The 56,185-nt window shown below is 63.0% G+C and carries 52 protein-coding genes, 1 tRNA gene and 1 pseudogene (2 of these 54 running past the window's edge); 22 read left to right on the top strand and 32 right to left on the bottom strand.

Annotated elements, in window-relative coordinates:
• On the top strand, positions 1–314 hold the final stretch of the coding sequence (gene lon, locus KUO17_RS04215) for an endopeptidase La (protein ID WP_217973806.1). 2,107 nt of this gene lie to the left of the window's left edge; only the last 314 of its 2,421 coding nucleotides appear in the window; its start codon lies off the left edge, out of view; the stop codon is at positions 312–314.
• A gap of 67 nt (positions 315–381) precedes the next feature.
• On the opposite strand, the gene KUO17_RS04220 is transcribed toward lon, so the two are convergent.
• Together KUO17_RS04220 and KUO17_RS04225 are read right to left on the bottom strand one after the other, a co-directional pair.
• A complete protein-coding gene (locus tag KUO17_RS04220) occupies positions 382–1,371 on the bottom strand; it encodes an alpha-xenorhabdolysin family binary toxin subunit B (RefSeq protein WP_217973807.1) in 990 nt (329 codons plus the stop codon).
• A 3-nt stretch (positions 1,372–1,374) separates the two neighbouring features.
• A complete protein-coding gene (locus KUO17_RS04225) occupies positions 1,375–2,535 on the bottom strand; it encodes an alpha-xenorhabdolysin family binary toxin subunit A (RefSeq protein ID WP_217973808.1) in 1,161 nt (386 codons plus the stop codon).
• Between the two features lie 139 nt (positions 2,536–2,674).
• Here KUO17_RS04225 and KUO17_RS04230 point away from each other — a divergent pair, with 139 nt between their 5' ends.
• Positions 2,675–3,073, top strand: coding sequence for a protease inhibitor I42 family protein (locus tag KUO17_RS04230; protein WP_217973809.1), 399 nt, complete (start codon positions 2,675–2,677; stop codon positions 3,071–3,073).
• A gap of 21 nt (positions 3,074–3,094) precedes the next feature.
• Here the strand turns inward: KUO17_RS04230 and KUO17_RS04235 are convergent, their stop codons facing one another.
• Genes KUO17_RS04235 through KUO17_RS04245 form a run of 3 tightly spaced genes read right to left on the bottom strand, consistent with a single transcriptional unit; the run spans position 3,095 to position 6,309 of the window.
• The gene (locus KUO17_RS04235) at positions 3,095–4,114 is read right to left on the bottom strand and encodes a hypothetical protein (RefSeq protein ID WP_217973810.1); all 1,020 of its coding nucleotides are present in this window, start codon (positions 4,112–4,114) and stop codon (positions 3,095–3,097) included.
• A gap of 4 nt (positions 4,115–4,118) precedes the next feature.
• The gene (locus KUO17_RS04240) at positions 4,119–5,123 is read right to left on the bottom strand and encodes an alpha-xenorhabdolysin family binary toxin subunit B (protein ID WP_217973811.1); all 1,005 of its coding nucleotides are present in this window, start codon (positions 5,121–5,123) and stop codon (positions 4,119–4,121) included.
• A 10-nt stretch (positions 5,124–5,133) separates the two neighbouring features.
• Entirely contained in the window at positions 5,134–6,309 is a 1,176-nt protein-coding gene (locus KUO17_RS04245) for an alpha-xenorhabdolysin family binary toxin subunit A (RefSeq protein WP_217973812.1), read from the bottom strand.
• A 152-nt stretch (positions 6,310–6,461) separates the two neighbouring features.
• On the opposite strand from KUO17_RS04245, the gene cmoA reads away from it, so the two are divergent.
• Both cmoA and cmoB read left to right on the top strand, forming a co-directional pair.
• Positions 6,462–7,241 carry a carboxy-S-adenosyl-L-methionine synthase CmoA gene (gene cmoA, locus KUO17_RS04250; protein ID WP_217973813.1) on the top strand — a complete coding sequence of 260 codons (780 nt, stop codon included), beginning with the start codon at positions 6,462–6,464 and terminating at the stop codon, positions 7,239–7,241.
• On the top strand, positions 7,238–8,194 hold the full coding sequence (gene cmoB / locus KUO17_RS04255) for a tRNA 5-methoxyuridine(34)/uridine 5-oxyacetic acid(34) synthase CmoB (RefSeq protein WP_217973814.1): 957 nt from the start codon (positions 7,238–7,240) through the stop codon (positions 8,192–8,194). The genes cmoA and cmoB overlap by 4 nt, the downstream gene beginning before the upstream one ends.
• A 119-nt stretch (positions 8,195–8,313) precedes the next feature.
• Here the strand turns inward: cmoB and KUO17_RS04260 are convergent, their stop codons facing one another.
• The 4 genes from KUO17_RS04260 to KUO17_RS04275 all read right to left on the bottom strand — a co-directional run bounded on the left by KUO17_RS04260 (position 8,314) and on the right by KUO17_RS04275 (position 14,247).
• Complete coding sequence (locus tag KUO17_RS04260) at positions 8,314–8,502, bottom strand: hypothetical protein (RefSeq protein WP_217973816.1); 189 nt, start codon at positions 8,500–8,502, stop codon at positions 8,314–8,316.
• Positions 8,503–8,572: 70 nt separating this feature from the next.
• On the bottom strand, positions 8,573–11,719 hold the full coding sequence (locus KUO17_RS04265) for a CusA/CzcA family heavy metal efflux RND transporter (protein ID WP_217973818.1): 3,147 nt from the start codon (positions 11,717–11,719) through the stop codon (positions 8,573–8,575).
• Positions 11,720–11,736: 17 nt separating this feature from the next.
• Positions 11,737–12,975, bottom strand: a complete 1,239-nt coding sequence (locus tag KUO17_RS04270; protein WP_217973820.1) for an efflux RND transporter periplasmic adaptor subunit — start codon at positions 12,973–12,975, stop codon at positions 11,737–11,739.
• 27 nt (positions 12,976–13,002) lie between these two features.
• Positions 13,003–14,247, bottom strand: coding sequence for a TolC family protein (locus tag KUO17_RS04275; RefSeq protein ID WP_217973821.1), 1,245 nt, complete (start codon positions 14,245–14,247; stop codon positions 13,003–13,005).
• A gap of 193 nt (positions 14,248–14,440) precedes the next feature.
• On the opposite strand from KUO17_RS04275, the gene KUO17_RS04280 reads away from it, so the two are divergent.
• Both KUO17_RS04280 and KUO17_RS04285 read left to right on the top strand, forming a co-directional pair.
• Positions 14,441–15,115: a heavy metal response regulator transcription factor gene (locus KUO17_RS04280; RefSeq protein WP_217973822.1), complete on the top strand. Its 675-nt coding sequence runs from the start codon at positions 14,441–14,443 to the stop codon at positions 15,113–15,115.
• Entirely contained in the window at positions 15,112–16,479 is a 1,368-nt protein-coding gene (locus KUO17_RS04285; protein WP_217973823.1) for a heavy metal sensor histidine kinase, read from the top strand. Before KUO17_RS04280 ends, KUO17_RS04285 begins: the two co-directional genes overlap by 4 nt.
• 100 nt (positions 16,480–16,579) lie before the next feature.
• On the opposite strand, the gene pdxJ is transcribed toward KUO17_RS04285, so the two are convergent.
• From pdxJ to rpoE, 11 genes are all read right to left on the bottom strand, one after another.
• Complete coding sequence (pdxJ, locus tag KUO17_RS04290) at positions 16,580–17,323, bottom strand: pyridoxine 5'-phosphate synthase (RefSeq protein ID WP_217973825.1); 744 nt, start codon at positions 17,321–17,323, stop codon at positions 16,580–16,582.
• Between the two features lie 44 nt (positions 17,324–17,367).
• Positions 17,368–18,051 (bottom strand): DNA repair protein RecO, encoded by a 684-nt coding sequence (gene recO / locus KUO17_RS04295; protein WP_217973827.1) that lies wholly within the window; start codon positions 18,049–18,051, stop codon positions 17,368–17,370.
• A gap of 57 nt (positions 18,052–18,108) precedes the next feature.
• A complete protein-coding gene (era, locus tag KUO17_RS04300) occupies positions 18,109–19,011 on the bottom strand; it encodes a GTPase Era (protein WP_217973829.1) in 903 nt (300 codons plus the stop codon).
• Positions 19,004–19,693: a ribonuclease III gene (gene rnc / locus KUO17_RS04305; protein WP_217973831.1), complete on the bottom strand. Its 690-nt coding sequence runs from the start codon at positions 19,691–19,693 to the stop codon at positions 19,004–19,006. Before rnc ends, era begins: the two co-directional genes overlap by 8 nt.
• Positions 19,690–19,830 (bottom strand): hypothetical protein, encoded by a 141-nt coding sequence (locus KUO17_RS04310; protein ID WP_217973833.1) that lies wholly within the window; start codon positions 19,828–19,830, stop codon positions 19,690–19,692. The genes rnc and KUO17_RS04310 overlap by 4 nt, the downstream gene beginning before the upstream one ends.
• A gap of 97 nt (positions 19,831–19,927) precedes the next feature.
• Positions 19,928–20,782, bottom strand: a complete 855-nt coding sequence (gene lepB, locus KUO17_RS04315) for a signal peptidase I (protein WP_217973834.1) — start codon at positions 20,780–20,782, stop codon at positions 19,928–19,930.
• 5 nt (positions 20,783–20,787) lie between these two features.
• A complete protein-coding gene (gene lepA / locus KUO17_RS04320; protein ID WP_217973835.1) occupies positions 20,788–22,587 on the bottom strand; it encodes a translation elongation factor 4 in 1,800 nt (599 codons plus the stop codon).
• Between the two features lie 171 nt (positions 22,588–22,758).
• The gene (locus tag KUO17_RS04325) at positions 22,759–24,138 is read right to left on the bottom strand and encodes a DegQ family serine endoprotease (protein ID WP_425274828.1); all 1,380 of its coding nucleotides are present in this window, start codon (positions 24,136–24,138) and stop codon (positions 22,759–22,761) included.
• 301 nt (positions 24,139–24,439) lie between these two features.
• A complete protein-coding gene (locus KUO17_RS04330) occupies positions 24,440–25,405 on the bottom strand; it encodes a MucB/RseB C-terminal domain-containing protein (protein ID WP_217973839.1) in 966 nt (321 codons plus the stop codon).
• 12 nt (positions 25,406–25,417) lie between these two features.
• On the bottom strand, positions 25,418–26,011 hold the full coding sequence (locus KUO17_RS04335) for an RseA family anti-sigma factor (RefSeq protein ID WP_217973841.1): 594 nt from the start codon (positions 26,009–26,011) through the stop codon (positions 25,418–25,420).
• 31 nt (positions 26,012–26,042) lie between these two features.
• Positions 26,043–26,624 carry an RNA polymerase sigma factor RpoE/AlgU gene (gene rpoE, locus KUO17_RS04340; RefSeq protein ID WP_010220971.1) on the bottom strand — a complete coding sequence of 194 codons (582 nt, stop codon included), beginning with the start codon at positions 26,622–26,624 and terminating at the stop codon, positions 26,043–26,045.
• Positions 26,625–27,077: 453 nt separating this feature from the next.
• Here rpoE and nadB point away from each other — a divergent pair, with 453 nt between their 5' ends.
• On the top strand, positions 27,078–28,694 hold the full coding sequence (nadB, locus tag KUO17_RS04345; protein ID WP_217973842.1) for an L-aspartate oxidase: 1,617 nt from the start codon (positions 27,078–27,080) through the stop codon (positions 28,692–28,694).
• Here the strand turns inward: nadB and KUO17_RS04350 are convergent.
• On the bottom strand, positions 28,663–29,115 hold the full coding sequence (locus tag KUO17_RS04350) for a protein YgfX (protein ID WP_217973843.1): 453 nt from the start codon (positions 29,113–29,115) through the stop codon (positions 28,663–28,665). The two genes, nadB and KUO17_RS04350, sit on opposite strands and share 32 nt — an antisense overlap.
• Positions 29,099–29,353 carry an FAD assembly factor SdhE gene (locus KUO17_RS04355; protein ID WP_217973845.1) on the bottom strand — a complete coding sequence of 85 codons (255 nt, stop codon included), beginning with the start codon at positions 29,351–29,353 and terminating at the stop codon, positions 29,099–29,101. Before KUO17_RS04355 ends, KUO17_RS04350 begins: the two co-directional genes overlap by 17 nt.
• 134 nt (positions 29,354–29,487) lie before the next feature.
• Between KUO17_RS04355 and ygfZ the strand changes: the two genes are divergently transcribed.
• Positions 29,488–30,429: a CAF17-like 4Fe-4S cluster assembly/insertion protein YgfZ gene (gene ygfZ / locus KUO17_RS04360; protein ID WP_217973847.1), complete on the top strand. Its 942-nt coding sequence runs from the start codon at positions 29,488–29,490 to the stop codon at positions 30,427–30,429.
• 63 nt (positions 30,430–30,492) lie between these two features.
• Entirely contained in the window at positions 30,493–31,299 is an 807-nt protein-coding gene (locus tag KUO17_RS04365; RefSeq protein WP_217973848.1) for an HDOD domain-containing protein, read from the top strand.
• Here KUO17_RS04365 and KUO17_RS04370 read toward each other — a convergent pair whose 3' ends face one another.
• Together KUO17_RS04370 and KUO17_RS04375 are read right to left on the bottom strand one after the other, a co-directional pair.
• Positions 31,300–32,682, bottom strand: a complete 1,383-nt coding sequence (locus KUO17_RS04370) for a sensor histidine kinase (RefSeq protein ID WP_217973849.1) — start codon at positions 32,680–32,682, stop codon at positions 31,300–31,302.
• The gene (locus KUO17_RS04375; protein ID WP_217973851.1) at positions 32,675–33,346 is read right to left on the bottom strand and encodes a response regulator; all 672 of its coding nucleotides are present in this window, start codon (positions 33,344–33,346) and stop codon (positions 32,675–32,677) included. Before KUO17_RS04375 ends, KUO17_RS04370 begins: the two co-directional genes overlap by 8 nt.
• Positions 33,347–33,550: 204 nt before the next feature.
• On the opposite strand from KUO17_RS04375, the gene KUO17_RS04380 reads away from it, so the two are divergent.
• From KUO17_RS04380 to KUO17_RS04400, 5 genes are all read left to right on the top strand, one after another.
• Complete coding sequence (locus KUO17_RS04380) at positions 33,551–34,840, top strand: OprD family porin (RefSeq protein ID WP_217973853.1); 1,290 nt, start codon at positions 33,551–33,553, stop codon at positions 34,838–34,840.
• A gap of 50 nt (positions 34,841–34,890) precedes the next feature.
• Positions 34,891–35,871 (top strand): Bug family tripartite tricarboxylate transporter substrate binding protein, encoded by a 981-nt coding sequence (locus tag KUO17_RS04385; protein WP_217973854.1) that lies wholly within the window; start codon positions 34,891–34,893, stop codon positions 35,869–35,871.
• A gap of 110 nt (positions 35,872–35,981) precedes the next feature.
• Positions 35,982–36,440 (top strand): tripartite tricarboxylate transporter TctB family protein, encoded by a 459-nt coding sequence (locus KUO17_RS04390; RefSeq protein WP_217973856.1) that lies wholly within the window; start codon positions 35,982–35,984, stop codon positions 36,438–36,440.
• Position 36,441: 1 nt separating this feature from the next.
• On the top strand, positions 36,442–37,956 hold the full coding sequence (locus tag KUO17_RS04395) for a tripartite tricarboxylate transporter permease (protein WP_217973857.1): 1,515 nt from the start codon (positions 36,442–36,444) through the stop codon (positions 37,954–37,956).
• Entirely contained in the window at positions 37,949–38,992 is a 1,044-nt protein-coding gene (locus KUO17_RS04400; RefSeq protein ID WP_217973858.1) for an AbrB family transcriptional regulator, read from the top strand. Before KUO17_RS04395 ends, KUO17_RS04400 begins: the two co-directional genes overlap by 8 nt.
• Positions 38,993–39,037: 45 nt before the next feature.
• Here KUO17_RS04400 and KUO17_RS04405 read toward each other — a convergent pair whose 3' ends face one another.
• From KUO17_RS04405 to ung, 5 genes are all read right to left on the bottom strand, one after another.
• Positions 39,038–40,792: an autotransporter outer membrane beta-barrel domain-containing protein gene (locus KUO17_RS04405; RefSeq protein ID WP_255263398.1), complete on the bottom strand. Its 1,755-nt coding sequence runs from the start codon at positions 40,790–40,792 to the stop codon at positions 39,038–39,040.
• Complete coding sequence (locus KUO17_RS26535; RefSeq protein ID WP_255263399.1) at positions 40,746–41,351, bottom strand: hypothetical protein; 606 nt, start codon at positions 41,349–41,351, stop codon at positions 40,746–40,748. Before KUO17_RS26535 ends, KUO17_RS04405 begins: the two co-directional genes overlap by 47 nt.
• A 179-nt stretch (positions 41,352–41,530) precedes the next feature.
• Entirely contained in the window at positions 41,531–43,543 is a 2,013-nt protein-coding gene (locus tag KUO17_RS04410) for a hypothetical protein (RefSeq protein WP_217973860.1), read from the bottom strand.
• A 180-nt stretch (positions 43,544–43,723) separates the two neighbouring features.
• Complete coding sequence (locus KUO17_RS04415) at positions 43,724–45,619, bottom strand: hypothetical protein (protein ID WP_217973861.1); 1,896 nt, start codon at positions 45,617–45,619, stop codon at positions 43,724–43,726.
• A 158-nt stretch (positions 45,620–45,777) separates the two neighbouring features.
• Positions 45,778–46,470, bottom strand: a complete 693-nt coding sequence (gene ung / locus KUO17_RS04420) for a uracil-DNA glycosylase (protein WP_217973863.1) — start codon at positions 46,468–46,470, stop codon at positions 45,778–45,780.
• Between the two features lie 129 nt (positions 46,471–46,599).
• Between ung and KUO17_RS04425 the strand changes: the two are divergent.
• Together KUO17_RS04425 and KUO17_RS04430 are read left to right on the top strand one after the other, a co-directional pair.
• Positions 46,600–47,707: pseudogene (locus KUO17_RS04425) on the top strand (enoyl-CoA hydratase/isomerase family protein).
• A 170-nt stretch (positions 47,708–47,877) separates the two neighbouring features.
• Complete coding sequence (locus tag KUO17_RS04430) at positions 47,878–48,237, top strand: thioredoxin family protein (RefSeq protein WP_217973864.1); 360 nt, start codon at positions 47,878–47,880, stop codon at positions 48,235–48,237.
• Between the two features lie 21 nt (positions 48,238–48,258).
• On the opposite strand, the gene KUO17_RS04435 is transcribed toward KUO17_RS04430, so the two are convergent.
• The gene (locus KUO17_RS04435) at positions 48,259–48,690 is read right to left on the bottom strand and encodes a hypothetical protein (protein WP_217973865.1); all 432 of its coding nucleotides are present in this window, start codon (positions 48,688–48,690) and stop codon (positions 48,259–48,261) included.
• Positions 48,691–48,902: 212 nt separating this feature from the next.
• Between KUO17_RS04435 and KUO17_RS04440 the strand changes: the two genes are divergently transcribed.
• The 5 genes from KUO17_RS04440 (at position 48,903) to KUO17_RS04460 (ending at position 52,789) form a co-directional block, all read left to right on the top strand.
• On the top strand, positions 48,903–50,420 hold the full coding sequence (locus KUO17_RS04440; protein WP_217973866.1) for a sensor domain-containing diguanylate cyclase: 1,518 nt from the start codon (positions 48,903–48,905) through the stop codon (positions 50,418–50,420).
• Positions 50,413–50,634 carry a cysteine-rich CWC family protein gene (locus tag KUO17_RS04445; protein WP_217973867.1) on the top strand — a complete coding sequence of 74 codons (222 nt, stop codon included), beginning with the start codon at positions 50,413–50,415 and terminating at the stop codon, positions 50,632–50,634. The genes KUO17_RS04440 and KUO17_RS04445 overlap by 8 nt, the downstream gene beginning before the upstream one ends.
• A 32-nt stretch (positions 50,635–50,666) precedes the next feature.
• Entirely contained in the window at positions 50,667–51,359 is a 693-nt protein-coding gene (locus KUO17_RS04450) for a pseudouridine synthase (protein ID WP_217973868.1), read from the top strand.
• Positions 51,360–51,681: 322 nt separating this feature from the next.
• Positions 51,682–52,566 carry an alpha/beta fold hydrolase gene (locus tag KUO17_RS04455; RefSeq protein WP_217973869.1) on the top strand — a complete coding sequence of 295 codons (885 nt, stop codon included), beginning with the start codon at positions 51,682–51,684 and terminating at the stop codon, positions 52,564–52,566.
• 149 nt (positions 52,567–52,715) lie between these two features.
• Positions 52,716–52,789 (top strand) — tRNA-Gly (locus KUO17_RS04460).
• 85 nt (positions 52,790–52,874) lie between these two features.
• Here KUO17_RS04460 and KUO17_RS04465 read toward each other — a convergent pair.
• The gene (locus KUO17_RS04465; protein WP_255263400.1) at positions 52,875–53,657 is read right to left on the bottom strand and encodes a lipopolysaccharide biosynthesis protein; all 783 of its coding nucleotides are present in this window, start codon (positions 53,655–53,657) and stop codon (positions 52,875–52,877) included.
• A 137-nt stretch (positions 53,658–53,794) separates the two neighbouring features.
• On the opposite strand from KUO17_RS04465, the gene KUO17_RS04470 reads away from it, so the two are divergent.
• A complete protein-coding gene (locus KUO17_RS04470; RefSeq protein ID WP_217973871.1) occupies positions 53,795–55,498 on the top strand; it encodes a SulP family inorganic anion transporter in 1,704 nt (567 codons plus the stop codon).
• A gap of 8 nt (positions 55,499–55,506) precedes the next feature.
• Here the strand turns inward: KUO17_RS04470 and KUO17_RS04475 are convergent, their stop codons facing one another.
• Positions 55,507–56,185: the 3' portion of a glycerophosphodiester phosphodiesterase gene (locus KUO17_RS04475; RefSeq protein ID WP_217973872.1), read on the bottom strand. 395 nt of this gene lie beyond the right edge of the window; 679 of the gene's 1,074 nt are visible here — the last part of the coding sequence; its start codon lies beyond the right edge, outside the window — the gene reads right to left on this strand; it ends in the stop codon at positions 55,507–55,509.

A 56,185-nucleotide genomic window follows, 5' to 3' on the forward strand; every position in this document is an offset into this window, starting at 1 on the left:
TGCCCGAAGGGGCCACGCCCAAGGACGGCCCGAGTGCTGGCGTGACCATGGCCAGTGCCCTGCTGTCGCTGGCGCGCGACCAGGCGCCGAAGAAAGGCGTGGCCATGACCGGCGAGCTGACCCTGACCGGGCAGGTGCTGCCGATCGGCGGGGTGCGTGAAAAGGTCATTGCGGCGCGTCGGCAGAAGATCCATGAGCTGATCCTGCCGGAGGCCAATCGCGGCGACTTCGAAGAGCTGCCGGGGTACTTGAAGGCAGGCCTGCAGGTGCATTTCGCCAAGCGCTTCAGCGACGTGGCAAAAGTGCTGTTCTGAGACAAGCGCCAGGAAAACAGCGCGGGCTGCACGCAGCCCGCGCTGTCGGCTCAGGCGCCTGGCCCGATTACCTGCCGCCTTGCAGCTGGTTGTGATAATCCGACACCCTGGCGTAGACCTTGCTCAGCTTGGCCAACGGCAGCGGACGCTCGTTGTGGATCTGCGCCAGCTCGTCGCTGAACGCCACTTGTGCCACCAGCACCTGGGTGATGATGCCCTGCCAATTGAGCGAATGTTCACGCAGTGCGCCGAACTCTTCGAGTTTCCCCAACTGCTTTGCAAGCTCGAGCAGGCGCACGTCCTGCTCACGCGTCGTCGCCTCGACATCACGTATGCGGTTCACCAGGTTCTGCCGCTCGGTGATCAGGCTGGCATAACGCATATTGGCCAGACTGCGTTCCAGTCCCTTGGACAGTTTTTCCAGCGCCACGCAGACCAGCTCGACATCGATCTGCCCGGCAGTGACCACGCTCGTGGCCTTCTTGAGGTCCTTCTCGCTGGGCAGCAGACCATTGAACACCGACTCGATGTTGTTCTTTTCCAGAATATCCATCGCCGCATTGACGCTTTCCAGCTGTGCTTTTTTCTTCTGCAGGATATCGGCATTGGGCCTTCTGGCCTGCTCGATCCGAGCCTGCTCGCCGGTCAGCTTGCTGCGAATCGCGTCCAGGTCTGGCGTGGGGAGGGAGGCCATCGATACCTGGGTTGCCTGCAGAAAGTCGATCAGTTCCTTGAGTGTGTCACGTCCCGCATCGAACTGATTGACGATGACCTCAAGTTCATTCTCGTTCCAAGGGCGGCCCGCCACCTGATACTTCAATATTTCATCCAGCGTCCCCGGCTCGAAGTCTGCGCTGAGCGCATAACTCAATGCGCGCAGTCGATCATTGTTACGCTGCATGAAGTCTGCCGTGCGCTTGAGCGAATTTTCGAGGGGCAGGGAAAACTTGAAAGTACCCCGCTGCCAGGCCTTGCTCATGGCCTGCTCGGCTGATTCCAGGCCAGGCACATAGGCCGCGACCACCATATTGTTCAATACCACTACATTCCCTTGCATGGTTTATCTCCAAGTCCGGCTACTGACAGTAAACATATTTGACATTGAATGAGCCTTATGCTCGATTTCATCCCATTGCCCTAAAAACAGGCTGAAACGCGTGATGAACGAACTCAAGGCATGGTTCGTTTCGATTGCATTCAGGTGTTTGCGCGAGGCATGCAGGTAGACACTGATAAGTTGCCATGCCGAATGCAGGTGGTTGGCCGCGTTGTAGACATCGGTAAGTTGGCTGCCGAGTGCATCGAGGTGGCTCTCCAGGCGCTTGAGACGCCCGTAGTTGTTCTTCTCCACACGCTGCCTGGACAACACGGACTTGCGCATCTCGAACTTGGCGTTGCGCGCCTTGCGCACCTCTTCGGCATGCGGGCCGTACAGGATGCCGGTGAGCAACACGCCGAACGGACCCGCGACAAGCCCTGACAGGGCCTGGGCAACCAACTGCTCGTATTCGGCCTTCAGCCGCTTTATATCCTCATCGAGCTCATCCAGTTCCTCCTGCGCAAGGCCCTCGTCGAACGCGCTGATATCCTCCAGTGCCGTCAGCATCGTGCCGACAGTACTGGACAACTGGGACCGGGCCGTATCGCGAAACGCCTGGGAAGCCTGCTTGACGCCCTGTACCTTGTCGGAGAAGTAGTCCACCGACTCTGCAATGATCCCGATGTAATCGGCCATTACATCCACCGTCATCCGCTCCTTGAGGGTGAACGTGACCGGGTGCTTCAATACAACATCATCCCAGCGATCGATGCTGCTGCCTTCCATTTTCAGGACCTCGCGGCAGAGCTGGATCACTTCCGCACCTGATGTATTGATATCGGTGGCACAGGACGACAGCTGCGAACACAGTTCCTTGCACTGATCGGACACGCTCAACCACTCTTGTGCATGATCAAGCAAGGCACTGTTCAATTCGGTGATGGCCACCGGCTGCAACAACAGCGACTTGACGTCGGTATAACCAAGCCAATCGGTTACATTCTCTTCGCCTTGCGGCAACTTGAATACATCGTCCGCATAGTCATTCAGGGTAATGATGTCTTCTTCGGTCAAGGTCAGCGCTGCACCTTTGCGCTTGCTCAACACATCGACTATTTTCGCTGGCACCTCGCTGGCCAGCGTGGGGATATCTTGATCGTTCAAACTCGTCAAACCATCCATGCTCCGCTCCTTGGACTTTTAAACTGCAACGCCAAACTCACGTATTTCGAGTGGATAGCAAAGCGTGAGAATCTTCCCAAGGCAGCACACTTTCCCTATTATCGGGAGCCCGGACACACTCCCCGAGCCAGACATCATGATGAGCGTTTCCCGTGTATTGCTGAGTTCGAGCCTGATACTGCTGGCCAGTTGCGCCAGCCAGCCCACACCCCCGCAACCCTTGCTGGTGGAAAAGCAGAGCCAGTGCCCGATCACACTCGATGTCGGCCAGGCCATCACCCTGGCGTTGCCCAGCAACCCCAGTACCGGCTACCGCTGGCTGCTGCACAACCCAGCCGGCGGCGTGCTGACGGCGCTGGGGCCGGAGGTCTACAGCAACCCCGAAGAGGCCGGCCTGGTGGGCAGTGCCGGTCGATCGCTGTGGCGCTTCAAGGCCAGTGCCAGCGGCAGCGGCCATTTGCTGCTGGTGTACCAGCAACCCTGGGCACCGGAGGTCAAACCGGCAATGAGCTTCGACTGCGATATCCAGGTGCGTTGAGACTGCGCCGTGCAACTGAAATCAAAGCAGGCGCGAACGTAGGCTCAATGCACAGGCTTCGATGAAGTCCCACTGTGCAAGAAAACTCTTGAAGTGGATGACGAATACGCCGAGTTGCCGGCTGTCCTGCAGGGTCCCGAGCCTGGCAATCGATGCTTCCAGGTAGGTCTCGATAAATTGCCAGGCCGTTTGCAGATGCGACGCAGAGGTGGTGACATCTTCCAGGCGCATGATCAGAGCCCTCATGCGCTGTGCCAGGATGCCCAGGTTGTCGCGCCCCCGGAGCATCTGCATGGTTGCCGTAGTGCCCGATGTTCGGTTGATCGCCTCTATCTTGCTCAGCAGCGATGCCCTCAATTCGAATCGAGCAACGTCGCGAAAGTCGTCCATCTCCTTGCGCACTTCGCTGACCTGGAAATGAAAGACATTCACCGAAACCTTGATGTTGCTCAGCAGACTGACCATATCCATCACGATCGCCCGATCTTGCGCGTTCAACGGCACCGGCACTTCGAACTGAACACCTTGCCAGGCCTCCCGACGCCCCCCCAACACCTTGATGCGTTCACAGGCGAGTAGCGCCCGCTCACCTGTCAGGCTGATCGACCTGGCGCACCCGGCCAGCGCGACAGGTAACTGATGGCTTTTTTGCTTCGCCCTCGCCCATGCGTCGGCGTGCAGGTTGATACGGTGAAACAGGACCTGCATAGGGTAAATGGCAAGCTCGGGATCGGAGTGCTGCGAGTACCCCAACCACTGGACAAATGCCTGCCGTTGGGTCGGTATCGTTACCACATAAGCCACGTAGTCATCCAGCACGGCGACATGCGCCCGGGTAAGGGTAAGGCCGACGCGCTCCTGGTCCTCCTCCAGGCTCTGGACGATCTGCCGGGGAATCACCGCGATCTGCGTATCCAGCTCGTTGCGGGCGAGCGGTTTCATCAGCATTTCAAAGGTATTTTTCATTGTTCCATCAACACCCATAGCGCAATCGACAAGCGTGAAGGCTGCGCCGACCCAGGCCGGCGCCCCTTCACGCATTCAATCAAAGACCAGCGGTATAGTCGGCCTTCATCTTTTTCTTGTAGGCCTTCAGCGCGTAGATCAGTTCGTTGACCTTTTTCAACGCCTGCACATCATCGATGCTGCTGGCGGCAAGTCGATCCCAGACCGGCTTCAGTTGCACGGCGATGCGCTTGATACCAGCCTGCCACTCCTCACGCGAGGTGATCAGGTCGGCATACGCCTCCAGGTGCTGGCGCTGGGTTTCGATCCGCGTCCTGTCCCGCGCCATCGCAGTCAGTTGCACCTGCAGCTCATCATGGTTCTTCTGCAACCCTCGGCGCTGTTCGAGCAGCGCTGCATAGCGCATGCCCTCCATGGCCGCGCCAATGATTTCGCCGATTCTCTTCAGGGCGCTTTGTACTGCCTCCACCGATACCCCGCCTGCTGCAATCATGTCCGCAGCCGCCTTGAGCTGCCCGGTGGTCGGCAAGAGGCCGCTGAAGGTGGACTCCACCTTGGCCGCTTCAAGGACCTTGATGGCCTCGTCGAGGCCGGCCAGCGCCTCGCCCCGGGCAGCCAGTTCGCGCTCGCACCCCTGGCGGTCCGCAGCCAGCTTGTCGAGTTCACGCTGATAGCGTGTCGTCTCAACACTTGGGTCATAGGGCGGGATGGCGGTGATCTGGACCAGTGCCGTGCCCAACTGCCCCAACTGATCGTTCAGCTTGGCGGCAATTTCGCCGACGGCGTCCTGCGCCACCTCCAGATACTGCGCAATGTCCTCGGGGTCATCGTTCGGGTCTATTTCCTGTACGAGTTCGCTCAGGTCGTTGCTCTTGATCGCGACAATGATTCGATCGACGTGGCGCATCAGTTGCTTGAGGTTGTCGTCAAAGCAGCGTGCGTGGCGCTCGACCCGCTCATGCAACAGGGGCAAAAAGGCATAGCGGCTGTCTTGATAGGCTGCCAGGTAGGCAGTACCTGCGCGCAGGACCCTGTCGAACTGCGGATCGTCCCAGCCCAGCGGAAATTGAAGAAGGTTGCTCATGCGTATCTCCTTATTGGGCCCACAGCGTGTCGTCGAACACCCGGCTCATGGTGATCGAGCAGGTTTCGATAAACGCCCACTGCGACAGAAAGTTCTTGAAGTGAATGATGAAAATGCCCAACTGCCGGCTGTCGTTCATCTTCTCGAGTTTTTCGATGGAGGCCTCAATGTAGGTACCAATGGTCTGCCAGGCCGTTTGCAGGTGCGAAGAGGCAGTCACCACGTCCTGCAGGCGGGTGGTCAGCTCGTCCATGTGGGTGGTGAGTGTCTGCAGGCGCCCTTCAAGGTTGACTGCCGCCGTCAGGCGGGCGCTGACCTCCTTGCGCTCTTTCTGCACGCGGTTGCGGGTCTTGCGCACCTTTTCGGCTTTGGGCCCATAGATCGAACCTGAAATGACCGCCCCCAGGGGGCCGGCCGCCAGGCCCGACAAGGCGGCTTTGACGTACTCGTCGTACTGCTTGTTGAGGTTGTCGATATCCTTGTCCAGCGCCGCCAGTTCATCGCGCAGGGCCTGGGTCGCACCGCTGGCCTGGTGACGTTCGATGGCATCGGTCTTCAGGGCGACTTCGTTCATCAACGCGTAGCGAGCGGCGTCGCGAAACGTTTCGGTTTGGGTACGCACGGTGCTTACGCGGCCGTGAAAATGCTCGACTTCATCCTTGAGCACCTCCATGTAATCCACCAGCGAGGACACGATTTCACGATCGCTGAAGCTCAGTGGCACGGGGTCGGCGAACTGCACCGACGCCCAGGCATCACGTCGCCCGCCAAGGGCCTTGGTCTTTTCGCACTCCAGCAGCACGCCTTCGCCGGTGGTGTTGATACCGCGCGCGCACACGCCCAGTTCGGCGGACAGTTTCTTGCACTGGTCAGACAGCACGCCCCAGGCACGGGCATGCTTGTGCAGGTTGAGAAAGGTCGTACGCATGGCACTGACAGACAGTACCGGCTCATTGATGTCGGTATAGCCAAGCCAGGGCACCAGCGAGCCGGTTTCGGTCGGCAGGCCGGTGACATACTTCACATATTGATTGAGGGTGACGATATGTTCGCGCGAGAGGGTCAGCCCGCCCTCGTTTTCGCCATCACGTTGGTTCATGCCTTCGATCAGGTTTCTGGGTAGTACCGAAACTTGCTGTTCCAGTTCACCGGTATCGTACGATCGCGCGTCAGGTTCCCGTTTCATTCCACGTTCCTTGTAGTTGGACATTGCAGTCAAGCCACTTCACTCTAAGGACGCACCGGTGCGACAAATAGCCGGCAGGCCTTCCCCAACGCCTGCAAGGGATTGGCTGCGCCGGTCAGTCGGCCATGCATCCTGTTGCAACATTGGCTAAAATGCCGGCCCTTTACCGCCGAACGCCTGGATTGCCCGTGAGCAAAGAGCCCGATCGCCTGTTCGCCACCCCGCTGGCGCAGGTCCCTGATTTCACTTTCAACGAAGATGTCGTGCGGGTCTTCCCCGACATGATCAAGCGTTCGGTGCCCGGCTACCCGACGATCGTCGAGAACATCGGCGTACTGGCCGCGCAGTTCGCCCAGCCCGACACCCTGCTCTACGACCTGGGCAGCTCGCTCGGCGCGGTGACCCAGGCCATGCGCCGGCATGTGCGCAGCGACGGCTGCAAAGTACTGGCGGTGGACAACTCTTCGGCGATGGTCGAACGCTGCCGCGAGTACCTCAGCCACCAGGACGCGATGCATCAGGAGTTGCTGGCGGTGCAGGTGATCGAGGCCGACATCACTGCGCTCGAACTGCAGCCGGCGTCGGTGGTGGCGCTGAACTTCACCCTGCAGTTCATCGAGCCGCAGGCACGCCTGGCCTTGCTCGGCCGCATTCGCCAGTGCCTGGTGCCCGGTGGCGCGCTGATCCTGTCGGAAAAACTGCGCTTTGCAGACCCGCAGCAACACGCCCTGCTCAGCGACCTGCACGTAGCCTTCAAGCGCGCCAACGGTTACAGCGAGCTGGAAATTGCCCAGAAGCGCAGTGCCATCGAAAACGTGATGAAACCCGACAGCCTCGAAGAACACCGCCAGCGCTTGCTGGCGGCCGGCTTCTCGCAGGTGGTGCCGTGGTTCCAGTGCCTCAATTTCGCCTCTCTGATTGCCCTGCCATGATCGATCTGACTCCCCTGGTCCGCCGCCTGGCGGGTACCCCACTGGCGCACTGGGCCCAAGGCCTGCAAGCGCAACTCGATGCCAAGCTGGAAAAAGGCCACGGCGACCTGGAACGCTGGCAAAGCGCGCTGGATGCGTTGCCAGCCCTGGTACCCACCGACGTCGACCTGCTCAACGGCCTGCGCCTGGACAGCGACTGTGACGATGACACCCGCGCACAGATGCGCACCGCGCTGATGGGCCTGTCGCCCTGGCGCAAGGGGCCGTTCGACCTGTTCGGCGTGCAGGTCGACACCGAATGGCGCTCGGACTGGAAGTGGAGCCGCGTGGCGCCGCACCTGGACCTGCGCGGCAAGCGCGTGCTGGACGTGGGCTGCGGCAATGGCTACTACCAGTGGCGCATGCTGGGCGCCGGTGCCGACAGTGTGATCGGGGTCGACCCCAACTGGCTGTTCTTCTGCCAGTTCCAGGCGGTGCAGCGCTACCTGCCCGAGCTGCCGGCGTGGCACTTGCCCTTTGCCCTTGAAGACCTGCCGGCCAACCTGGAAGGCTTTGACACGGTGTTCTCCATGGGCGTGTTCTACCACCGACGCTCGCCGATCGAGCATTTGCTGGCGCTCAAGGACTGCCTGGTCAAGGGTGGCGAACTGGTGCTGGAGACGCTGGTGGTCGAAGGGGACGAACATCAGGTGCTGGTGCCTGAAGACCGCTATGCGCAGATGCGCAACGTGTGGTTCCTGCCCTCGGTACCGGCACTGGAGCGCTGGGTGCGACGCGCCGGGTTCAGTGACGTGCGCTGCGTGGATGTGAGCGTGACCAGCCTCGAGGAACAGCGCAGCACCGAGTGGATGCGCTATCAGTCGTTGAGTGATTTCCTCGATCCGAACGACCCGACGCGCACCCTGGAAGGCTTGCCGGCGCCGCGGCGCGCGGTGCTGGTGGCGCGCAAGTAATCAGAATCGGCGGTGCTCGCTTCGCTGGCAAGCCAGCTCCCACAGGGAATATGCAACGGCGAACCTTGTGGGAGCTGGCTTGCCAGCGAAGGGGCCAGCGGCGTAGCCAGTACCGATGTCTAGTCCTTCGCCACCGTCTGCTCCACCTCCTTCTGTGCTACCTCTTGCCTGCCCTGGCCATGCACCCGCTCCTGGCTCTTGCGAAACTCCGCCCAGAACGCCTGCGAGCGCTCGGCGCCGCCCTCGGCAATCGCTGTACCACTGCCCAGGACCAACGCCATGATCAGCGCAAATTTGCTCAGGTTCATCGACCTTACCTCGTGATTGAATTCACACCGAGCTTAAGGCCCTGAAGCTAACGCCAAGGTGAGCCGCACATTACAGTGCTGCAAGGTTGCCCTCGTCTTCCTTGCGGTGCGCCCAGAAGTACAGTGCAGGCAATACCAGCAAGGTCAACGCGGTGGACGACAGGATGCCGCCGATCACCACCGTCGCCAGCGGCCGCTGTACCTCAGCCCCGGTACCGGTCGCCAGCGCCATCGGAATAAAGCCCAACGAAGCCACCAGCGCGGTCATCAGTACCGGGCGCAAGCGCGTCAATGCACCTTCGTCGATGGCCACGCGCAACGGCCGGCCCTGCTCGCGCAGGCTACGGATGAAGGCGATCATCACCAGCCCGTTGAGCACCGCCACCCCCGACAGAGCGATAAAGCCGACCCCGGCAGAAATCGACAACGGGATGTCGCGCAACCACAACGCCACCACCCCGCCGGTCAGGGCAAACGGAATACCGGTGAACACCAGCAACCCGTCCTTGACGCTGTTGAACATCATGAACAGCAAGGCAAACACCAGCAGCAGCGCCACCGGCACCACCACCTGCAAGCGCTGCGCTGCCGACTGCAACTGCTCGAACTGTCCGCCCCAACGGGTCCAGTAGCCGGGCGGGATGCTCACCTGAGCCTCGATGCGTTCACCCGCCTCGGCCACGAACGAGCCGATATCGCGCCCGCGCACGTTGGCGCTGACCACCACCAGGCGCTTGCCGTCCTCGCGGCTGATCTGGTTGGGGCCCTGCACCAGTGCCAGGGTGGCCACCTCGGACAGGCTGATGAAGGCGATCGCGCCCTGCGCGCTCGCCGGCACCGGTATCAGCAATTGCGACAGGCCCTCGACATCGGTACGCACCTCGTCCGCCAGGCGCACCACCATGTCGAAGCGCCGGTCGCCCTCGTACAGCGTGCCGGCCTGACGGCCGCCCACGGCCACCGCGATGGCGTCCTGCACATCACCCACGTTCAGCCCGTAACGCGCGGCCTTGTCGCGCTCCACGTCGATGGTCAGCACCGGCAGGCCCGAGGTCTGCTCCACCTTGACCTCCGACGCACCGGGTACCGCCTGCAAGGTGGCGGCGATCTGCGCTGCCGTGCGGTTGAGCACCGCCATGTCGTCGCCGAAGACCTTCACTGCCACGTCACTGCGCACCCCGGAGATCAACTCGTTGAAGCGCAACTGGATCGGTTGCGACACCTCATAGTTGCTGCCCGGCACCCGCGCCGCCGCACGCTGGATGTCAGCGATCAGTTGCTCGCGGGTCTTGCCCGGGTCAGGCCATTGCGCCTGCGGCTTGAGCATCACGTAGCTGTCGGAAATGTTCGGCGGCATCGGGTCGGCGGCAATCTCGGCGGTGCCGGTGCGCGCGAACACCCGCTGCACCTCCGGCACCTGGCTGAGCACGCTCTGTTCCAGACGCTGCTGCAACTGCACCGACTGGGTCAGGCTGGTGCCGGGTACGCGCAGCGCCTGCAGGGCAAAGTCGCCCTCGCTCAGGCTGGGCACGAACTCGCTGCCCAGGCGCCCGGCGAGCACGGCGCACAGCACTACCGAGGCGCCGGCCAGGGAAAAGGCCAACGCACGCTGCCCCATTACCCACTGCAGCAACGGCGCATAGCCGCGCTTGGCGCTGCGCATCAGCAGGTTCTCCTGCTCCTGCACCTTGCCGGTGACGAACAACGCGATGGCCGCCGGCACGAAGGTCACCGAAAGCAGCATGGCCCCCAACAGGGCGATCACCACGGTAAAGGCCATGGGGTGGAACATCTTGCCCTCCACGCCGCTCAGGGCAAAGATCGGCAGGTACACCACCATGATGATCAACTGGCCGAAGATCAGCGGCCGGCGCGCCTCGCGGGCCGCGCTGAACACCTCGCGCAGGCGCTCGGCACGGGTCAGCAGGCGGCCGTGATGCTGCTGGGCGTGGGCCAGGCGGCGAATCGCGTTCTCCACGATCACCACCGCCCCGTCCACGATGATGCCGAAGTCCAGCGCGCCCAGGCTCATCAGGTTGGCGCTGACCTTGTTGCTGAACATGCCGGTGAAGGTGAACAGCATCGACAGCGGGATCACCATCGCGGTAATCAGCGCCGCGCGAATATTGCCCAGAAACAGGAACAGGATCACGATCACCAGGATCGCGCCTTCCACCAGATTCTTCTTCACCGTGACGATGGCCTTGTCGACCAGGTCGGTGCGGTCGTACACCGTGACCGCGGTGACCCCTTGCGGCAGGGTGCGGTTGATCTCGGCCAGTTTCGCGGCTACCGCCTGGGACACCGTACGGCTGTTCTCGCCCACCAGCATGAACACGGTGCCCAGCACCACCTCGCGGCCGTTCTCGGTGGCGGTGCCGCTGCGCAGCTCGCGACCGATGCCCACCTGGGCCACATCGCGCACGCGGATCGACGTACCGTCGACGTTGGCCAGCACGGTGTTGGCGATGTCGTCGATGGCCGCCAGCTGGCCGGGGGCACGAATCAGCAACTGTTCCCCGCCGCGTTCGATGTAGCCGGCGCCGACGTTGGCGTTGTTGCGCTCCAGGGCCGTGAGCAGGTCGCCCAGCGTCAGCTTGTAGGCGGCCATGCGCTTGAGGTCGGGGGCAATCTGGTACGCCTTGGCAAAGCCGCCGATGCTGTTGATTTCCGCCACCCCGCGCACATTGCGCAGCTGTGGCTTGATGATCCAGTCCTGGATCTCGCGCAGGTCGGTGGGGGTGTACTCACTGCCATCGGGCTTGCGCGCATCCGTTGCAGCCTCCACGGTCCACAGGAAGATCTCGCCCAGCCCGGTGGAGATCGGCCCCATGGCCGCCTCGACGCCTTCGGGCAGTTGCCCGCGGGCCTGCTGCAGGCGTTCGTTGACCAGCTGGCGGGCAAAGAACAGGTCGGTGCCTTCCTCGAAGATCACCGTCACCTGCGACAACCCGGAGCGTGACAGCGAGCGGGTCTGCTCCAGGCCCGGCAGTCCGGCCATGGCAGTCTCGATGGCAAAGGTGATGCGCTGCTCGGTCTCCAGGGGTGAAAAACCGGCGGCCGAGGTGTTGATCTGCACCTGCACGTTGGTGATGTCCGGCACCGCATCGATGGGCAGCTTCTGGTAGCTGGCCAGCCCCAGCCCGGCCATCAGCAGCACGGCCAGCAGCACGATCAGGCGCTGCTCGATGGCAAATTGAATGATCCGTTCGAACATGAGGAATACTCTGGGGCTCAGTGGGAGTGCTCGGCGCTGGCTTTGCCCAGCTCCGACTTGAGGATGAAGCTGCCCTGCGCTGCCACCTGCTGGCCGGCCTGCAGGCCCGCCTTGATCTGCACGAAGCCTTCGGCGGCCATGCCGAGGGTCACCGCCTGCGCGGCAAAGCCATCGGCGGTGCGCACGAACACCGTCGGCTGCTCCTCCAGGGTCTGCAAGGCCACCTGCGGCACAGCCAGTGCTTCGGGCAGGTGCTCGGTGGGCACCTTGACCGCCACGAACAGGCCAGGGCGCCAGGCGCCGCGCGGGTTGTCCAGGGTGACCCGCACGGTGGCGGTGCGGGTCTGCTCGCCGAGCAGGCTGCCGACATGGCTGACCGTGCCGCTGGCCTGTGCGCCCAGCTCGCTGGCCACGATCGACACCGGCATGCCGACCCGCAGCTTGGCCAGGTCGCGCGGCGGCACGCCAAAGGTGGCCCATACCCGCGACAGGTCCGAGAGGGTGAATGCCGCACTGTTCTCGCTGACCACTTCGCCCGGTACCAGGTGCTTTTCCACCACCGTGCCGGCGAACGGTGCACGCAACTCATAGCGGTTACCGCCAGCGAGCACCACGCTGCCACTCAGGGCGCTGACCTTCTGCCGCGCGTTGGCCTGTGCGATCTGCGCTTCCTGCAGGGCCTGGCGGGCTTGCAGGTAATCCTGTTCAGCCGAGATGCCTTCCTGCCACAAGTCCTTCTCCCGGGTGAAGGTGCTGCGCGCCAGTTCCAGGCGACGCTGGCTGGCGGCCAGTTCGCTGCGCTGCTCGGAAATCTGCGGGCTGGCGATCACCGCCAGCAGCTCACCGGCCTTGACCTGCTGGCCCAGCACCACGGGCACCGACTCCACCACCCCGGCGGCACGCGGCACCAGGTGCGCGGTGCGGTCTTCGTCGAAACGAATCTCACCCGGCAGGCTGAGGCTGCGACTCAATGATTGGGTGGCGACAGTGGCCAGTTCGATGCCGGCCACCTCGATCTGTTCGTCAGTGAGGGTCAGGTGGCCTTCTTCCTGCTCATCGCCGTGTTCGGTTTCGTGGCCATGCCCCTCCTCCTCATCGTGCCCCTTCTGCTCATCGTGCCCCTTCTCTTCATGGCCGGCCTCGCCGTGCTCGGCATGTGCTGCGGCGGGCGTGCTGGCCTGGCGTCCCAGCACCACCCCCAGGCCAAGGCCCAGCAGCAGGGTGACGGCGACCAGCGTGATGGTTTTCCTGTTCATGCACATTCCTCGGCAAATCGTCGGGGGTCAGCGGCTGGCCGTGGCCAGGTCGCCGAAAAGTCGTTCCAGGCGTACCCGTGCGTCGCTGCCCTGAGCCTGGGCCTGCAGGTACTGGGTACGCGCGGCCACCAGCGTGCGCTGGGCATCGAGCACCTCCAGAAAGCTGAACTTGCCGCGTTCGAAGCCGCGGGTGGCGGTGTCGACCGCCTGCTGCGCGGCGGGCAGGATCGAGCCGTCGAAGGCCTGCAGCTCACGCGCAGCCATCTGCCATTGCGCCAACGCCTGCACCACCTCGCTGCGCAGCCGCAGTTCGGCGCCATTGCGCAGGTCGCGGGCCTGGTCGGCGCGGCGGGCGGCCGACAGCACGTTGCCCTGGTTGCGGTCGAACAACGGCAGTGGCATCGACAGCCCGACCACGTTGATGCGCTCGCGGTCGGTCTCGCTGTACTGGCTGCCCAGGCTGACGGTGAGGTCGCCAATACGCTGGCTGCGGGCCAACCCCAGGGCCGCTTCGCGCTGTTCGATCTGCAGGCGCGCCAGGCGCAGTTCGGCGCTCTGGTCCAGGTGCGCAAGCAAGGTATCGGCAGACGGTGGCACAGGGTCTGGCGTGGGCTGCACCTGCGTAAAGCGCGCCTGCGACGCACCGGTCACAGCGGCCAGTTGCTGGTACGCCACGGCCACGGCCTGCTCGGCGCGCCCCTGCTCCAGACGCATTTCAGACACCTGCACCTGCGCCCGGGTGGTCTCGATGGGCGACGCACTGCCCGCACGCACCCGGCCCTGCACCACCTGCAGCCCGCGCTCGGTCAGGCGCAGCGACTGCTCGGCCAGTTGCAGGCGTTGCTGGGCCTGCACGGCGGCGTCAAACGCGCTCAGCACGTCGGCACGCAGGGCATTGCCCTGGCGCTCCAGCTCCAGCGCCGCCACGGCCTGGTCGCGCTCGGCCAGCGTGACCCGTGCACCGCGCTTGCCGCCCAGTTCCAGGCGCTGGCTGAGGCTTACCGTGGTGGTCTGCGAACCGCGCCGGGTGTCCTCCTGCTCCCAGCTCAGTTCCGGGTTGGGCAGCATACCGGCCTGGTCCCGTTCGCCTTGGGCGATATCGATACCCCAACGCGCCGCTGCAAGCTCAGGATTGTTGTCACGCGCCGTGCGCAGGGCTTCGTCCAGTGTCAGCACACTCGCCTGCGCCGCTGTGCAAAGCCCTAGCAGCCCGACTGCCAGCGCCGCCAGCAGCCCCCTGCGCTGTCGATGAACCCTGTGCTTGCCCGCCATGCCTGATCCCCCTCGCGCCCATTTCAAAGCGGGCACTGTAGGGAGCGGGCTTTATCGTCAACATGACCCGAACATTACAAATCCGTTATCCAGCGCCGTTGCTGCCCGGCTTGGCTTACCATGCCGGCCAGCACTTGACCCTGTAGTGACTCAAGGGTTGAAAATCACCGCCTTTGCCGCGTCGAGAACCGCCATGCGCCTGTTGATCATCGAAGACGAAACCCGTACCGCCCAATACCTGCAACAGGGCCTGAGCGAGAACGGCTACATCGTCGACTGCGCCCGCACCGGCACCGACGGCCTGCACCTGGCGCGCCAGCAGGCCTACGACCTGGTGATCCTCGATGTGAACCTGCCGGAGCTGGACGGCTGGAGCGTACTGCAGCGCCTGCGCGCCGAGTCGGCCACGCGGATCATGATGCTCACCGCCCACGGCAGGCTCTCGGACCGGGTCAAGGGGCTGGACCTGGGCGCAGACGACTACCTGCTCAAGCCCTTCGAGTTCCCCGAGTTGCTGGCCCGCATCCGCAGCCTGCTGCGGCGCAGCGAGCACAGCCTGGCGCCCGACACGCTCAAGGTCGCCGACCTGGAGCTGGACCCCAGCCGCCACCGTGCCTACCGGCGCAACCAGCGCATCGACCTGACCGCCAAGGAGTTCGCCCTGCTGCACCTGCTGATGCGCCAGAGCGGCGAAGTGCTGTCACGCACACAGATCATCTCGCTGGTGTGGGACATGAACTTCGATTGCGATACCAACGTGGTGGAGGTGTCGATCCGGCGCCTGCGCGCCAAGATCGACGACCCCTTCGAAGACAAGCTGATCCATACCCTGCGCGGCGTGGGCTACGTGCTGGAAGCGCGCGAATGAAGACGGTACGCCTGTCGCTGCGCCTGGGCCTGAGCGTCAGCCTGATGGGCGCGGCACTGGTGCTGTTGCTGGCCGGGCTTGCGGTGCTGGCGCTGGATCACGAGCTGGACAACCGCGCACGCAAGGTGCTGGCGCGCAAGATGGAGCAGATCGAGCACAGCCTGGCGGTGGACCTCAAGGCCACCGACCTGGCGTCGCGCGCCCACCCCTTGCTCGACCTGGTGATGGGGCATGACGACCTGAGCCTGAACATCCTTGCCCAGACCGGCCGTCATCCCGCCTTGCTGAGCCTGGGGCCCGCCGTGGAGGCGGCGCCGCTGAGGCGCCTGCCCCTGGGCTTCAGCGAATGGCAGGGCAGCGATCAGGCACACCTTATGACAGCGGCCCGCCAGATGCTGCTGCGTGACGGCACACCGGTGCGCGTGATGCTGACACTCAACCGCGCCGACGACCTGGGCTTGCTGCAGGCTTACCTGCGCTCGACCCTGCTGGCCTTGCCGCTGCTGTTGCTGCTGATCGGCATCGCTGCGTGGAAGCTGGTGCAGCGCGGCTTGCTGCCGCTGCGCAGGTTCCGCCGCATCGCCGCGCAGGTCTCGGCGCACGACCTTGGCCATCGCTTGCCCGAGGACCGCTTGCCGCAGGAGCTGAGTGCGCTGGCGCGCGCCATCAACGTGATGCTCGACCGCATCGACGGTGGGGTGCAGCGCCTCTCGCAGTTCTCCGACGACCTGGCGCACGAGCTGCGTACGCCAATCAGCAACCTGATGGGCAAGGCACAGGTCACCTTGTCGCGGGTACGAACGGCCGACGATTACCGGGTCGCGCTGGAAGACAGCATCGAGGAACTGACGCGCCTGAACCGGATCATTACCGACATGCTGTTCCTCGCTCAGGTCGACCAGCCCCGCCAGCAACTGGTGCTGCAGCCAGTGGCGCTGGCCGATGAAGCGCAGCGGGTGGTCGAGTTGTTCGCATTGAGCGCCGAGTGCAGGGACATCACGCTGAAGGTCAGTGGCTGGGGTACGGTGCAGGGCGACCGGCTGATGGTGCAGCGCGCCTTGTCGAACCTGTTGAGCAATGCGATCCGGCATAGCCCGCAGGGTGGCCGGGTGGAGGTCGGTATCTACACGGGTACCACGGGCGTGCAGTGCTGGGTGCGCAACGACGGGCCGGGGATCGATGCGGTGCATTGGCCGCACCTGTTCGAGCGGTTCTACCGCGTGGGCTGCGGGCGTTCGCGAGAGGACGGCGGTACGGGGCTCGGGCTGGCGATCGTGCAGTCGATCATGCAGGTGCATGGGGGGCGGGTCGAGGTGAACAGTGCGCCCGAGGGGCCTACACAGTTCAGCCTGGTATTCGGCTAAGGGGGGCTGCTGCGCAGCCCCTCGCGGGTCAAGCCCGCGGCCTCAAGTGCAGCGTGGTACCTGTGGGAGCTGGCTTGCCAGCGAAGGGAGCACCACGGTATCAGCGGGTGCTGGCCGCCAGAATCAACTGTTTCATCTCGCTCACCGCCCCCTTGAACCCCACGAACAGCGCATGCGCCACCAGCGCATGGCCGATGTTCAGCTCATTGATGCCCTTGATCGCCGCCACTGCCTCGACGTTGTGGTAATGCAGGCCATGCCCGGCATTCACGATCAGCCCCTGGGCCAGGCCAAACGCCACGCCGTCAGCCACCCGCTTGAGCGCTTCGGCCACCTCGGCCGGGCTCTGCGCATCGGCGTAGCGCCCGGTGTGCAGCTCGATCGCCGGCGCGCCGACCCGGCGCGAGGCCTCGATCTGGCGCTCGTCGGCATCGATGAACAGCGAAACCTCGGACCCCAGCCGCGACAGACGCTCCACCGCCGCCTTGATCCGCGCCTCCTGCCCCGCCACGTCCAGGCCGCCTTCGGTGGTCAGCTCCTGCCGCGTCTCGGGCACCAGGCAGATGTGCGCCGGGCGAATGCGCTCGGCAAACAGCATCATCTCTTCGGTCACGCCCATCTCGAAGTTCATGCGTGTCTGCAAGACATCCTTGAGCACCAGTACATCGCGCTCCTGGATATGCCGACGGTCTTCGCGCAGGTGCACGGTGATGCCGTCGGCACCCGCCTCTTCAGCGTCCAGCGCGGCCTTGACCGGGTCGGGGTAGCGCGTGCCGCGAGCCTGGCGCAAGGTCGCCACGTGGTCGATGTTCACGCCAAGGAGGATGCGGTTGCTGGTGGTCACGAAGAGACTCTCCTGAAAATTGAGCCTCACAGCATACGTCGTGATCAAGGCTTGCGAAACAGTTCCCGACTGACCAGTGGGCGGCCACCCAGGTGCACGGCCAGGGCCTGGCGCATCAGGCGCTTGGCAGCCCCCAGGGCACCGGGCACGGACCACTCGGCTTCGGCCATGGCCAGCAGTTGCGCGCCGCTGAACAGCCCCGGTTGTACCAGGTACACCCGCTCCAGGCCCGCATCGACCTGCAGGCGATAAAGACCGTCCGCTTGCAGCGGGTCGCCATTGACGTCGTGGTCCAGCGCAAAGCCGTAGCCCAGCTCGTCCAGCAGGCGCCATTCGAATGCTCGCAGCAGCGGCTCCAGCGGGCGCCCGGCGCCCAGGGCCTGCAAGGTCGCGGCGTACTGTTCGAACATCACCGGGTGCGGGTCTTCGGCCTGCAGCAGGCGGATCAGCAGCTCGTTGAGGTACAGGCCGCTGAACAGCGCGTCACCATTGAGCCACACCGCCACCCCGGCACTGTCCATGCGCCCGACGTTCTTGAGCTCGCCGCGCCCGTGGAACTGCACCTCCAGCGGCACGAACGGGCGCGCCAGGCTGCCGGCCTTGCCGCGCGCACGGCGCAGCACGGCGCGCAGCCGCCCTTGCGGGGTAAGGAAGTCGACCAGCGCACTGGTTTCACGGTAGGCGCGGCTGTGCAGCACGAAAGCCGGTTGGCCGTCTGGCAAGTCCATGATCAGCGCTTCGCAGAAGAGGTGGGCCCGACACCGGACGGTGTCGGGCCGGGGCAATCAGAGGTCGCCGTAGCCCAGCGAACGCAGGGCGCGTTCGTCGTCGGACCAGCCACCCTTGACCTTGACCCACAGGTTGAGCATGACCTTGGCGTCGAACAGCAGCTCCATGTCCTTGCGCGCCTCGGTGCCGATACGCTTGATGCGCTCGCCCTTGTCGCCAATGATGATCTTCTTCTGGCCGTCACGCTCGACCAGGATCAGGGCATGGATATGCAGGACCTTGCCCTGCTGCTTGAACTCTTCGATTTCCACGGTGATCTGGTAAGGCAGCTCGGCACCCAGCTGACGCATGATCTTTTCGCGTACCAGCTCGGCGGCCAGGAAGCGGCTGCTGCGGTCGGTGATCTGGTCTTCCGGGAAGAAGTGCTCGTTTTCCGGCAGGTGCTTGGCAATCAGTGCTTCGAGTGCGTCGAGGTTGTGCCCGTGCTGGGCCGAGACCGGCACGATCTCGGCATTCGGCAGCTGTTCCTGCAACCACTGCAGGTGGGGCATCAGCTCGGCCTTGTCCTCGATGCGATCGGTCTTGTTGATCGCCAGGATGACCGGGCCCTGCACATACTGCACGCGCTCCAGCACCAGTTGGTCTTCGTCGGTCCACTTGGTACGGTCGACCACGAAGATCACCACGTCGACGTCCTTCAACGCCGCCGAAGCCGTGCGGTTCATGTAGCGGTTGAGCGCCTTCTCGTTGCCCTTGTGCATGCCGGGGGTGTCGACGTAGACCGCCTGCACATCACCTTCGGTCTTGATGCCGAGCATGTTGTGGCGGGTGGTCTGCGGCTTGCGCGAGGTGATCGCGAGCTTCTGCCCCAGGATGTGGTTGAGCAGCGTCGACTTGCCCACGTTGGGGCGGCCGACGATGGCGACGTAGCCGCAACGGGTAGTGTTCTGTTCAGTCATTGCCATTCTCCACGCCCAGGGCGATCAGTGCTGCGGCGGCCGCGACCTGCTCGGCGATGCGCCGGCTCACGCCCTGCCCTCGGCTTTTTTCAGTCAAAAGGGTCACTTCACATTCGACGAAAAACGTCCGGCAATGGGGTTCACCTTGAATATCCACCACTTCGTAGCGGGGCAGTTCGCAGGCCCGCGACTGCAGGAACTCCTGCAAACGGGTTTTCGGGTCCTTGTTGGTGTCGACCAGGGTCAGGCTTTCGAACTCGCCTGCCAGCCACGCCAGCACGCGATCACGCGCGGTAGGCATGTCCGAATCCAGGTAGATCGCGCCAATCAGCGCCTCAAGGGCATCGGCCAGGATCGACTCGCGACGAAAACCACCGCTTTTCAGTTCACCGGAACCCAGGCGCAGGTACTCGCCCAGGTCGAAGCCGCGAGCCAGCACGGCCAGCGTCTCGCCCTTGACCAGGCGTGCGCGCAAACGCGACAGCTGGCCTTCGCGGGCCTGCGGGAAGCGCTCGAACAGCGCCTCACCGGCGACGAAGTTGAGGATCGCATCACCCAGGAACTCCAGCCGCTCGTTGTTGCGCCCGGCAAAGCTGCGGTGCGTGAGGGCCAGCAGCATCAGCTCCTGGTTCTGGAAGGTGTAGCCGAGCTGGCGCTCGAGGCGGCTCAAGGAAACGCTCACAGTGTACCCACGCGCTGTTCGTGATCGATTTTCAGCAGCGACGCCAGGGCGCCGGGCTCACACAGTTCAATCAGGCTCATGGCCTTCGGGGTTAACGCGTTGTTCAAATGCAAATCCTGAAAGACGGTTTGGTTCATGCCTGACGTATGGCCTGGGCGCGTCTTGTGGACGCCCTTGTACAGCCTATGCCAGAAAAGCATTCGGCGCTGTCCCAAGGACAGCGCCGCTCTGGTGTTACTTGATCAGACCTACCCGCGAAAGGCTCGGGAAGTGGCTGAGCTTGGGCTCTGGCCAGCTCATCCAGATGGCGAAGGCCTTGCCGACGATGTTCTGATCCGGGACCATGCCCAGCAGCTCCTTGGGAATGCTCGGGTCATCCCAGTAGCGGCTGTCGTTGGAGTTGTCGCGGTTGTCGCCCATCATGAAGTAATGCCCGGCAGGCACCACCCACTGCTGATCCGGCGGCATGCGGTAGCGGCTCATTTCCTTGCGGATCAGGTGCTCGGCTTCGCCCAGTTTTTCCTTGTACAGCTCGGCGCTGCCCAGGGTCCCCGGCTCGCTGCCGACCAGTTGCTCGGCAATCGGCTGGCCGTTGACGAACACCCGCTTGTCGCTGGTGTAGCGCACCTGGTCACCCGGCAGGCCGACCACACGCTTGATGTAGTTGACGTTCGGGTCGCTCGGGTAGCGGAACACCATCACATCGCCGCGCTGCGGATCACCCACCTCGATGACCTTCTTGTCGATCACCGGCAGGCGAATGCCATAGGAGAACTTGTTCACCAGAATGAAATCGCCCACTTCCAGGGTCGGTTTCATCGACCCCGAAGGGATCTGGAACGGCTCGACCAGGAACGAGCGCAGCACCAGTACGATGAACAGCACCGGAAAGAACGATTTACCGTACTCGACCAGCAACGGCTCCTTGTTCAACCGCTCGACCACGGCCATCTCGGGCTGGCTGACGCTGCCCTGATAGTTGGCGATCGCGGTGCGCCGGCGCGGAGCCAGGAACACCAGGTCGATCAGGGCCAGCAGCCCACAGACGGCAACGGCGATGACTAGCAACAGCGGGAAATTTAGCGACATAGGACCTAACTATCCAACCTGAGCACGGCGAGGAAGGCTTCCTGTGGAATTTCCACGTTGCCGACCTGCTTCATGCGTTTCTTACCGGCCTTCTGCTTTTCCAACAGCTTGCGCTTACGGCTTACGTCACCACCGTAGCATTTGGCCAGTACGTTCTTTCTGAGCGCCTTGACAGTGGTACGCGCCACAATCTGCCCGCCAATGGCGGCCTGGATTGCCACGTCGAACATCTGCCGCGGGATCAGTTCCTTCATCTTCTCGGTCAACGCGCGGCCTTTGTAATGCGCGTTGTCACGGTGCACGATCAACGCCAGGGCGTCGACCTTGTCGCCGTTGATCAGTACATCGAGCTTGACCAGGTTGGCCGACTGATACCGATCGAAATGGTAGTCCAGCGACGCGTAACCACGACTGGTGGATTTGAGACGGTCGAAGAAGTCCAGCACCACTTCGTTCATCGGCAGGTCGTAGCGCACCTGCACCTGGGAGCCGAGGAACTGCATGTCGCGCTGTACGCCACGCTTCTCGATGCACAGGGTGATGACGTTGCCCAGGTGCTCCTGCGGCACCAGGATGGTGGCGGCCACGATCGGCTCGCGGAAATCCTCGACCGCCGACACGTCCGGCAGGCGCGACGGGTTGTCGACATAGATGGTTTCGCCGGTCTTGAGCTTGACCTCGAAGATCACGCTTGGCGCGGTGGTGATCAGGTCCAGGTCGTACTCACGCTCCAGGCGCTCCTGGATGATCTCCATGTGCAGCATGCCGAGGAAGCCGCAACGGAAGCCAAAGCCCAGTGCATCGGAGCTTTCCGGCAGGTACTGCAGCGACGAGTCGTTCAGGGTCAGCTTTTGCAGCGCGTCACGAAAATCTTCGAAATCTTCGGAACTGACCGGGAACAGGCCGGCATAGACCTGTGGCTGGATACGTTTGAAACCGGGCAGCACTTCAACGTCAGGGGTGCTGCTCAGGGTCAGGGTGTCACCTACTGGTGCACCGTGAATGTCCTTGATGCTGGCGATGATGAAGCCCACTTCGCCGGCCTTGAGGTCGGCGGTGGCGGTGTGCTTGGGGTTGAACACGCCCACGCTGTCGACCAGGTGGATCTTGCCGGTGGACTTGACCAGGATCTTGTCACCCTTCTTGACCCGACCGTGGCGCACACGCACCAGCGACACGACGCCCAGGTAGTTGTCGAACCAGGAGTCGATGATCAGGGCTTGCAGCGGTGCTTCGATATCGCCGGTCGGGGCCGGGATGGTCTGCACCAGGCGCTCGAGTACCTCGTCCACGCCCATGCCGCTCTTGGCGCTGCAGGCCACGGCGTCGGTGGCGTCGATGCCGATGATCTTCTCGATCTCGTCCTTGACGCGGTCCGGGTCGGCCTGAGGCAGGTCCATCTTGTTCAGCACCGGCATGACCTCCAGGCCCTGCTCGATGGCGGTGTAGCAGTTGGCAACCGACTGCGCCTCCACGCCCTGGCCGGCATCGACCACCAGCAGCGCGCCTTCGCAGGCGGCCAGCGAGCGGCTGACTTCATAGGTGAAGTCGACGTGGCCCGGGGTGTCGATGAAGTTCAGCTGGTAGGTGACGCCGTCGTTCGCCTTGTAATACAGGGTGACGCTATGGGCCTTGATGGTGATCCCGCGCTCGCGCTCGAGGTCCATGGAATCGAGTACCTGCGCTTCCATCTCGCGCGCAGTGAGGCCACCGCACATCTGAATGAAACGGTCGGCCAGGGTCGACTTGCCATGGTCAATGTGGGCGATGATGGAGAAATTGCGGATATGACTCAAATCACTCACGGGTCAACACTCAAAAAGGCTGCGGGGCGAACGCCCGCCGAAAAATAGCCGGGAATTGTACCTGAAGCTGGAGGGTTATGGGAGATTCTGTGTGGCCTGCGCCCGCAAAGCGACCAAAGCGGGCTGACACAAAAAAGGGCGACCTGGGCCGCCCTTCTCGCTCAAACCGCCTTACTCGGCCAGCTTGAAGGTAATGAAGCTGGCACGGCCCTGACGCAGCACGCGCATCGACACCGAACGGTTCTTCGGCAGCTCCTTGGCGATCTCGGTGAAGCTCTTGGCCGACAGGATGGCCTGGTTGTTCAGGTGACTGATGACGTCACCCGGGCGCAGCCCGATGAGCGCCGCAGGGCCGTCCTGGACTTCCTTGATGACCACGCCGCCCTTGAGCTCCAGGGTCTTTTTCTGCTCGGCGGTCAGGTCGGCCACCGATACACCCAGACGGTTGCTGCTGCGCTCCACGCCGCCATTGGCACCGGTGCTCACTTCCTGGTCTTCATCGGGCAATGCACCGATGGTCACGTCCAGGTTCTGGCGCTTGCCATTGCGGATGATCTCCAGCTTGGCCTTGGCACCGTCCTTGAGGCCACCGACCAGGTGCGGCAGGTCGGCCGACATGACGATCGGCTGACCGTTCATGCTCAGGATCACGTCACCGACCTGCAGGCCACCCTTGGCTGCCGGGCCGTCCTCGAGCACCTGGGCCACCAGGGCACCGGCCGGCTTGTCCAGGCCGAAGGATTCGGCCAGGTCCTTGTTGACCTCCTGAATCACCACACCCAGCCAGCCGCGGCTGACCTTGCCGTCTTTCTTCAGCTGGTTGGACACATCCAGTGCCACATCGATCGGGATGGCAAACGACAGGCCCATGAAGCCACCGGAGCGGGTGAAGATCTGCGAGTTGATACCCACCACTTCACCGTTCATGTTGAACAGCGGGCCACCGGAGTTGCCCGGGTTGATCGCCACGTCGGTCTGGATGAACGGTACATAGGTGTCGTTGGGCAGGGTACGGCCCTTGGCGCTGACGATACCCTTGGTCACCGAGTGATCGAAGCCGAACGGCGAACCGATGGCCAGCACCCACTCACCCACCTTGAGCTTCTGGGAGTCGCCCAGCTTGACGATCGGCAGGTCCTTGCCCTCGACCTTCAGCAGTGCCACGTCGGTACGCGGGTCGGTACCGACCAGCTTGGCCTGCAGTTCGCTGCGGTCGGACAGGCGCACGATGATTTCATCGGCGTCGGCCACCACGTGGTTGTTGGTGAGAATGTAGCCGTCGGACGAGATGATGAAGCCCGAGCCCAGCGACTGTGCCTCGCGCTGACGATCGCCACGGGGCGAGCGCGGGGTTTGCGGCACGTTGCGTTCAAAGAACTCGCGGAACATCGGCGGCAGGCCCTCGAGGTCAGGCATCTGGCCGGTGGCGTACTTGCGATCCGGCAGTTTCTGCTTGGTACTGATGTTCACGACCGCCGGCGAGGCCTGCTCGACCAGCGTGGTGAAGTCAGGCAAGGCTTCGGCCTGGGCATTGAGCACCTGGCCGAGCATGAGCACGGCGGCAAACACCGACAGGTAGGATTTCAAGCGAGGTATTGACATACGGCTCCCGTCACAACGAGCGTGGTTAAGCAGTAGGGACCTGCCAACGCACAAAGCCCGGCGACACCCTGCAAAGGGCGCGACCAGGCTCGGCGAGTCGGCATTCTTGATGCTGCAACAGCAGTAAAGGCCAGCCCCCGAAAGGACTGACCTATAGATAATTCTGAGTGATTTTGCAAACTCGAAGGCTTACGAATCATGTCTACGCCTTGACGGCCGATCCCTCATCCACCCACTCGACATGCACGGGTCATTGACTGGCCTGGGCATCTTGCGCACGCATCGACAGGGCGACCCGCTCGGCCGTGCCGATCGGTATCTCGCCGACCACCGTGACCACCACATCACCCTTGGGCGTGGTCAAGCGACGCGAGACTGCCACGGTCGGGCCCAACTGGGTACGGGTATCGGTCACGTCGTTCCCGGCAAGGGGCTCGAGAAACACTGAAAAGCGCGCCAGGCCATCGTCGTACATCAGGCTGCTGACCGTGCTCTTGTTGTGCGGGTCTTTGCGCACCGAACTGTTGACCAGTTCGAACCCTGGCGGCAACCAGTCCGAACGCCACCCGGCAGCCGCCGCGGTCACCCGCTCGGCCGCCTGCGCGACTGGCTTGCAGTTGCTGCTGGCCTGCAACTGGGCATCCTCCGGGACGTCGACAGTGTCCAGGCGCGTGAACTGGAAGCGCTCGAGCAACTGCTCCTTGTCGTTGAGCAGCAACGACTTGAGCGGCAAGCCGGTCTCGCGATCCAGGTGCAATTCGAAGGCGTAGCGGTGCTGGTCACGCGGCCTGAGGGTGATGATCGCCACCTCGCGGCCGGCAACGCGGGAGCGCCCCGCCACACTCAGGTCGTACCAGTTCATCAACTTCAAAGGATCGAGCACACGCGCCGACGATTGCGCCGCGTTGCCTACCCCTGGCGCCAGGGTCCCGCTTACGCACTGGGTATGCCCATCGACCCGCACGACTTCCTGGGCCGGGCCGTCGAGCTGCAACAACCGCTCGCGGACTTTGCCATCCTGCACTCGATGCCAGATGTCGTGGGTAGAAAAGCTGCCGTTACGCTCGTAAACGAAAGTACCCTGATAACTCTGCTGCTGCTCGGCCTTGGCCAGACGGTTCAACCAGTCTGCGGCGTCGGTCGAGGAGTTGGCGGCCAGTACCGGCACCGACAAGCATCCACCGAGCAAAAGCGGTAGGAGAGGTAGCGCTCGCATGATCCTCCTTACTTAGCGATTTTCCAGGCTGGCCGCACGGGCATAAGGCAGAGCGCTTTCAGTCCCTTTCACTGCCGCTTCCTGGGCATGTTGACGCAGGTAGCCTGGCAGACGCTGGTCTTGCCAGCCGCTCTGGCCTTGCAGCACGCCGTTGGCCATGGGGCCAGTGGCCTGCTCGGCGCTGTCTTCAGTGTAGCCTGCCAACACGGCTGGGCCCTGCACCTGCGGGGTCAGACCTTGTTGCGCCGGCTGCTGCGCGGCCAGTTGGGCACCGCTGATCTCGTCCTGGTTGTACAGGCGTACACCGGCCAGCACGGCCACGGTGACGGAGGCTGCAACGGCCAGACGACCCAGGCTGCGCCATGGGCCACGGGCAACCTTGACCGGGGTAGCTTCGTCAGCCAGTGCGGCGCTGACGGCAGCGGCGATGTCCAGCTGCGGCAGCAGCAGTTCCTTGTGCATCGCTGCGCGAGCGACCTGGTAACGCGACCAGGTGGCCCGTGCTTCGTTGTCGTCCACGGCACTCAGTACCCGACGCAATTCCAGCTCGTCCGCTTCGTTATCCATCACCGCGGACAGCGATTCCTGCAAAGCTTCACGACTCATGGCGGTTCCTCTCTTGGCTGTCGCCGCTGTCTCAGGTTTCCTGCAACAACGGCTGCAGGGCTTTATCAATGGCCTCCCGAGCGCGGAAAATTCGAGAGCGCACGGTACCCACCGGACACTGCATGACGCTCGCAATGTCTTCGTAACTCAGACCATCGAATTCACGTAAAGTTAACGCCGTACGCAAATCTTCTGGCAGCTGCTGGATGGTTCGGTGGACGGTGCCCTCGATTTCATCCCGCAACAGCGCGCGCTCTGGAGACTCGAGATCCTTGAGCCCATGATCGCCATCATAGAATTCCGCATCCTCGGAACTCACATCGCTGTCTGGCGGCCGGCGGCCGCGCGACACCAGATAGTTCTTCGCCGTGTTGATCGCAATGCGGTACAGCCAGGTATAGAACGCACTGTCACCACGAAAATTGCCAAGCGCACGGTAAGCCTTGATGAACGCTTCCTGTGCCACATCCTGGGCTTCATGGGTGTCGTGCACAAAACGCACGATCAACCCGAGAATCTTGTGCTGATACTTCAGCACCAACAGATCGAACGCTCGCCTGTCGCCACGCTGTACGCGCTCGACAAGCTGCTGATCCTCTTCCTGGGTTAGCATGAACACTCCTCGGTGAGCCTGGAGGAGCGCTGCATTGGCCATCGTTCAGGCTTGCAACCATAGACTCGGGCTTTTCGCAAAAGTTCTCCCCCTCCAAGCAAGTTTCCTGCGACCCTTGGTCGGCTCGCACGAAAAACGCAGCGCGGACACGGCCGGCTGCGTCAATAGTCTGATCATCGTGTCAGTGGGCAGTGCCGATAACAGCCCCTCGCCTACCGTGGCCACGCCGCCCTGGGCGTGCAGACAACCTTCTATGGATACATGGCGTTCCAGGAAAGTTCCCACACTTGAACAAACAGGACCTCACGTACGCCATGGATATCAGGGCCTTGAGGCTGCTATAAAGGCAACCCACCCAGATTCACGATAGTTTCACAATGCCATAAACGCCTGACTATTGTGCCGATACCCCCGTCCTTATACTAGTGGTCGCCTCGCTCGGATATCCCTGACATGAGCCAACAATTCCAACATGACGTTCTGGTGATCGGTAGCGGTGCCGCCGGCCTCAGCCTGGCCTTGAACCTGCCCGCGAACCTGCGCGTTGCGATACTGAGCAAGGGCGACCTGGCCAATGGTTCGACCTTCTGGGCCCAGGGCGGCGTGGCTGCGGTGCTCGACGACACCGACACCGTGCAGTCCCACGTCGAGGACACCCTCAATGCCGGTGGCGGGCTGTGCCATGAAGACGCCGTGCGCTATACCGTGGAGCACAGCCGCGAAGCCATCCAGTGGCTGATCGATCAAGGGGTGCCATTCACCCGTGACGAGCAGGCGAGCGTCGAGGAGCGCGGCTTCGAGTTTCACCTGACGCGCGAGGGCGGCCACAGCCACCGGCGCATCATCCACGCCGCCGATGCCACGGGCGCGGCGATCTTCACCACGCTGCTGGAGCAGGCCCGCCAGCGGCCCAACATCGAACTGCTGGAACAACGCGTGGCCGTCGACCTGATCACCCAGCGTCGCCTGGGCCAGGCCGGCGAGCGCTGCCTGGGTGCCTACGTGCTCAACCGCGCCAGCGGCGAGGTCGACACCTTTGGCGCGCGCTTCACGGTGCTCGCCACCGGCGGCGCCGCCAAGGTCTACCTCTACACCAGCAACCCCGACGGCGCCTGCGGCGACGGTATCGCCATGGCCTGGCGCGCCGGCTGCAGGGTGGCCAACCTGGAGTTCAACCAGTTCCACCCCACGTGCCTGTATCACCCTCAGGCCAAGAGCTTCCTGATCACCGAGGCGCTGCGCGGCGAAGGCGCCCTGCTCAAGCTGCCCAACGGCGAGCGCTTCATGCCGCGCTTCGACCCGCGTGCCGAGCTGGCCCCGCGCGACATCGTGGCCCGCGCCATCGACCACGAAATGAAGCGCCTGGGCGCCGATTGCGTGTACCTGGACATCAGCCACAAGCCGGCCGAGTTCGTCAAAAGCCACTTCCCCACCGTGTACGAACGCTGCCTGACCTTCGGCATCGACATCACCACCCAGCCGATCCCGGTGGTGCCGGCGGCGCACTACACCTGCGGCGGGGTGATGGTCGACGAGCACGGCCTGACCGACGTACCGGGCCTCTACGCGATCGGTGAAACCAGCTTCACCGGCCTGCACGGCGCCAACCGCATGGCCAGCAACTCACTGCTCGAATGCTTCGTGTACGGCCGCTCGGCCGCCGCCGACATCCTGGCCAAGCTGGCCAGCGTGGACATACCCCAGACGCTGCCGTGCTGGGACGCCAGCCAGGTCACCGACTCGGACGAAGACGTGATCATCGCGCACAACTGGGATGAGCTGCGCCGCTTCATGTGGGACTACGTGGGTATCGTGCGCACCAGCAAGCGCCTGCAACGGGCCGAGCACCGGGTGCGCCTGCTGCTGGACGAGATCGACGAGTTCTACAGCAACTACAAGGTCAGCCGCGACCTGATCGAGCTGCGCAACCTGGCCCAGGTGGCGCAACTGATGATTCGTTCGGCCATGCAGCGCAAGGAAAGCCGCGGCCTGCACTACACCCTGGATTACCCGGACATGCTGGCGGTGGCCCAGGACACTATCCTGCAGCCGCCCACCTACGCCGACTGAACTTCAAGCGCACGCGCAAGCGCCGGTGCTGCACCGGCTCCAGCGCGTCGGGGGCGATGCACAGGCTGCGACTGAACCACTGGCCTGCGCGGCGGTAGCGCAGTACCACAAGGCCCGGCAGCGCCAGGCTGTCGCGGCGCAGCTGCACCGCCTGCCAACCGCCCGCCACGCTGAACAGCTGCCAGCCGAACGGGTCACGGCGCAGGCCGGTGACGGCACACGGATGATTCAACAGGATATGCCGCGGCAGCACCCAGTACCCATGTGCCGCGCACGCACACAGCCCGAGCAGGGCCAATGGCAGGGCAATCGCCAGCAGGCTCAGCGCAACCAGCGCCAGCAACTGGCAGGCAAGGTAGCTCACCAGCAGGGCCCGGGAGCCCTGCCAGTGACACTCGAAATGCTCACTTGGGCTGGACACGGTCCAGGATCATGCGGACCATGCGCTGCAGCTCCGGATCTTCGGACTCGCTGCGTTCCATGAACCAGCCGAACATGTCCTGGTCTTCACAGGTCAGCAGCCGCACGTACAGCTCGCGGTCGACGTCACTCAGGGTGCTGTACACCTCCTGGGTAAACGGCACCAGCAATACGTCCAGCTCCAGCATGCCGCGGCGGCTATGCCAGAAGAGCCGGTTGAGTTCAGTTTGTTCGACCATGGAGCCCTCCTCAAATTGGCCGCCAGTATACAGACCGAGCACGGCCACGGTACAAGGCGTTGGTCTGGCTCGGCTACCTATTTTGCCGACAGCACTCTATGATGGCCCCCAGTCTTGATTACCTGCGATGACCCATGGCCGACTCCGCATTTTTCTGCCCCCTGTCTTACGAGGGCGTCCTCGCCGTCCGCGGCTCTGACGCCGGCAAGTTTCTGCAAGGTCAGCTGACCTGCAATATCAACTACCTCAACGAGCACACCGCCAGCCTTGGCGCGCGCTGCATGGTCAAGGGCCGCATGCAGTCCAGCTTTCGCATCGTGCAGCAGGCCGACGGCTACCTGCTGGCCATGGCCAGCGGGCTGCTCGAGGCGCAACTGGCCGACCTGAAGAAGTACGCCGTGTTCTCCAAGGCCAAGCTCACCGACGAGAGCGCCGAGTGGGTACGTTTCGGCCTGCACCAGGGCGAGCAGGCGTTGCAGGCCCTGGGGCTGGAAGCGCCGGCACAGACCGACGCCGTGGCCCGCCACGCCGACCTGCTGGCCATCGCGGCATCGCCTGGCCGGGTCGAGCTGTGGGTGCCGGCTGCGCAGGCCCAAGCCGTGCGCGAGCAGTTGCAGGCGCACCTGGCGCAAGGCGAGCTGAACGACTGGCTGCTGGGGCAGGTCCGCGCCGGCATCGGCCAGGTAATGGAACCTACCCGTGAACTCTTCATCCCGCAGATGATCAATTTGCAGGCAGTCGGCGGTGTGAGCTTCAAGAAAGGCTGCTACACCGGCCAGGAAATCGTCGCGCGCATGCAGTACCTGGGCAAGCTCAAGCGTCGCCTGTATCGCCTGGCGCTGGCCGCCACGGCGGCACCTGCGCCGGGCACCGAGATCTTTTCGCCTACCCACGCCTCCTCGGTAGGTGAGGTGGTGCTGGCAGCCAGCGCCCCGTCGGGCAGCGAGCTGCTGGCCGTGCTGACTGCCGATGCGGTGGCAGACGACAACCTGCACCTGGGCAGCCCCGACGGCCCGCGCCTGGAACTGCTGACACTGCCTTACGAACTGGACCGTGATCGCGAAATCCAGCGCTGAGCCAACCTCGCCCCGCCGCGCCATCGCGGCGGCGGCTCCCCTGAATGCGCTAGAGAATCAACGATGAACACGCTGGCCGAGATGGTTGAAGCACAATTGCTCACCGCCATCGACAACGATGACCTGGTGCTGCCGACCTTGCCGGAAGTCGCACTGAGCATCCGCGAGGCGGCCGAAGACAGCGAGATCAGCGTCAGCACCCTGAGCAAGGTGATCGGACGCGATGCCGCGCTCTCCGCACGCCTGATCAAGGTGGTCAACAGCCCCCTGCTGCGCGCCGCCACCGAAGTCACCGACCTGCAGACCGCCATCACGCGCATGGGCATCAATTACAGCTGCAACCTGGCCATCGGCCTGGTGATCGAGCAGATCTTTCATGCCCGCTCGGAAGTGGTCGAGCAGAAAATGCGAGAAATATGGGCAAAAAGCCTGGAAGTGGCGGGCATCAGCTATGAACTTTGCTTACGCTTCACCCAGCTCAAGCCCGACCAGGGGGCGCTTGCCGGGCTGGTCCACCAGATTGGCGCACTGCCGATCCTGACCTATGCCGAAGAACACAACGAGCTGCTGTCCGACCCGGTGTGCCTGAACCACGTGATCGACCTGATCCACCCGGTGCTGGGCGACAAGATCCTCAGTGTGTGGGAGTTCCCCGAGCAACTGGCCGCACTGCCGAGCCAGGCCCAGAACCTGGAGCGCCGCACCGACAAGATCGATTACGTCGACATCGTGCAGATCGCCCGCGCCCTCAGCGATGGCAGCGAGCATGCACTGAACCGCCTGCCGGCGCTGCGCCACCTGAACCTGCCAGCCAACACCCAGTTGCAGGTCAGCGACCTGATGGGTGCCAAGCACATGTTCCGCGGCTGATCAGGCCACCGGGTTGAAGCTGACCCGCACCTTCAGCCCGCCGCCCTCGCCATCATGCAGGCTGATCTGTGCCAGGTGGGCGCGGCAGATCTCGCCGACGATCGCCAGGCCCAGCCCCGTGCCCTGGGCACTGCGCCGGTAGAAACGCTCGAACACCCGCTCGCGCTCATCGGCCGGAATCCCCGGCCCGTCGTCCTCGACCTCCAGCACGCCTGGAGCCGTGACGCGCAAGATGACGTTGCCGTCGATCGGCGTATGCGCCAGGGCGTTGTCCACCAGGTTGCTCAGCAGTTCGTTGAGCAAGGTCGGCTCGCCCCGCACCCACACCGGTGCTTCGGCCTCCAGTGCCAGGGCCACGCCCCGTGCATGCGCCAGCGGCGCCATGGCCATGCCCAGCTCACGCGCCAGCTGGCTGAGGTCGAGCAGTTGCGCGCCGCCCTCGGCGATGGCCCGCGCACCGTTCTCCACACGCGCCAACGACAGCAACTGATTGGCCAGGTGGGTGAGCTTGTCGGTGCCTTGCGCCGCCGACTCCAGGGTCTGACGCCACACCTGCGGCTGCGTGGAACGCAACCCCAGCTCGACCCGTGCCTTGAGCGCGGCCAGCGGCGTGCGCAGCTCATGGGCGGCATCGGCGATGAACTGCGCCTGACGTTCAAACTGGCCGCGCAAGCGTTCGGTGAAGTGGTTCAAGGCATGCACCAGCGGCCCCAGTTCGCGCTGCACCTGCACCACCGGCAGTGGGCGCAGGTCGTCGGGCTGACGCTCTTCCACCGCCCCGCGCAGCCGCTCCAGCGGGCGCAGCGCCGCGCTGACCGCAAACCACACCAGCAACAGCGCCCCCAGCGCCAGCATGCCCAGGCGCAGCAGGGTATCGGCCATCAGGCTGCGCGCCATGCGCACCCGCGCCTCTTCGGTTTCAGCCACACGGATTTCCGCCATGCCGTTCATGTTCGGCTCGCTCACGGCCTTGAGCAGGCTGACCACACGCACGTCCTGGCCCAGGTAGCGGGCATCGTAAAAACGCGCCAGGGCCGGATAGTCGTCGGTACGCGGGGTGTTGGGCGGCGGCGCAGGCAGGTTTTCGTAGCCGGAGATCAGGCGCTGATGGATATCGTTGACCTGGTAATAGATGCGCCCCGCGCTGTCATAGGCAAAGGTATCCAGTGCCACGTACGGCACATCGGCGCTCAGCGTTCCGTCGCGCTGCGACAGCCCGGCAGCGATGGTCCGCGCCGAGGCCAGCAGGGTGCGGTCATAGGCGGTGTCGGCAGCCTCGCGCCCGTTCCAGTAGGCGCTCAGGCCGCTGGCCAGCATCAGCACCACCAGCAGCAGCGCCAGGTTCCACAGCAGCCGCCCGCGCAGGCTGCCGGCGTCACGCATCGCGGTGCTCGAGCAGGTAGCCGAGCCCACGGAAGGTAACGATGGCCACGGCCTGGCCATCGAGTTTCTTGCGCAGGCGGTGCACGTAGATTTCGATGGCGTCGGCACTGGCTTCTTCATCCAGGCCAAACACCTGGGCTGCCAGTTGCTCCTTGCTCATCACCCGGCCGGGGCGCGCGATCAGCGCTTCCAGCACAGCCTGTTCACGGGAGGTCAGGGTCAGCAGTTCCTCGCCCAGGGTAAAGCGTCGGGTGTCCAGGTCGTACACCAGCGGGCCACAGGCCTGCTGACGCTCGCCGCCCAGCACACTGCGGCGCAGCAACGCCTTGACCCGCGCCTCCAGCTCGGTCAACTCGAAGGGTTTGGCCAGGTAATCGTCCGCCCCCAGGTTCAGGCCGTGCACGCGGTCCTTGACGTCGCTGCGCGCGGTCAGCATGAGCACCGGCAGCGTCTTGCCACGGGCGCGCAGGCGCGCCAGCACCTCGAAGCCGTCCATGCGCGGCAAGCCCACATCGAGCACCGCCACCGCGTATTCCTCGCTGGCCAGGGCCAGGTCGGCGGCCACGCCATCGTGCAGCACATCCACCGTGAGGCCGGTGCTCTTGAGGGCCTGGGCCACGCTTTCGGCCAGTTGCAGATGGTCTTCGACGAGCAGTACCCGCATCGATTTCTCCCGGTCTTGTCGCATTCAATAGCGCGGAGTTTACCGCGCGCCGGGCGTCTGTGAAGTCACCCTGCAGTTGAAAGGCCACTGAAAGGTTAGCGAAAGGTTCAGCCCCTAGCATCGTGTTACGGCCTGTTACGCATGCCGTTGATCGAACCGAAGTGTTCGACCCCAAATAAGAACAAAAAACGGAGTCACCCCACGATGCTGTCCACCCAGCCTCAGGCGCCTGCGCCTATCCGTCGTCTGCACACCCGCCCTTCTGCCATTGCCAGCGCCCTTGCCCTTGTCGGCGTCGCGCCACTGAGCCAGGCTGCGTTCATCGAAGACAGCACCGCCACCTTCGAAACCCGCAACATGTACTTCAACCGCGACTTCCACAACGAATCCAGCAGCAGCCAGTCCAAGCGCGAAGAGTGGGCCCAGGGCTTCATGCTCAACCTGGAGTCCGGCTACACCGAAGGCACCGTCGGTTTTGGCGTCGATGCCCTGGGCATGCTCGGGGTCAAGCTGGACTCCGGCAAGGGCCGCACCGGCACCGGCCTGCTGCCGACCCACGATGACGGTCAAGCGGCCGACGAGTACGCCAAGCTCGGCCTGACCGGCAAGGTCAAGGTCTCGGCCACCGAACTCAAGGTCGGCACGCTGATCCCGGAGACGCCGACCCTGCAGCCCAATGACGGGCGCATCCTGCCGCAGACCTTCGAGGGCGGGCTGCTGACCTCGCAGGAGATCAAGCACCTGACCTTCACCGGCGGGCGCCTGGAAAAGACCAAGGACCGCAACGACACCAACAAGGAAGACATTGCCCTCAACAACAAGAACAGCCGCTTCCTGGGCACCGTTGAAGGCAACCATTTCGACATGGCCGGCGTGGACTACAAGTTCACCGACCGCATCACCGGCAGCTACCACTTCGCACAGCTCGACGACGTGTACCGTCAGCACTTCGTCGGCCTGCTCGCGACCCAGCCCTGGGGCCCGGGCACCGTCGGCGCCGACGTGCGCCTGGCGTTCAGCGACGACCAGGGCCAGGCCCGCGGCGGCAAGATCGACAACACCTCGCTCAGCAGCCTGTTCAGCTACGCCCTCAACGGCCACAAGCTGAGCGCCGGCTACCAGCAGATGTCGGGCGACAGCGCGTTCCCGTATGTCGATGGCGCCGACCCGTACCTGGTCAACTTCGTGCAGATCAACGACTTCGCCCAGGCCGACGAACGCTCGTGGCAGGCGCGCTACGACTATGACTTCGGCAAGCTCGGCGTCCCCGGCCTGACCTTCATGAGCCGCTACCTCAGTGGCGACAACGTCAGCCGCGCAGCCGGCGGCGAAGGCAAGGAATGGGAACGCGACACCGAGTTCAAATACGTCGTACAAAGCGGCGCCCTGAAAAACGTCGCCGTGCGCCTGCGCAATGCCACCTTCCGCTCCAACTTCTCCCGCGACGCCGATGAAGTGCGGCTGCTGGTGAGTTACAGCGTGGCGCTCTGGTAATCCGCCCTTTGGTAATCCGCTTATAACAACAATGTCCACGGAGACTGACGATGACTTTTTCACTGCGTACCCTGGCCCTCGCCACCGGCTGCCTGCTGTTGGCCGGCAACGTCCTGGCCGCTGAACCCAAGCGCCCCGAATGCATCGCCCCGGCCTCGCCCGGCGGCGGTTTCGACCTGACCTGCAAACTGGTCCAGAGCGCCCTGCTCAACGAGAAGATCCTGACCAAACCGATGCGTGTGACCTACATGCCCGGCGGCGTCGGGGCGGTGGCCTACAACGCCGTGGTGGCCCAGCGTCCGGCCGATGCCGGGACGCTGGTGGCGTGGTCCAGCGGCTCGCTGCTGAACCTGGCTCAGGGCAAGTTCGGCCGTTTCGACGAGAACGCGGTGCGCTGGCTGGCGGCGGTAGGCACCAGCTACGGGGCCATCGCAGTGAAGAAGGACTCCCCCTACAAGACCCTCGACGACCTGGTCGCGGCGCTGAAAAAGGACCCGAGCAAGGTGGTGATCGGCTCGGGCGGCACCGTCGGCAGCCAGGACTGGATGCAGACCGCGCTGATTGCCAAGGCCGCCGGGATCAACCCGCGCGACCTGCGCTACGTGGCCCTCGAAGGCGGGGGTGAAATTGCCACGGCCTTGCTCGGCGGGCACATCCAGGTCGGCAGTACCGACATCTCCGACTCCATGCCGCATATCCAGAGTGGCGACATGCGCCTGCTTGCGGTGTTCTCCGCCGAGCGCCTGGACGAGCCGGAAATGAAGGACATCCCCACCGCCAAGGAACAGGGCTACGACATTGTCTGGCCGGTGGTGCGCGGTTTCTACCTGGGGCCGAAGGTCAGCGACGAGGACTACGCCTGGTGGAAGGCATCGTTCGACACGCTGCTGGCCTCCGAAGACTTCGCCAAGCTGCGTGACCAGCGCGAGCTGTTCCCGTTCGCCATGACCGGCGAGGAACTGGATACCTATGTGAAGAAGCAGGTGGCGGATTACAAGACATTGGCCAAGGAATTCGGGCTGATCCAGTAACCCCAGAAGCTTCGCCGGCAAGCCGGCTCCCACACGGGCACCGCCGTCCTTGTGGGAGCTGGCTTGCCAGCGAATGGCCGCACCGCCATTTTTCACCTTGAGGATTACCTATGATCCTGCAACGCCTCTTCGCCTTGACCCTGCTGGCGGCCTGCGTGGCCCTGGCGGTCATGGCCTGGCCCTACCAGGCCGCGTTTTCCTACGAACCGGTCGGCCCTCGCGCCTACCCCTTGCTGATGCTCGGCCTGATGGGCCTGGCGCTGCTGTACCTGGCCATCCGCCCCACGCCCATCGTGCGCAGCGAAGACGAGCCGGAACTGGACCGCGAAACCCTGACCAAGATCGGCCTGTGCATCGGCCTGCTGCTGGTGTTCGCCGCCACCTTCGAGCCGCTCGGCTTCATTCTCAGCAGCACCCTGATCGGCATCCCGATGGCACGCCTGTACGGCGGTCGCTGGTTGCCCAGCACGGTCATCGTCGGGCTGATGAGCATCGCCCTGTACCTGCTGTTCGACCGCGCCATGGATGTGCCCCTGCCCCTGGGCCTGCTCGACGTTCTGGAGAATTGACATGGATACTTTCAGCTACCTCGGCCAGGGCTTCGGCGTCGCCCTGAGCCCCTACAACCTGGTCACCGCGCTGTGCGGCACGCTGATCGGCACCGTGGTCGGCCTGCTGCCGGGCCTGGGCCCGATCAACGGCGTGGCACTGCTGATTCCGATCGCCTTCGCCCTGGGCCTGCCGCCGGAGTCGGCACTGATCCTGCTGGCCGCGGTGTACCTGGGCTGCGAGTACGGCGGGCGCATCAGCTCGATCCTGCTCAACATCCCCGGTGAAGCCTCTACCGTGATGACCACCCTGGACGGCTACCCGATGGCCCGCAAGGGCCTGGCCGGCGTTGCCCTGTCGCTGTCGGCATGGAGCTCGTTCATCGGCGCCTTCATCGCCACCTGCGGCATGGTGCTGTTCGCGCCCTTGCTGGCCAAGTGGGCGATCGCCTTCGGCCCGGCGGAGTACTTCGTGCTGATGGTGTTCGCCATCGTCGCGCTGGGCGGCATGGCCGGCGACAAACCGCTCAAGACGTTCATTGCGGCACTGATCGGCCTGTTTCTTTCGGCGGTGGGCATCGACGCCAACAGCGGCGTGTACCGCTTTACCGGCGACAGCATTCACCTGACCGACGGCATCCAGTTCGTGGTACTGGTACTGGGCCTGTTCTCCATCAGCGAGATTCTCCTGCTGCTGGAAAAGACCCACCACGGCCACAAGGCGGTAGAAGCCACCGGGCGCATGCTGTTCAACTTCAAGGAAGCCGCCTCGGTGTTCGTGGTGAACATCCGTTGCGGCCTGCTGGGCTTCTTCATGGGCGTACTGCCGGGCGCCGGCGCGACCCTGGCCAGCGCCGTGGCCTACATGACCGAGAAACGCCTGGCCGGCGCCAGCGGCACCTTCGGCCAAGGTGACAAACGCGGCCTGGCCGCCCCGGAAACCGCCATCGGCGCCTCCTGCTGCGGCGCCCTGGTGCCGATGCTGACCCTGGGCGTACCGGGCTCGGGCACCACCGCGGTGATGATCGGCGCACTGAGCCTGTACAACATCACCCCAGGCCCGATGCTGTTCGAACAGCAACCGGACATCGTCTGGGGCCTGATCGCCTCGCTGTTCATCGCCAACATCATGCTGGTGATCCTGAACATCCCGATGGTGCGCCTGTTCACCCGTATCCTCGCGGTGCCGAACTGGGCCCTGGTGCCGGTGATCGCGATCATTACCGCGATCGGCGTCTACGCCGTTCACGCCACCACCTTCGACCTGTTCCTGATGATCGGCATCGGCATCTTCGGCTACATCCTGCGCAAGCTGGACTTCCCGCTGTCCCCCCTGCTGCTGGGCTTCATCCTCGGCGGGCTGATGGAGCAGAACCTGCGCCGTGCACTGTCGATTTCCAACGGCGCACTGGACATCCTCTGGTCCAGCCCGATCAGCCTGGGTGTGTGGGCAATGGTCGGGTTGATGCTGACCTTGCCGCTGCTGCGCATCTGGCGTCGCCGCAGCGCCCAGCGTCGTGCCCTGGCCGATGTCTGACACCACCTTCAAACGGTGGTGGGCTACCCCGCTGGTCGGCCTGGCCGGCGGGTACCTGGCCAGCCTGGTGGGCTGGCCATTGCCGTGGATGGTCGGCGCGTTGCTGGCGATCATCCTGGTGCGCTGCCTGACCCCCTGGCAGATCGCCGAAATCCCCAACGGGCGCAAATGCGGCCAGTGGATCATCGGCATCGGCATCGGCCTGCATTTCACCCCTCAGGTCATCGAACAGGTGGCCAGCCACTTCGGCCTGATCTTCTTTGGCGCGCTGTTCACCAGTGTGTCCAGCGTGATCGGCGTGTGGCTGCTGCTGCGTACCGGTGAAGACCGCGCCACTGCGTTCTTCTCCAGCATGCCGGGCGGCTCGGGCGAGATGGTCAACCTGGGCGCACGCAACGGCGCAGAACTGGGCCGGGTCGCCGCCGCGCAGAGCCTGCGGGTGCTGGCGGTGGTGCTGTGCGTGCCGGCCGCGTTCAAGTTTCTGCTGGGCGATGGTGTGCCGCTGAGCCATGCAGGCGCGGTGGATTGGCGCTGGCTGGCGCTGATCGCACCGCTGGGCGTACTGGCGGCTCTGCTCTGGCAGCGCCTCAGGCAACCCAACCCCTGGCTGTTCGGCCCGCTGCTGGTGGCTTCAGTAGCCAGTATCGGCGCGGACCTGCACACCGGCCTGCCCGACGGCGCCAGCCAGATCGGCCAATGGCTGATCGGCAGTGGCCTGGGCTGCCATTTCAACCGCGCGTTCTTTCGCCGTGCACCGTCGTTTCTGGGCCGCACCCTGATTGCGACCGCGCTGACCATGTTGCTGGCAGGCCTGGCGGCCTGGGCATTGAGCGCGCTGACCCAGCTGGACCTGCGTTCGCTGACCCTGGGCATGATGCCCGGCGGCATCGCCGAGATGAGCCTGACGGCTGAAACCCTGCAACTGTCGGTACCGCTGGTGACTGCACTGCAAGTGATGCGCCTGCTGTTCGTGCTGTTCCTGGCCGAGCCTTTGTTCCGACACTGGACCGGCGAGCGAACATCCACTTCACCCTGAAACGAAAAAAGGAAGCCGAGGCTTCCTTTTTTCATTGTGGGCGGCTTAGAAACGGTAGCTGGCACCGAGGCTGAAGCTGTAAGGCATCTCGATGTGCTTGCCGTTCATGTAGCCCGCTTCGCTGTAAACCTGGAAATCCTTGGCGACGGTCCAGGCAACCCCTGCCCCCAACTCGGCACGCGAACCGGACAGGTCGTTGTTGAACACGTTGTTGTTCACCTGCACCTGGTTGCGCTGGGCAAACTCGTGGGCGAAGGCGGCCTTCACGTAGGGCTGGATCATGCTGTCGCCGCCCAGCGCGATGGTCTTGCCGACCGTGGTGCCGACCTTGCCCAGCAGCGAGCGGCTGGTATCGCCATTGGCATCGAAGCCGTTGTCCAGGGTGAAGTCCTTGCCGGCGATGGCCGCTGCCGCGAGCTGGGCAAACGGTTCGATGAAGTAACCGCCATCGAGCTTGATGTGCCGCCCCGCTTCAACCGATGCACTCACGCCGTGGGTATCGTAGTCGCCCTTGGTCCGGGTACCGTCGCTGAGGCCGACCTTGGCGTTGTTCTGATAGCGGTTGTACTTGAGCACGCTGTCCACGTAGTAGCCGCTTTCCTGGTCCATCCAGGTGGCGTAGCCGCCCACGTAGTAGCTGTCGATGCTGCCGGAGGTGCCGTAATTCAGGTTCAGGTCCGAACGGCTGTGGCCGGCCAGCACACCTACCAGCCAGTCGCTTTGGCCCAGGCGGGTGTCGGCACCGAAGGTCAGGCCCCGCTGGTTCTGCTGGTAGCCCACGCCCGAGGAGGCATCGGCGATGTTGTGCTGGTTGCCGTAGGCACGCATCCACACGCCGGTGTGCTTGCCTTCGTTGTAGCGCAGTTCACCCAGGCGGCTGCGCAGCGACGACAGTTCGCCGTAGGACACGGTGATCGCGGTGTTGAACAAGGCCATGACCGAGCGGGTCATCGGGCTGATGGTGCGGGTTTGCTGGTCCAGGTACCAGTCCTGGTCATCCTTTTGCACCAGTTGATAGGAGTAGGCGCCAAGGTCTACCCGCTGGCCTTCGTTGAGCAGGCTGAACTGCGCATCACCTGCGCCCACGTGCACCACTTTCAGGCTGTTCAGCGAAGGGTCGGCGCCGCTGGAGCCGATCAGCAGGCCATGGCTGCCGCTGGCGTTGCCGGTGACGTTGAGGAAGTCGGTGTCGCCGTTGGAAAAATCGGACGCCATGACGAAGGTGCCAGTGCCGGAGAGGTTCTCGACGTTAAGGCGGTAAAAGGTGGCGTTGTCGCCAAAGGTCACCCGCCCCCCGTTCATGGCCAGGTTTGCCACCGTGTTATCGGCGTTGAGGGTCCAGTTGGAGTTGCTGTTGATATTGACCTGCTGGACATTGTCCAGGCGGCCGGTGAGCTGTGAACTGTTGTTCAGGCTCAGGGTAGCCGTGCCGCCCGAAGCCACGATGACGTCGCCGGTATGGCTGGACCGATCAAAGGCCAGTACGGCGCCGCTGTCTGCATCCACCTGCACGTTGCCCACAAGATCCGAGCCACTGACCTGTACCGTGGAAGCGCCCCCTCCCCCCAACTCCAGTATCACGCCATTGCCGCCCGTAAGCGTTGTACCGTTGCTCAGCACAATGCTGGCACCCGAGTCAGACGCCACCCGGACAGCCGAACCGGTGCCGCTTTCGACATGGGTATTGTCCAACTGCAATTGCGGTACTGCGGGATGGGTCACGCTTTCGCGCAACAACCACACACCATTTTCTTCACCACGGATCTGCCCGCCACTGGCTTTGAGTGTGCCACCGAGCAAGCGCGCCCCTGAACTGTTCGCACCCGTGCCGGTCAGCGTCGAGTTTCGCAGGGACAGTTCGCTGTAGGCGGTCACCTGAGCCCCATATCCCCCCCCCCCTGACAACACTGTCGGTCACGCTTGCAGTGGAGCCGGTAGTGAGGCTGGTGGTACGCACCAGCGTCATCCCGCCACCTTGAGTATTGACGATTTGCGCGTTACGGATCGTCGCCTGGCTGTTGACCAGACGCAGCCCGCTGGCTGCAGTGGTGGCAATGCCACCACCGGTGACGTTGACCGTGGAGTTTGACGCTGTGATCTCGGCGGTCTGCGCACCCTGCGCATTGAGCACCGAACCGTTGATCAACTGGTAGCTGTCTGCTGGCGTGCTGCTGGTGATAGCACGGGTCTCGGCGTCCAGAAACTCGACAGCCACAGCAGGCGTGGCAACCATTGCTGGCAACAATGCCATCATTCGGAGCGAAACTGCCAACGGGCTCAAAAGAACGGTAGATTTCGAGGAGCCGGCCGAAGAGCGAGCGATCCTGTCAGTACGGGTGCGATTCACTAATTGCTTCATGGCCTCAGGCCTCCTGAAATAACGACGCGCAGCATACAAACCGTAACTGATCAGGGCTGTAGGAATATTCCGGCGTTGATAGGAGATTTAAATACAGTTCCTGATGTCCACTAGCCAAACAAAAACACCGAAAGCAGTAACCTGCTTCCGGTACTTTTGTTAACCCGCTGCGCGACCGGTCAATTGGACGGGCCGCAGTAACCATTGCCGTTTTTCAAGGTGTAGTTAACACGGACGGTTTCGGAAGTGCCGGTGGCCGCCCCCTGTGCTTTGACAATCCGCCAGAAGAACGCACAATGACCAACGCGCTTGGTAAAGTCCATGTTCGGGTAGTAGGGAATATCGAAATCAAGGAACGCCGCACCCGCGGGGACCTTACGCGTGAAAACACCTTTGGTTGAGGGTACCTCGGCACCGCTGGGCACGTTATTGATGACGTAGTTATCAAACATGACCCAATGCAGTTCAACATCATCGTTAGCTTTCAAATTATTGACATCGCGTACCTGCACACGCAAGCCTTCCCACGGTTTACGCGCACAGTTGATGATCGTCGCGCCCGCCGCCGTCCCCACAAATGCGGGCTTGGTCATATTTTCGACCGTCGACACCGAAACATCGACCAGCGTCGTTTCAGATTGTTGATAGTTCGTTGCAGCGCTGTTTTTAAAGATGCGGTAAAACACTGGAATTTTGCCATTGCCCACTTGATTGATACTGGCCCATGGAATGGAAAGTACTTTTTCCTCGTCGGCCACATCACCGCCTTGCACGGTGTACTCCACCACAGGGTTGGGCAAGCCACCGTAATAGACCCGCACAATCTCACCGTCGTTAAGCGGGTCGTAGAAATTGAACTTGACGTCGGCAGGTTGACCTTTGTCTCGTGGTTCCAGGACATCCAATGTATCGGACACCGCACCGAACACGCGCGGCTTGTCCAGCAGCGGGTTGACCGGATCCGGTTCATTGGGGTTCACCGGGCCGGCCGTCGACAGATCGACCACTACCGGCGTTGACGGTGATACACGTGGCTGGCCGCTGCCGCGCGTGACCGTGTAGTAGACATTGACACTGTACTCATCGCCCCGGGCGGCCAATTCCGCATAGCTCAAGCGTGTGGTGAGTGTCGGGAAGTAGATGGTTTTCAACAGAACAGGGCTGGAGCCATCGGTCTCGCTCGCATACACATCGATCTTGTCGTCACGCAGCGGGTTCGTATACTCGGGCACATTGATATCCGCGCCTGCACGCGCATCAGCCTGGTCGATCACAGGGTTAGCCGCCGGCACCAACGGCGCCTTCAAGTCGGCAGGTTGCGGTGTCAGCACGACCCGTACTTCGGCCAGTGACGCCAATTTCGACTCGTTGCCTGCACGGTCGAACAACCAGTAGCTGATTTCCTGAACACCTTCGCCCAGGCTACGGATATCCGCCGCGCTGATCGTGACCTCCTGAGGGGTACCGCCAATATCGCCGTTGATGTCCGACAGCGGAACCTTGCCATACTTCAATACATAGCGGTCGCCGCCCTGTTCGTCGAAGTAACCGGGGATCGACACGGTCAGCCCACCATTGGCGGTCAGATAGGCCTCATTCACTTCGCCGCTGGGCAAGTTGGGCAGTGTCACTGCAATCGGTGTATTGCCGACATTCGGGTCGGTCAGGTCAACCGTGAAGACGGCGCCATCGGATGACTCCTCGTTCTGGCTGAAGTCATTCTCGACCACGAAAGTAATCAAGCGCTCGCCAATACCGAGCTGATCGCGTGGAATATTGAACGTGGCCGGAACGGAGGCAGGATCAACCGGGTAATCAAATCGGTATTCCGTTTTTATTTTCTGCCCATTGATGTAGAAGCTGATGACGTCCTGACTGGCGTCTGGCAAGCCCTCGGTGTCGTCCCATGTAATGCCGGAAAGTTCAAGCCCCATGAACCATTGCTCTTTGCTGAGCAGATTGATCTGAAGATCAACACCGTTCGGGAGTACATTATCCGGAATCGGAGCGGGAAACCTCGCTGCGCGCTTCGCCCCTTCAGCGAGCAGCCGGACATTGGCCGTTCTGGCCTCGATCGGCGAGTTCTGGATAAAGCTGCGCACAGAAGACGCTGACGCACTACTGGAAATACTGCGTTCTGCGGAAGTATATTGTTGCTTTGCACTGGTAGGATCTTTCTCTTGCGATGACATGGTGATGCTCCCTGGCAATTTAATTAGCAAACCGGCAATACCGGCACAGGTACAGCGGAGGGTAGAGCGCCATTGCATTACAAAGTGAACCGCCACTTCATTTAACCAACTATTTAAAGCGTGCACACCTGACAAAGTTATCAGCCAGTGCCACCCCAAGCCTGATTTCATCCGGCAATATCAAAGCCCGGTACAGGGTTTGCTGGCGCCCGGTCGAGTCAGAGAAATACTCACGTAGGTTTGCGGCGCAATACCCAAGCGCCCGTCCACCAGTTGCAGGGTGTATCCAACTTGCGCGGAGCCGTCGGGGTTGTTCGGACGGGGCTGGCCCACCGGCCATAACGGCAGTACCAGCGTATCGAAGGGCTCGACTCGTATCTCGATACTTTCCCCACGCAAATCCTGCGCGTTCAGGGTTTTGATGAACGTCTTCAGCGCACCGGGCATCGGTACTTCACCATTGGTTTGACGGCATAGTTGCCACGTCAGCGAAACCTGGTCCCCCGGCGACATGCGCACATCAACCGGCACATGCACACGGATGCCATCCCAGGGACGGCTGTTGCAATTGATCCAGCCAAACAACGTGGCATCTGGAAAGGTCACCGGCCCAAGTTCGGTGAGTACTGGAATCTGTACACGCACTCGGGTTTCGGGCGAGCGTTGACGATTGACGTCGTTGAACGTCCAGTAATGAACCGGCACGTTGCCGCTGCCAGTCGTCTCTATCACTGCCCAGGGGACCGGCGAAAACGTAACCCAATCGCCGGCACGATCCTGCGCCTTGACCCGATAAGTCGCCACGACCTGGGTGTCGTTCCCCCAATGCAGTTGCAGCAGATCGCCCGCCTGCGGCTGATCGAACAGCAGTACACGCACCTCGGCATCACGCTCGTAATCGTCCAGTGTGAGCACGTTGTCACCGGTGAGCCCTTTGACCACCACAGGCTTGAGCCACGGATTGATCGGGTCCGGTCCGACCGGGTCGGGGCCGGCCACAGTCAGATCGACCAAAAAGGCGACAGAGGGCGCGTCGAGTGGTGGTTGGGTACCCCGGCTGCCCTCATACCTCACCACGCAAGGCACAACTGAGGCAAAGCCATCGGCACTGACCACCTCCCAACTCACTGGCAGACGCAATGGCCATGCCTGGTTGGCGGCCACGAAAAAGGGGGCCAGGGGACGGTTGTTCCAGTACGCCTGGATACGGTCGCCCGCCAGCGCCTCGGCAATGAAAGGGATATGCACCTCCACACCGCGACGCACGTCCTCCAGATCGATCAATCGGTCAAACTCGGCAAGTGGCACCACCGGGGCAGGCAGCACAATCGGGCCGCGCAACTGCAGGTTCAGGTACTCGGCACGTGAACGGGGGTTCTGGTTGCCAGCACGGTCAGTCAGAAAATAAAACACGTAGCGGTAGCCATTGCCCGAAGCCGCCAGTACCTCCTGGGGATAGAACACCTCTACCGCAGCGCCGGCAACATGCTCAGGACCCACCCGCAGGCTACCGCCACGCAGCACGCTGGGGTGGGAAGGGTCGGCAGAGACACCGACAAAGTATTCGACCAGATCGCCTTCGCGAATGTCCGACCAGCGCGGCACGATCGCCGGCAAACGGCCCCGATTGAGCTCCAGGTAAGCGTCGGTGACGCCCTGCTCGATGACCTGATCGTCGAACCCGAGCCGTTCGCCCCGATTGCTGTGATTGGGCGCTTCGCGATCGATATTGATCAGGATCTCGTCAGAAAAAGCCTCATTCTCTGACCAAAGCATCACCTCATACTTGAGGCGATGAATGCCTGGAGCCGTCATAAATTCGCGAGGCACGAATGCCGTAAACGGAAAAACCTGATCGGGATCGAACGGCCAGGTGAAGACGTAGGGAACGCCAACCGTTGCATTGTCCCAATACAGCTGAAGCATGCTCTGCGTGCCGGGCGGATCATCCGCATCCACTGGCCACGACGCGCTAATCAGCACGCGCAACGGAGCGTCCTGAGTCACTCGGTCGATGAGGTAGGCGCCCCCATCGTCGGCAAGCAGCTCCAACGCGTCGGGCACCTGCGGCAGCACTACCTGAAAGGTTCCTGAGTTCCTGGCTGTGGGCATTTCAATTCTCCAGATCGAAATGTGACCAAAGCGTGCTGAGCATGCCCAGGACTAGGCCACGACCACCATTTAACGGTGATCGAGCGCCGTGCGAAACTGACAAAAATACCAGGTAGCCACGTTCATGCCGAAGGCAGTGCCCACTCGATCGGCGCCAGCCCGTGCTGTTCCAGAAACTTGTTGGCCCGGCTGAAATGCCCGCAGCCGATGAAACCGCGATAGGCCGACAACGGCGAAGGGTGCACCGACTTGAGCACCAGATGCCGGGTACCGTCGATCAGTGTGGCCTTGCTCTGGGCGTGCTTGCCCCACAGCAGGAACACCACGCTGGACTGCTGTTCGCTGACGCGCTGGATGACACGATCGGTAAACGACTCCCAGCCTTTTTTTGCATGCGACGCCGCAATCGCCCGCTCCACGGTCATGGTGGTGTTGAGCAGCAGTACGCCCTGCTCGGCCCAGCTCTGCAGGTACCCGTGGTTCGGGATGGGGATGTTCAGGTCGCGCTGCAGTTCCTTGTAGATATTCACCAGCGAGGGTGGCGCCGACACGCCCGGCTGCACCGAAAAACACAGACCATGGGCCTGGCCCGGGCCGTGGTAGGGGTCCTGACCGAGGATGACCACTTTTACCTGGTCCAGCGGGGTCGAATTGAGGGCGTTGAATATCAGCGGGCCCGGCGGATAGATGTCCTTGCCGGCCGCGTACTCCTGGCGCAGGAACTCACGCAACTGTTGCATGTAGGGCTGTTCGAATTCGGCGCGCAGCGCCTCTTTCCAACTGGGTTCGAGTTTGATGCGGTCGTCGGTGGTCATGGGCGCTCCCGTAGGCAATGGGTGCGGACACTAGGAAAGCCACCCGCGCTTGTCAATCGATCCGACCGGCGACATGCATGATCGCTGACAGTGGCCATACTTGTCGGGATAACCGGATCGAGGTAGCCCATGGCCGTAGCCTTCGAAGTACTCACCGGCGTCGACGGCGCCCGCATAGGTGTTGCCAGCCTGGATGCACCCCAGTCACTCAATGCCCTGTCACTGTCGATGATCGAGCAGTTGAGCAGCCACCTGCACACCTGGGCAAACGACAACGGTATCGTCTGCGTGTTGTTGCGCGGCATGGGTCCCAAGGCGTTCTGCGCAGGCGGTGATGTGCGCAGCCTGGTGCAGGCCTGCCGCACCCACCCCGGCGAAGTGCCGCCGTTGGCTGCGCAATTCTTCGCCGCTGAGTACCGCCTCGATTACAACCTGCATCACTATCCCAAACCCCTGCTGTGCTGGGGCCACGGGCATGTGCTGGGGGGGTGGCATGGGCCTGCTGCAAGGCAGTAACGTGCGCATCGTGGCACCGAGCAGCCGCCTGGCAATGCCGGAAATCAGTATCGGCTTGTACCCGGATGTGGCGGCCAGCTGGTTTCTCAGCCGCCTGCCAGGACGCCTTGGCCTGTTCCTGGGGCTGACCGGTGCGCCGATCAATGCGCGTGACGCATTGGACCTGGGGCTGGCGGATCGCTTCATGGGTGAGGAACAGCAGGAGGCTTTGCTGGAAGGGTTGTTGCAACTGAACTGGCAGGAACAGACTGCCATGCAGCTCAACAGCCTGCTCAAGGCGCTGGAGCAGCAAGCACTGGCGCAGTTGCCGCCTGCCCAATGGCTGCCACGCCGTGCACAGATTGACGCAACACTTGATGTCAGCGACCCGGCCTGTGCCTGGAGGGCCATTGCACAATGGCGTACCCATGACGACCCGCTGCTGGCCAAGGCGGCGCAGACCCTCGCCGAAGGCTGCCCACTGACGGTACACCTGGTGTGGCAGCAGATCGCGCGGGCTCGCTACATGTCGCTGGGGCAGGTGTTGCAAATGGAATATGCAATGAGCTTGAATTGCTGCCGATACCCGGAATTCAGTGAAGGGGTACGCGCACGGCTTCTGGACAAGGACCAGACACCGCGTTGGCACTGGCCCGAGGTGGCGCAGGTGCCACAGGCTGTAGTCAACGCCCATTTCGGCAAGGCCTGGGAGGGGCGGCATCCACTGGCGGACCTGATCTGAGGTCGGACGCATGCGGTTCGCCGACCTCGATAGCGCCCACATGCTGATGCCACGCAGCGTGCGTGCGCCCGCTCGAACGGGCAGGCAGTGTGCCAACTGGTATTTTTGTCAGTTACCACACGCGCGCTAGTAGCGTTCAATAGGTCAAGACCCTTTGCCGGAACGTAAACATGCCAGAGATGACCATCCTTGAGGATGTGGAGGCAGCCCAACAACAGCTGCAACCTGTCCCACGCCAGCGGCCCTGCGTGGTTTTGCTGCATTCGCAGCATTGCCCTCCCTGCACACAGTTGCACCCGGAGGTTGAACGGGTCGCCAGAGTGACCCCTGAGGTAGACTTTTTTTCGTTTCAGGCTGAGGGGCAGGATGCCTTGTGCGAAGAGCTGGGTGTCGTGGGTTTTCCCGCGCAGGTCTTTACCGACTGCCAAGGCAACCAGAATGTGGTGGTTGGTACGAACTGGACCCGCATCAACAGCGCACTGGACAAACTTTTGCCTGAGCACCTGCGATTGAAGCCCCGTAGTCCATGAAAACGAGGCCGCTTGCCGCAATCAACGGTGCGAGCGGCGATCGCCCCAACCGTTGTCGTTACGACCATGGCCACGGTCGCGGTCGCGGTCGCGTCCATGATCATTGTTCCGGTCATGGCGCCACTGCTGCTGGCCCGGCTCCTGACGATAGCGCGAGTCACGGTAGTAGCGCCCCGGCGCCGGACGCGCGCCGTGGTAGCCAGGCCCAGGGTAATGCCGGTACTGCGGTACCGGTGCCGGCTGGTAATAACGGGGGGCCGGCGCGTAATAGCGCGGTTGCTGCGGTACCACGTAATAACCGCGGTTGTAGGGATAACCCCGGTCATAGCCGCGATAGTCATAGCGGTCTACGCTGTACACATTGCTCCGGTAGTAGCCCTGCCCGCCGTAATAAGGCGCACACGCGGTAGTCAGCACACCCAGTAAAACGATCAGCAAAAGTCGGCGATACATGGCGGCCTCCTGGACCGCTGAACTGCCCATCCCAGCGGCGCTGGTCGGCGTCGATCGGCAAGCGTTCATCGACACAGGTTCAGACAACCGAATCGGCGTGCCGTGCGATTTGCGCAATAAATTGTAACAACGCCGATAGCCTTAAAAATCGTCCAGTTATTTTCTGCGCGCCCCTCTAGAATAGGCGCACCGGTACCCGCCTCGGAAATGCCATGCCGCTTCGTTCCGCCCTGTTCTCGCAACGTTCGCTGATGCTGGCATTGCTGTTACTGCTGGGCTGCGGTTTCCTCGCCACCTCGCTGCTCAGTTATTTCGCCTCGCGCAGCGAGATACGCGACAACATCATCAATACCGAACTGCCGCTGACCTCGGACACCGTCTACTCGGAAATCCAGAAGGACCTGGTACGGCCCGTGGTGGTGGCCTCGATGATGGCCCAGGACACCTTCCTGCGTGACTGGGCCGTGGGCGGTGAACACGACAGCGCGCCCGTCACCCGCTACCTCAACGCGGTGGTGGCGCACCAGAACGCCTACACGGCGTTTTTCGTGTCCGACGCCACAGGTACCTATTACCAGGCCAAGGGTGTACTCAAGCGCATCGACCCCAGCACCGAGCGCGACCGCTGGTACCCGCGGGTCAAGGCCATGGGCACGCCTTACGAGATCAATGTCGACCTGGACATGGCCAACCAGGACAAGCCCACCGTGTTCATCAACTACAAGGTGCTCGACGAGCACAACCGCTTCATCGGGGCAGTGGGTGTGGGCCTGACGGTCGAGGCGGTGATCCAGCGCCTGGACGATTACCAGCAGCGCTACCAGCGTGCGGTGTACTTTGTCGACGCCACAGGCACAATCGTACTCACCGGTTCCGCCGGCGGGCCGGAAGGCGTACACAGCGGCCGCCGGCTCAAGGACATCCCGGCGCTGGCCGAGCTGCTGCACAAGATGCCTACTCCCATCGGTGGCAACCGCGAGTACAGCCATGCCGGGCATAGCCACTTTCTCAACGTGCGCCTGATTCCGGAACTGAACTGGTACCTGTTCGTCGACAAGCGTGATGACACTGCACTGGACAGCGCGCGCCAGTCGCTCTACATGAACCTGGTGATCTGCGCCATGATCACCCTGGTGGTGCTGTCGCTGCTCAATGCGATGATCCGTCGTCATCAGGACAACATCCAGTCGCTGGCCACCCTCGACAGCCTGACCGGGCTGCCCAACCGCCGTGCCTTCGACCTGCTGGCTGCCCAGGCCCTGCAGGAAGCTGCACGCGAACCGATGCCGCTGGTGGCCTTGCTGATCGACCTCGACCACTTCAAGGTACTCAACGACACCCACGGTCACCTGGCCGGCGACGAAGTGTTGCGTCAGTTCGCGCGGTTGCTGGAAAGTTGCCTGCGCCAGACCGATATCATCTGCCGCTGGGGCGGCGAAGAATTCATCGTGCTGCTCAAGAACACCGAAGGCCAAGCAGCACTGGCCGTGGCCGAGAAAGTGCGTCAGCGTACTGAACAACTGGCCTTCAGCTATGCCGACACGGTACTCAAGGTGACCATCAGCATTGGCGTGAGCGCACACCAGGGCGACGATACCCTGCATACCCTGATTGCCCGTACCGACCACGCGCTGTACCGCGCCAAGCAGAGCGGGCGTAACCGTGTCTGCTGCGAGCAGCCCAACCTGATGACGGCAAGGCCCGAGCATGAGCACCCCGAGCATGAATGACACACGCCATTGCCCCGCCTGCGGGGCCAGCAACCAGTGCAGCCTGGCCGACCCACGCAGCGCCACGCAGGCGTGCTGGTGCTACAGCGTGCAGATCGACCCCAAGGTGATCGAGGCGCTGCCTGCCGCGCTGCGCAACAGCGCCTGCCTGTGCCCGCGTTGCGCCCAGGTCGAGGCGCAATTGCAGGCAGCCAAGTCGACGCCGAACGGCTAGACTGCGCACCCTGCCCTGCACACCCAACTGCCATGCGCCTCGATCGTTTCCTGAGCAACCTGCCCTGTTTCAATCGCCAGCAGGTGCGCCTGTTGCTGGTGCAACGGCGTGTGCACGTCGACGGCGTGGCGGTCAGCGACCCGCACCATGCGGTCAGCGAATTCAGCTGTATCCAGGTTGATCAGCAGGTGCTCCAGGCCGGCCAGCCCGCACGCTACTTCATGCTGCACAAGCCGGTCGGCTGTGTCAGCGCCACCCTCGACCCGCTGCACCGCACCGTGCTCGACCTGCTCAAGGAGCCGGACAAGCACAGGCTGCACATTGCCGGACGCCTGGACTTCAACACCACCGGGCTGCTGGTACTGACCAACGATGGGCAGTGGTCACGACGCCTGACCCAGCCCGCCACAAAGCTGCCCAAGACCTACTACGTCGAAACCGAACAGCCGATCACCCAGGCGTACGTCGCGAAGTTTCGTGAAGGCTGCTACTTCGCCTTCGAGGACCTGACCACCCTGCCCGCGCAGTTGACCCTGCTCGGCAGCCACAGCGCCCGCCTGAGCATCGTCGAAGGGCGCTACCATCAGGTCAAGCGCATGTTCGGGTTCTTCGACAACAAGGTCACGCGCCTGCACCGCGAGAGCATGGGCCCACTGCACCTGGACCCGCTGCTCGCCCCGGGCCAGTACCGCGCTTTACGCCCGGACGAAGTACGGCCCATCTGAGGTCACGACCGCTCGGCAGAAAATAATCACGGATTTGCCCAACGGCACTTGCAGGTTCTGCATGCGCCTGCTTGAATCCAATCGTCAGTCTGCATGTGACCAACCAGTCACGCCCGTAGTCAAAGACACCTTTTTGCTGGCTACCAGCGCCTTGATGCGTTGGGGTCCGGCAGATTGCCCGCCTAACAACAATACCCGTCGACCAGCGTGCTGCGGATCGACACTGGGCCCCTCGCTCCACTTCAAGGCGTATGCCTACCTGTCATAAAGAACGGGCAAGCTTGCTTGCACGGATACCCTTTTTGCGCCAGGAGTCGATGACATGAGGCCAGAAATTGCTGTGCTGGATATACAAGGTCAGTACCGGGTTTACACGGAGTTCTATCGCGCAGACGCCGCACAGAAGACGATCATCCTGATCAACGGCTCGCTCGCCACCACAGCGTCTTTCGCCCAGACGGTGCGCAACCTGCACCCGCAATTCAACGTGGTCCTGTACGACCAGCCCTACTCGGGCAAATCCAGGGCGCACAACGTCAACGATCACCTGCTGACCAAGGAAATCGAGGGTCAGATCCTGCTGGAACTGATCGACCATTTTGGCGCCGACCATGTGATGTCGTTCTCCTGGGGCGGTGCCTGCACCTTGCTTGCGCTGGCGCACAAGCCGCGGCGCATCAAGAAGGCGGTGGTCAGTTCATTCTCGCCGGTCATCAACGAACCGATGCGCGACTACCTGGAGCGCGGCTCGCGCTACCTGCGCGAGTGCGACCGCTTTCAGGTCGGCAACCTGATCAACGACACCATCGGCAAATACCTGCCGTCGTTGTTCAAGCGCTTCAACTATCGGCATGTGAGCAGCCTGCACAGTCACGAATACGAGCAGATGCACTTCCACATCCACCAGGTGCTGGACCACGATCTGGAGCGTGCCTTGCGGGCGGCGCAGGCCATCGACATTCCGGTGCTGTTCGTCAATGGCGAGTGGGACGAGTACACCACCGCGAGCGACGCCCGGCAGTTTGCCCGGCATGTGCGCCACAGCCACTTCAGCCCGATCCGCAGTGCCGGGCATTTTCTGGACATGGAAAACAAGGCGGCCTGCCGCGATACACGTGAGGTGCTGCTGGGTTTCCTGCAGCCCCAGGCACGGGAGCAGCGCGCACGCAGTCACTACGCGCAGGGCCAGCATGCGCTGGCCATTTGAACAGTTCGAGCACCTGTAGCGCAGCCCGCGTCATCATCAGCCCCCTGGGCAGAAGCAGGATGCACGCCCTTGCGCTACAGGTCGCACGCACGTTTTGCCAAGAAAGGCTTCAAATCGTCACGCAGTTCTGGTACAAAGTGCGCCTGCAAGCGGGTGTCGTATAATGGCATTACTCCAGCTTCCCAAGCTGATAACGAGGGTTCGATTCCCTTCACCCGCTCCAGCTTCCTTTCTCAGCCTCCTGCTGACAGCAACCGCCAAGGTTACTGAGTCAAACCCCGATTGCTCCGACCTCCAGTGCTCGCGCCTCAGCCGCGGTCCAGCATCACCCGTACCTGCTCGGTCGTCACCTTCGGAATCAGCGATAGCGGGATTCTTGACGTCTGCGACAGGTTGTACACCTCGAATCTACTGCCCATCACCGTCCTGGCCATCAACTTCATCGACGGCAGGATCCGGCGCTCGTAATGCTGATCCAGGCCACACGGCGACTTGATCGAGTGCTTGTGCTCGTAGAAACGCCCTGCTGACTGATTCAGGTCAACACCCACCAGGAAGACCTTGGTAAAACCCACATGGTAGGCAACCTGAAGCGCCAGGTAGGCAACCGTACGCGCGTCGAAGTAACCGTGCTGCATGTCCTTGCTGAAGCCGATCGAGCGGGCACGCTTGTTCCACAGCGCCCAGCTTCTGGCGTGGTGAGGTTCGCGGTTGAACAGCGAACCGAGCAATGACAGATCGTGAGCCTTCTTGAGCAGGTACATTTCGCCTGCGGGCGGCTCGACTTCGGGCTGCCACAGCGCTACCCGTTTACTACGCCGCATGGCCAGCGCATACAACCCTGGCTGCTGAACACGGAAGTGAGTGTCCGAACAGACGTAAAAGAAGGGATCGATGTCGGTGTCGGCAAACATCGAGATGGCGCCATTCATGGTAATCATCGGCACGTCGGCGAACTGCTCGATGGGGAAATCCTTCGCGGAACTCCCCGACGCGACGATGATCACCGGCCCCTGTGCGATATTGCGGCACGATGCAAAGCTTTTGACCGAACCTTGAGGGTTCCGGCCATTAGAAAGTACAGCTTCCATTGGCATCCAAGGGGTTCGAAGTCGATGAGCATCCAGTATAAACCTAAGTAAGATGATTCCTAAAACTGCGTAATCCATCCACCATAGCGGCACCTGCTCCAGCGCAGCTTTGCCTGAAACATCACAAGGACTCGTACATGTTTCTCTCCCGCTGGCTCCCCGGTCTCGCCAACCTGCTTCACTACCGCGCCGAATGGTTTCGCCCCGACCTGCAGGCCGGGTTGTCGGTTGCCGCCATTCAGATCCCCATCGCCATCGCCTACGCGCAGATTGTCGGCCTGCCACCCCAGGTGGGGCTGTATGCATGCATCCTGCCGATGATCGTCTACGCACTGATCGGCAGTTCTCGCCAACTGATGGTAGGACCCGATGCCGCGACCTGCGCGATGGTCGCCGGCGCCGTGGCGCCCCTGGCCATGGGTGACCCCGAGCGCCTGGCACAACTGTCGGTGATCGTCACGGTACTGGTGGGATTGATGCTGATTGCAGCAGGCCTGGCCAGGGCCGGTTTCATCGCCAGCTTCTTCTCGCGACCGATCCTGATCGGCTACCTCAACGGCATCGGCTTGAGCCTGCTGGCCGGGCAACTGGGCAAAGTGGTGGGGTTCAAGATCGAGGGCAACGGCTTCGTGCTGAGCGTGATCAACCTGTTCGAACGCCTGGGCGAGATCCATTGGCTGACCCTGTTCATCGGCCTGGCCGGCCTGGCGCTGCTGATCTGGCTACCACGGCGCTACCCCAGGTTGCCTGCGGCACTGGTGACCGTGGCCATCGCCACGGCGCTGGCCGGGCTGTTCGGCCTTGACCGTTTCGGTGTAGCGGTACTGGGCCCGGTACCGGCCGGCATGCCGACGCTGGCCTGGCCGCAGAGCAACCTGGAAGAGATGAAAAGCCTGCTGCGTGACGCGCTGGGAATCGCCACCGTGAGTTTCTGCAGCGCCATGCTCACCGCTCGCAGCTTTGCCGCCCGCCATGGCTATGCGATCAACGCCAACCACGAGTTCCTCGCCCTGGGCGTGTCCAACCTCGCGGCCGGCGCCTCACAGGGGTTTGCCATCAGCGGAGCGGATTCGCGCACGGCGGTCAATGACATGGTCGGCGGCAAAAGCCAGTTGGTCGGCATCATTGCCGCCGTGGTGATTGCGCTGTGCCTGCTGCTGTTCACCGCCCCCATGGCGTGGATTCCACAGGCGGCACTCGGTGCGGTGCTGTTGATGGCCGGCTGGGGGCTGATCGATGTGCAGTCGCTGCGCAAGATCTACACCCTCAGCCGCTTCGAGTTCTGGCTATGCATACTGACCACGGTGGGCGTGCTGGGGGTGGGCGTGTTGCCGGGGATCATCATTGCCGTCACCCTGGCGATCCTGCGCCTGCTCTACAGCATCTACCAGCCCACCGATGCGGTGCTCGGCTGGGCACCCGGCATAGAAGGCCAGGTGGACATCCGCCAGCACCAGGATGCGCGCACCGTGCCAGGGCTGGTGGTGTACCGCTTCGACGATGCGATCCTGTTCTTCAACGCCGACTACTTCAAGATGCGCCTGCTCGATGCGGTGCAACAGGAGCAAACGCCGCGCGCGGTGCTGTTCGATGCCGAGGCGGTCAGCTCGATTGACGTGAGTGGTATTGCCGCGCTGCGCGAAGTGCGTGAAACCCTGATGGCGCAAGGCATCGTGATGGGCATCGCAAGGGCCCGTGGGCGCTTCCTGCGCATGCTGGTACGCTCGGGGCTGGCGCGCGAGATAGGCAGCGAGTTGCTGTATGGCTCGGTACGCGCGGGGATCCGGGCGTACCGGCTGTGGCGCAACAAGGTGATCCGGCTGGAACAGGAAGGACCTTGAGCGCGACCTCAATAACCCAGGGTTTCAAGCAGCGCCACTTCGTCCTGAACCTCAGGGCGACCATAGAACCGCAGCACCTGGCCGCTGCGATTGGTGAATATACCGTCCACGCCGGCATCGGTGACCTGCCTGAAATCGGGTAGTTCATCCACGGTATACACATGCACCAGCAGCCCTTTTTCATGGGCCATGCGGTTCATCCACGGCTTGACCAGGTCGGCATAGCTTTGTGTGCCGCCCCCCCTGAGAGCCGCAGAGGGCCCGGCACCGACCGCACCCACGGCCTTGGCGAGGTCGAGCCAACGCTCGAACTCGGCGTTGTCCCGGGGTTGCTGGCGTGCGTAGAACGCGGCCCTGTCGGTCTCACCAGACTCGGCAAACGACTGCCCCGACAGCGGCTCGATGCTACCCTTGCCCACCCACAGCAACTGCACCTTGGGCACCTGCGGCATGGCCTTGTGCAGCAGCCCCAGGCTGGTCGGATCAAAGCTCTGCAGCACCACGCGCCCCGGAGTGTCCAGCCAGCCGCGCGCCTGCAGCACGGCGTGCAGGTCCTGCTCGATGCCGGGAAACTGCGCGGGCATCTTGGTTTCGATATACAGGCCAGGACGGCGATCCGGATTGCCGTCGGCGATGTCGATGACTTCATCGAGGGTCATGATCTTCAGGCCGGCAAACGCTGCGCGG

Origin of the sequence: Pseudomonas aegrilactucae (assembly GCF_019168305.1) — a bacterium.
GTDB lineage: Bacteria > Pseudomonadota > Gammaproteobacteria > Pseudomonadales > Pseudomonadaceae > Aquipseudomonas > Aquipseudomonas aegrilactucae.

Bases quoted from the DNA above. Each gene is read 5' to 3' on its own strand.
- KUO17_RS04220 (WP_217973807.1), bottom strand. From the start codon at position 1,371: ATGCAAGGGAATGTAGTGGTATTGAACAATATGGTGGTCGCGGCCTAT.
- KUO17_RS04225 (WP_217973808.1), bottom strand. From the start codon at position 2,535: ATGGATGGTTTGACGAGTTTGAACGATCAAGATATCCCCACGCTGGCC.
- KUO17_RS04230 (WP_217973809.1), top strand. From the start codon at position 2,675: ATGAGCGTTTCCCGTGTATTGCTGAGTTCGAGCCTGATACTGCTGGCC.
- KUO17_RS04235 (WP_217973810.1), bottom strand. From the start codon at position 4,114: ATGCGTGAAGGGGCGCCGGCCTGGGTCGGCGCAGCCTTCACGCTTGTC.
- KUO17_RS04240 (WP_217973811.1), bottom strand. From the start codon at position 5,123: ATGAGCAACCTTCTTCAATTTCCGCTGGGCTGGGACGATCCGCAGTTC.
- KUO17_RS04245 (WP_217973812.1), bottom strand. From the start codon at position 6,309: ATGAAACGGGAACCTGACGCGCGATCGTACGATACCGGTGAACTGGAA.
- cmoA (WP_217973813.1), top strand. From the start codon at position 6,462: ATGCCGGCCCTTTACCGCCGAACGCCTGGATTGCCCGTGAGCAAAGAG.
- cmoB (WP_217973814.1), top strand. From the start codon at position 7,238: ATGATCGATCTGACTCCCCTGGTCCGCCGCCTGGCGGGTACCCCACTG.
- KUO17_RS04260 (WP_217973816.1), bottom strand. From the start codon at position 8,502: ATGAACCTGAGCAAATTTGCGCTGATCATGGCGTTGGTCCTGGGCAGT.
- KUO17_RS04265 (WP_217973818.1), bottom strand. From the start codon at position 11,719: ATGTTCGAACGGATCATTCAATTTGCCATCGAGCAGCGCCTGATCGTG.
- KUO17_RS04270 (WP_217973820.1), bottom strand. From the start codon at position 12,975: ATGAACAGGAAAACCATCACGCTGGTCGCCGTCACCCTGCTGCTGGGC.
- KUO17_RS04275 (WP_217973821.1), bottom strand. From the start codon at position 14,247: ATGGCGGGCAAGCACAGGGTTCATCGACAGCGCAGGGGGCTGCTGGCG.
- KUO17_RS04280 (WP_217973822.1), top strand. From the start codon at position 14,441: ATGCGCCTGTTGATCATCGAAGACGAAACCCGTACCGCCCAATACCTG.
- KUO17_RS04285 (WP_217973823.1), top strand. From the start codon at position 15,112: ATGAAGACGGTACGCCTGTCGCTGCGCCTGGGCCTGAGCGTCAGCCTG.
- recO (WP_217973827.1), bottom strand. From the start codon at position 18,051: ATGGACTTGCCAGACGGCCAACCGGCTTTCGTGCTGCACAGCCGCGCC.
- era (WP_217973829.1), bottom strand. From the start codon at position 19,011: ATGACTGAACAGAACACTACCCGTTGCGGCTACGTCGCCATCGTCGGC.
- KUO17_RS04310 (WP_217973833.1), bottom strand. From the start codon at position 19,830: ATGAACCAAACCGTCTTTCAGGATTTGCATTTGAACAACGCGTTAACC.
- lepB (WP_217973834.1), bottom strand. From the start codon at position 20,782: ATGTCGCTAAATTTCCCGCTGTTGCTAGTCATCGCCGTTGCCGTCTGT.
- KUO17_RS04325 (WP_425274828.1), bottom strand. From the start codon at position 24,138: ATGCTCGGCCAGGTGCTCAATGCCCAGGCCGAAGCCTTGCCTGACTTC.
- KUO17_RS04330 (WP_217973839.1), bottom strand. From the start codon at position 25,405: ATGCGAGCGCTACCTCTCCTACCGCTTTTGCTCGGTGGATGCTTGTCG.
- KUO17_RS04335 (WP_217973841.1), bottom strand. From the start codon at position 26,011: ATGAGTCGTGAAGCTTTGCAGGAATCGCTGTCCGCGGTGATGGATAAC.
- rpoE (WP_010220971.1), bottom strand. From the start codon at position 26,624: ATGCTAACCCAGGAAGAGGATCAGCAGCTTGTCGAGCGCGTACAGCGT.
- nadB (WP_217973842.1), top strand. From the start codon at position 27,078: ATGAGCCAACAATTCCAACATGACGTTCTGGTGATCGGTAGCGGTGCC.
- KUO17_RS04355 (WP_217973845.1), bottom strand. From the start codon at position 29,353: ATGGTCGAACAAACTGAACTCAACCGGCTCTTCTGGCATAGCCGCCGC.
- ygfZ (WP_217973847.1), top strand. From the start codon at position 29,488: ATGGCCGACTCCGCATTTTTCTGCCCCCTGTCTTACGAGGGCGTCCTC.
- KUO17_RS04365 (WP_217973848.1), top strand. From the start codon at position 30,493: ATGAACACGCTGGCCGAGATGGTTGAAGCACAATTGCTCACCGCCATC.
- KUO17_RS04370 (WP_217973849.1), bottom strand. From the start codon at position 32,682: ATGCGTGACGCCGGCAGCCTGCGCGGGCGGCTGCTGTGGAACCTGGCG.
- KUO17_RS04375 (WP_217973851.1), bottom strand. From the start codon at position 33,346: ATGCGGGTACTGCTCGTCGAAGACCATCTGCAACTGGCCGAAAGCGTG.
- KUO17_RS04380 (WP_217973853.1), top strand. From the start codon at position 33,551: ATGCTGTCCACCCAGCCTCAGGCGCCTGCGCCTATCCGTCGTCTGCAC.
- KUO17_RS04385 (WP_217973854.1), top strand. From the start codon at position 34,891: ATGACTTTTTCACTGCGTACCCTGGCCCTCGCCACCGGCTGCCTGCTG.
- KUO17_RS04390 (WP_217973856.1), top strand. From the start codon at position 35,982: ATGATCCTGCAACGCCTCTTCGCCTTGACCCTGCTGGCGGCCTGCGTG.
- KUO17_RS04395 (WP_217973857.1), top strand. From the start codon at position 36,442: ATGGATACTTTCAGCTACCTCGGCCAGGGCTTCGGCGTCGCCCTGAGC.
- KUO17_RS04400 (WP_217973858.1), top strand. From the start codon at position 37,949: ATGTCTGACACCACCTTCAAACGGTGGTGGGCTACCCCGCTGGTCGGC.
- KUO17_RS26535 (WP_255263399.1), bottom strand. From the start codon at position 41,351: ATGAAGCAATTAGTGAATCGCACCCGTACTGACAGGATCGCTCGCTCT.
- KUO17_RS04410 (WP_217973860.1), bottom strand. From the start codon at position 43,543: ATGTCATCGCAAGAGAAAGATCCTACCAGTGCAAAGCAACAATATACT.
- ung (WP_217973863.1), bottom strand. From the start codon at position 46,470: ATGACCACCGACGACCGCATCAAACTCGAACCCAGTTGGAAAGAGGCG.
- KUO17_RS04430 (WP_217973864.1), top strand. From the start codon at position 47,878: ATGCCAGAGATGACCATCCTTGAGGATGTGGAGGCAGCCCAACAACAG.
- KUO17_RS04435 (WP_217973865.1), bottom strand. From the start codon at position 48,690: ATGTATCGCCGACTTTTGCTGATCGTTTTACTGGGTGTGCTGACTACC.
- KUO17_RS04440 (WP_217973866.1), top strand. From the start codon at position 48,903: ATGCCGCTTCGTTCCGCCCTGTTCTCGCAACGTTCGCTGATGCTGGCA.
- KUO17_RS04445 (WP_217973867.1), top strand. From the start codon at position 50,413: ATGAATGACACACGCCATTGCCCCGCCTGCGGGGCCAGCAACCAGTGC.
- KUO17_RS04450 (WP_217973868.1), top strand. From the start codon at position 50,667: ATGCGCCTCGATCGTTTCCTGAGCAACCTGCCCTGTTTCAATCGCCAG.
- KUO17_RS04455 (WP_217973869.1), top strand. From the start codon at position 51,682: ATGAGGCCAGAAATTGCTGTGCTGGATATACAAGGTCAGTACCGGGTT.
- KUO17_RS04465 (WP_255263400.1), bottom strand. From the start codon at position 53,657: ATGGAAGCTGTACTTTCTAATGGCCGGAACCCTCAAGGTTCGGTCAAA.
- KUO17_RS04470 (WP_217973871.1), top strand. From the start codon at position 53,795: ATGTTTCTCTCCCGCTGGCTCCCCGGTCTCGCCAACCTGCTTCACTAC.